Source organism: Streptomyces sp. NPDC058751, from assembly GCF_042746485.1.
In the GTDB taxonomy this organism is placed as follows: Bacteria; Actinomycetota; Actinomycetes; order Streptomycetales; family Streptomycetaceae; genus Streptomyces.
The window spans coordinates 1-46,089 of record NZ_JBHYPZ010000064.1 but is presented as its reverse complement, the minus strand read 5'-3'; the positions used below and the strand labels follow the sequence as shown (position 1 = coordinate 46,089).

Here is a 46,089-nt window from a genome sequence, read left to right as displayed (position 1 = left end):
TGTTCGTGGGGGGGGGGGGGGGGGGGGCGGGGGGGGGGGGGGGGGGGGGGGGGGCCGGGCGGGGGGGGGGGGGGGGGGGGGGGGGGCCCCCCCCCCCCGCCCCGGCGGAAGGGATCCGGGTTCGCGCGAGGGTGATGCGCGAGTGACGTGGCGTCAGCCGGACGCGCCGCCCGAGACCCACTCGCTCCACGGCACGTTCCAGTCGCCGAAGCCGTTGTCCGGGGCCACCGTGGTCTTGTCCGCGGAGTTCTTGACGGTCACGACGTCGCCGATCATCGAGTTGGCGAAGAACCACGCGGCGGGCTGCTTGCCGTCGCCGGCGTTCCTGACGTCCTTCAGGCCGACGCAGCCGTGGCTGGTGTTGACCTTGCCGAAGACCGAGTCGGCGCCCCAGTAGTTGCCGTGGATGAACGTGCCCGAATCGGTGAGGCGCATGGCGTGCGGTACGGCCTTGATGTCGTACGAGGGCTTGCCGTCCTTCTCCGTGAGGCCGACGGTCGCACCGTTCATGTGGACGTGCCGGAACTTCTCGGAGACGACCATCCGGCCGTTGTACGTCGGGTGCTCGGCGCTGCCGGCCGAGATCGGGATGGTCTTGATCTTCTTGCCGTCCCGTACGACGGTCATCTGCTTCGTCTTCACGTCGACGGTGCTGATCTGGCTCCGGCCGATCTTGAACGTGACCGTCTTCTGGACGCCGTCGACGCTGACCTTGACGGTGACGGTGGAGCCGGGCTTCCAGTAGTTCTCGGGGCGGAAGTCCAGACGGCTGCCGTTGAGCCAGTGGCCGACGACCTGCTGGCCGCTGCTGGAGCTGACCTGGATCTTCGACTCCACCGCGGCCTTGTCGGCGACCGCCTTGTCGAAGGTGAAGCTCACCGGCATGCCCACGCCGACGGTCGAGCCGTTCTGGGGGGAGACGTGCCCGAGGAGGTCGTTGGCCGGGGAGACCGTGGAGATCGAGGCGTTCTCGGTCGCGGAGCGGCCCTTCGCGTCCTCGGCCTCCGCGGCGACCTGGTACCGGGTGGCCTGCTTCAGCGGGCCCTTCGGCTCCCAGGACGTGCCGTCCGCGGACAGGGTGCCCGGAACCTCGGTGCCGGTCGCGACGGCGGTCATGGTCACCTTGGTGAGCCTGCCGTTGCCGACGGTGACCTTCACGGAGCCGTCGGTCGCGACGCCGTGGACCCCGTCCCCGGGCGCGATCCTTATGCGGGCGTCGGAGGCGTCCTGATCGTCCGCCTGGCCCGTCGGTGTCTGCGTCGCCGGGGGAGTGGCGGTGTCGTCGGTCGCCGCGTAGCTGGTGCCGCCGAGCGCCGTGAGTACGAGTGCGCCGGCCGTGGCCGTCAGCCCGATGCGTCGCTTGCGTGCCGTGATCAAACCACTTCTCCCATGCCGCTGGTCGGTGAATCCCCGGAGCCGGCAACCGATAGGCCAATCGGCTCCAAAAAAGCATTTTTATCTATTTGTCCGCTTCTGTGGGGTGTTTGTGGTGGGTTTCACGTCGCGGTCGGAGACCCCGGAGAGCCAGTCCGTGTCCTCCGGGCCGGGCGCTTCGGGGTCGGAGGCGGGAAGCCTGTGGACCTCGCCCGTGCGCAGGGCGATCGTGGCCCGCGGTCGCATCGGCCCGTGCCCCCTGCGTGAGAGCAGGACGAGTTCCCGGACCGTCGCCGTCATGGCGTCGAGCCGGGCGGCGCAGTCGGCGCCGACCCGCCGGGGATCCCCGGTCCGGCCCAGGGAGAGGTGCGGGGTGAAGCCCTCGGCGGGCCCGCGGCAGAGCGGGAACCGCCACTGCAGCGCGTGGTGCAGGTCCTCCCACGGGGCCCCGCCGGCCGCCGCCGGATCGAGCCACACGGTGGAGTACGTCCTGTGTCGGAAGGTCCGCACCCCGTCCAGCCGGGCGGTGAAGGCCGGTGCCTCGGCCGTCGCCGCGGCGAGCAGGGGGAGGGCCCGCTCGAAGTCGGACTCGGGCACGAACGGGAAGAGCACGTTGACGTGCGGCGGCCAGCGGTGGATCTGCGGATCGTGATCCCGGCGGACGTCCTGGATCGGCGGCCACAGTTCCGCGGGCGGGATCCAGGCCACCGCCGTGCGGGCCGTCGGCGGCGGGCCGAGAGGGCCGACGTCTTCTCTCCGGGGGCCGGTCTCGCCGCTGGTCCGCATCGCGCGTCCTCTCCGGTCGCCCCCTTCTCCTCCAGGGTGCCGCGCGTCCCGTCTCCGGTGGCCGCCCCGCGTGTGCCGCGACGGCCCGGGCGTGATGCGTGACGGAGCCGCCCGCCCGCGGGGGTGTCCGGTCCGGCGCCCGCGCATGTTTCCGCGACGTCAAACGTGATGTTGAATACGGAAACAATTTTGACATGAACACTTCCATAAAGTGGTTGCCGGTTGTACCAAATGAGGGCCAGCTTTCCCGCTCAGGGAGGTCCTGTGAGACGCGTCAAACTGAGATCCACCCTTGTCGCCTTCGGTCTCGCGATGATGTTCGGCCTGGTGCTGACCGGTCCGGCGCACGCCGCCGGACCGGCCTACGTCGCGCTGGGTGACTCGTACTCGGCCGGCAACGGCGCAGGGAACTACGACAGTTCGAGCGGAGGCTGCCACCGCAGCCTCAGTTCCTACCCCTACCTGTGGAAGAACGCCCACGCACCGTCCTCGTTCGCCGACACCTCCTGCTCGGGCGCGGTCACCACGGACGTGACGAACAGCCAGCTCGCCCCCCTGAACTCCTCCACCGGCCTCGTCTCCCTCACCGTCGGCGGCAACGACGCCGGCTTCGCGGACGTCATGACGACCTGCGTGACCGGATCGGACGCCACCTGCGTCAACCGTGTGAACACGGCCGAGAACTACGCCCGGAACACGCTCCCCGCCCGCCTGGACGCCACCTACGCCGCCATCCGCGCCAAGGCGCCCAACGCCAAGGTGGTCGTTCTCGGCTACCCGCGCATGTATACGCTCAACGTCTTCTGCGTCGGTCTGAGCGCCACCAAGCACAGCAAGATCAACGAGGCCGCGGACGTCATCGACGGCGTCATCGCCGCTCGTGCCGCCGCCCACGGCTTCGTCTTCGGGGACGTCCGCACCACGTTCGGCGGCCATGAGCTGTGCTCCAGCGACGACTGGCTGCACTCCCTGGTGGTCTCGCCGAACTGGGAGTCGTACCACCCCACCGCCACCGGCCACGCCAGTGGCTACTACCCCGTCCTCAACGCCAACAGCTGACCTCCCCGGGGGCGAGTCGCTCCGGCTCGCCCCCTGACCAGCCCCGACCGGACCAGCCCCGGCCTGTCCTGAGCCGCGTCCGCCCGTCCGGTCGCCGATACTGAGGAAATGGGCAGATTTCGGCGACATGTCCCGACAGGCCGGCGGGGCGACCGCGTGCCGCCGAAGGCCGGGCAGCGGGAAGACGACCCCAAAGCCCGTCACCGTTCGGCCGGCAAGCGTGTGCGGTCGCTGCTGACTCCGCGCACCGTCGCCGGCCAGGTCTTCCTGCTGCAGCTCACGGTCGTCCTGCTGCTCATCGCCACGGCCCTGGTGGTGCTCGTGGTCCATGACCGCAACCGCGCGCTGCAGGAGGCCGGCGACCGGTCACTGGCGGTGGCCGAGACGTTCGCGAACGCCCCGGGCACCGCGGCGGCGATGAAGAGCGACGACCCGACGGCGGCGCTCCAGCCCCATGCCGAGGTGGTGCGCAAGAAGACCGGCGTCGACTACGTCGTGGCGCTGAGCCCGTACGGCTTCCGGTGGACCCACCCGGACCCGGAGCAGATCGGCAAGCACGTCTCCAAGTCCTACGGCGCGGCGCTCGGGGGCGAGCCCCACCAGACCACGTTCGACAGCAGTCTGGGGAAGGCGGTCGACTCGACGGTGGCCGTCTTCGACGAGAAGGGGGCCTCGGTCGGCCTCGTCACCGTCGGGGTCACGGTGGACAAGGTGACCAGCGCGGTGCAGAACCAGCTACCGGTGCTCTTCGCCGCGGGCGGTGTCGCGCTGCTGCTGGCCGCCGGCGGGTCGGCACTGGTCAGCGGGCGGCTGCGGCGCCAGACCCAGGGGCTGGGGCCGGTGGAGATGACCCGTATGTACGAGCACCACGACGCGGTGCTGCACGCGGTCCGTGAAGGCGTGATCATCCTGGACGGCGACGGACGGCTGCTGCTGGTCAACGACGAGGCGCGACGGCTGCTCGCCCTCCCGCCGGACGTCGACGGCAAGGCGGTCACCGGCCTCGGGCTGAGCCCGGCCCTGGCGGTGCTGCTGGGATCGGGACTGGAGACCACGGACCAGGTCTTCCTGGCCGGGGACGTCCTGCTCGCGGTCAACGTGCGGCCGGTGGGCGCCAAGGGGGGCAGCGTGGCCACCCTGCGGGACACCACGGAGCTGCGCGCCCTCGCGGGCCGGGCGGACGTGGCGGGCGGGCGCCTGCAACTGCTCTACGAGGCCAGTACGCGGATCGGCACCACCCTCGACGTGAAGCGCACCGCCGAGGAGCTGACCGAGGTGGCGGTCCCGCGCTTCGCCGACTTCGCCACCATCGAGCTGGTGGAGCCCGTACTGCGCGGCGGTGAGCCGACGGAGGACGGCACGGAGATGCACCGCGTCGCGGTCCAGGGCATCCGGGACGACGCGCCCCTCCGTCCCGTGGGGACGCGCATGCGCTATGTGCCCGACAACCCCGTGGCCGTCGGCATGAACACCGGCAGGCCGGTCCTGGTGGCGGACCTCGCCACGGCCGAGGGATGGCGGACCCAGGACCCGGAGCGGGCCCGGAAGGTCGTCGAGTACGGCATCCACTCCATGGTCACGGTGCCGCTCCGGGCGCGGGGCCAGCTGCTGGGGGTCGTGGAGTTCTGGCGCTCGGAGCAGGCCCCCTTCGAGCCGGACGACCTGTCCCCGGCCGAGGAGCTCGCCGCCCGGGCGGCCGTGTGCATCGACAACGCGCGCCGCTACACCCGCGAGCACATCACGGCCGTCACCCTCCAGCGCAGCCTGCTGCCCGGCGTGCTCCCCGACCTGTCCGCCCTGGAGGTCGGGCACCGGTACCTGCCCGCCCAGGCGGGGGTGGGCGGCGACTGGTACGACGTCATCCCGCTGCCGGGCGCCCGGGTGGCCCTGGTGGTCGGCGACGTCGTCGGACACGGTCTGCTCGCCGCCGCGACGATGGGCCGCCTGAGGACCGCGGTGCACAACTTCGCCGCCCTGGACCTGCCTCCGGACGAGCTTCTCGGGCACCTGGACGACCTGGTCGCCCGGATCGACCAGGACGCGGCGGCCGAGGGCGACACCGAGACGGTCACCGGCGCCACCTGTCTGTACGCGGTCTACGATCCGGTCTCCGGGCGGTGCGTCCTCGCCCGGGCCGGGCACCCCGGTCCGGCGCTCGTCTCCCCCGACGGCTCCGTGACCTTCCCCGACATCCCCGTCGCCCCGCCGCTCGGCGTGGGAGGGGGGCTGCCGGTCGAGACGGCCGAGCTCCGGCTGGCCGCCGACAGCCGGCTCGTCCTCTACACCGACGGCCTCGTCGAGGCCCGCGGCCGTGACATCGACGTCGGGCTCGGCATGCTGAGGGACGCGCTCGCCGGGACCGACGGCGACACCCCGGGCGACACCTGCCGGGTGGTGCTCGACGCGATGCTGCCCACCCGGGGGAGCGACGACGTCGCCCTGCTCGTCGCACGCACCCGGCTGCTCGACCCGGGGCAGGTCGGGGAGTGGGACGTGCCCGACGACCCCGCGGCCGTTTCCCGGATCCGCGCCGAGGCCACCCGCATGCTGGAGTCCTGGGGGCTCGGGGAAGCCGCCTTCACCATGGAGCTGATCCTCAGCGAACTGGTCACGAACGCCATCCGGTACGGAGGGAGCCCCATCAGCCTGCGGCTGCTGCGCGACCGCGACAGCCTGATCTGCGAGGTCGCCGACGGCACCAGCACCTCCCCGCACCTGCGCCGCGCGACCCTCACCGACGAGGGGGGCCGAGGTCTGTTCCTCGTCGCGCAGATGTCCCGCCGCTGGGGGACCCGGTACACCGACCGAGGCAAGATCATCTGGGCCGAGCAGGCGCTCGACGCCGGATCCGCAGGGGATCTGAGCGGTCTCCTGCTGGCGGACCTGGAGCTGTGAAGCGGGGCGGGACCGGGACCGCCGCACGCCTCGGGGTGCGGCGGTCCGGGGCGTTCAGGAGGCGGCGTCGACGCTGAGGTAGGGGATCTTGGCCGGGTCCTGGCCGAAGGCGGCACCGAGGTAGACGGCCGACAGCTTGGCGAGCGTCCCGTCGTCGATCAGCTGCTTGATGACCCGGTCCAGCTCCTCCTTGTTGGGCGTTCCCTCCGGGTACAGGGCGCCGTAACCCTGGTCGGTCCTGTACTGCCCGATGAGGTGCACCCCGCTCTCCCGCTTCTGGGGGTACGCCAGCAGGATCGTCGTGTCGTGGACGACCGCGTCGATCCGCCCCTTCTCCAGGGCCTCGATCATCTCCGGGTCGTTGGCGAAGGCGGTGACGGGCTTGGTCGGTTTGAGGCGGTCCTTGACGAACTCCTCGCCCGTGGTGCCCTCGGCCACTCCGATGCGGACGTCACGGATGTTCTCCTGGTTGATCTTCTCGCCGTCCCTGATCAGCACCCCCAGGGTCGAGGAGAGGTAGGGCGGGGAGAACTCGGCGACCTTGCTCCGTTCGGGGGTGATCGTGATCTGTGCCAGGGCCAGGTCGAAGTCCTTGCTCTTCCCGGACACGACCTCAGGGAAGGGCGCGTTCTCCACCTCCAGCCGGTCGAGTCCGGACCGGTAGGCGATGTTGGCCGCCATGCAGTACTCGTAGCCGCTCTTGACGGCGTCCGGCGTGTCGCCGTTCCACCAGCCGGGCGCGGGCAGGGTCGTCTTGACCGTGAGGGCGCCCGCCGTCCTGGGCGACAGGTGGAACTCCCCGCGGTGTCCCGAGACCTCGCAGTCCCCGTACTGGGCCTTCGGCGACTCCGAGCCGCCCTGGTCACAAGCCGGTGTCGCGACGATGAGCGCCACGCCGACAGCCAGAGAGGCGATCGCTGCCGCGGAGCGCATCATTGCACCTCCGGTAGGGGCGTACTCCTTGAGTCACCATAAATCACACCGGGCCGTCCGACCGCTGGAGTCATGTGGGAGGACTCCTGGCGTGGGGCGGACCGCCGGTCCTCCGGCGGTGTCACGGCGGCCGGCCGGAAGCGCGAGCCGTTTCCCGGCCCCCGTCGTTTCCCAGCCGTGCCGCACCCCGGGAGCCGCGTGGCCGTCGTGCGCGTTCGGCGTCGATGGTGTCCGGCGCCGACGTCGGGCTGAGGTCCGTCCGCTGCCGCGCCCTGGCGCCGCGTGCTCTCCTGCGTGCTGCCGCATCCTGGCGCCGCGCGCTCCTGCGTTCCGCTTGATGCCGGAACGGGTGGTTGCGGAGCGCGATTATAGGGACTTGATCGCTTCATGGAGGGGGATTTTGAAGAGACCTGACCTGCCGGTCTTCGATATCAGCAGGCGTGCATAGGATGAGCGCAATTTCTTCACTGATTGGTCTCATCAGGTGAGCGAGGTCACCGTGGCAGTCCCCGCCGCTTCCGCCGTCCCCTCCGGAGCCCCCGCGCCCGAAGACGTCGTTCGGCAGATCTTCCGCTATCTGGCGGAAGTCGGCGAGAGCCGCACCAAGCCGGTACGCAGCCACGACGACGCGCGCCACCGGATGTGGTTCTCGGACCTGCCTGACGCATTCGCGTCGTTCCTGACGGACAGCGTGTCCGGCGAGGCGCCGCTCTGGCTGAGGGCCGACCGTCCCGTCCGCCAGGATCCGCCCAGCCCACCGAATCCCCTCGCGCATTGGCTGGACAGCGGCGAGATACGGGATTCCGGACGGAACGAGGCGCCCGAGCCCACGACCGAGGCCGAACTGCCCGTTTCCACCGTGTCGACGGGGGGCGGTGTCGAGCACGGCGTCGTCACCGTCGCCCTCGGTGACTTCCGGCTCCGCGACGAGGTTCTCGCCCAGCACCGGGCCTGGGCCGCCGAGTGGCTGCGCTGGGCCGAGCGGGATCGCGCGGTGAAGCCGGCCGTGCGAGCCTACGACCAGCTGTATCGCATCCACGAGGACACCACCGACCTCGGCGAGAGCTACGAACTCGTCGTCGGATTCGGCTATTTGGCGTGGTCGGCTTCGGGTGAGCCGGTCCGCCGCCATCTCGTCACCTGCCGGGCGGTCATCGCCGTCGACGCGGTCACGGGGGCCGTCACCGTCGGCCCGGACCCCGACAACGGCGCACCGGTGCTCGAGGAGTCCATGCTCGACGCCGACCAGAAGGCTCGCGCGCACACCCGGGCTCTTGTCCAGCAGGATCTCGAAGAGGCCGGATACACGACCGACCCGCACGCGGCCGAGCCCTTGCACCGGGCACTCCACGCCTGGGTGATCGCCGCCCACGAGGCGGGCCGCTACGAGAGGGGCGCCGAGAGACCCCGACCGGCAGGCGATCCCGCGGTTCCCGTCGTCGGATTCGCCCCCATGCTGATCCTGCGGGAGCGGACCAGGCGCAGCATGCTGGACGCACTGCGCGGCGTGGCGGCACGCGTGGAACAGGGCGCCGAACCCACTCCTCTGCTGCGGGCCATCGCGGGTGAGGGCGGGGACACACGTCTCGGTGATCTCGAACGGGACGACCCCGGTGCCGACGAGAGGCGCGGCCGCCATCGGGAGCTGTACTTCGCGTTGCCCTCCAACGACGAGCAGCGCACCATCGCCGAGCGGCTGACGGACCGGGACCTGGTGGTCGTCCAGGGGCCGCCCGGCACGGGGAAGACCCACACGATCGCCAATCTGGTCACCGATCTGCTGGCACACGGCCAGCGCGTGCTGATCACCAGCCATACGGCACGCGCGCTGAAGGTCCTCAAGGACAAACTGCCCGAGAGCATTCGCGAACTGTGCGTCAGCCGCACCGACGACAGTGCCGCCCAGCAGGAACTGGAGCAGTCGGTCAAGGCGATCCTCGACCGGCAGGGCGACTTCTCCGGGCGGGCCTACGTCCGGCGCATCAAGGAGCACGAGGAACGTCTGGCGAACGCCCGCTCCGTCCAGGCCGAAGCGCTGAAGACCCTGCGTGCGCTGCGCGAGCAGGAGACCTACCGGCACCCGGCCGACATCGGCGACTACGAAGGCACGCTGGCGGCAATCGCCACCCGTCTCCATGCCGAACGCGACCGGCTGAGCTGGATCGGCTCCGTACCGGCAGACACTCCGACGGTCGGCGCGGCGGCCTTCGAGGAACTGCGGCGCGCCTCCCGAGCCTTCACCACCCGCGCCAGGGCACTCGCCGCCGGGTCCAGCGCCGCCCTGCCCGACCGGGCAGACCTGCTCCCCGCACATGGATTCGCCGACGCGGTGACGGCGATCCGGGCCGCCGACGCGGACTTGGAGGCGCTCCGCACGGATGACGCGGTCTCCCGGCTCGACGACGCGGTCTCCGCACTCTCCGTCGACGCGCAGGAGCGACTCGCCGTCGCACTGGACGGCCTTGCAGGAGATCTCGCCACGACGACCGCCGATGCGACGCCCTGGGTGACGCATCTGCGCGAGGAAGTACTGGCCGGACGTGACTTCGACCTGCGCAGCCGTCTGGAGCGGACCTCGGCGGTCGTCGACGCGGCTCAGACGTCGGTGGCCGCCCTCGGCGGTGTGCTCGTCAGCGGCCTGGAAGCGTACGACGTTCCCACGGCCCTCGGTCTCGCCGGCACGTTGTACGACGGACTCGCCTCCGGCGAGAAGCTGCGCGGACCGCTGGGCCTCAAGCCGAGACTGCGCAAGGCCGTCGGAGACTTCCCGGAAGCGGTGCGGGTGGACGGGCAGGCGGTGGCGACCGAGTCCGCCGCAGCGGCCGTCCTGGACCGCGTCCGGCTGGAACGCCACCTCCAGGAGATCGAGCGCGAATGGGACGACGGCGGGACCGCCCCCTGGACGGTGCCCACCCGGCGCGTCGCACGGCTCCGTCAGGACCTCGTGACCCTCACCGCGCTGGCCCGCCTCGCCGACCGGCTCACGGACGTCCTGGCGGTGGCCGCGGTGCCCGGCCTCGCCGGTCTGTCCTGGCACACGGACGACACCGTCCGGACCGTGCGCACCCTGCTGCGGGCCCGTGCCACCCGCCGCGCCGCCCGGGAGCATCGCGAGCGGATCGCCGGAACGGTCGACGCGCTCGGAGCGGCGGCCCGCCGACGCGGCGCGGCACCCGCGGTGGGCCGGGCACGCGCCGCCGCCGAGGCGCAGGACACCGCCGCCTACGACGCAGCGGTCGCAGAACTGGACGACCTGCGCGAGGCGTTGCGGCGCAAGCAGGAGTGCGACGCGGCATACACGGTGGCCGCCGCGGAGCTGCCCGACCTCGCGGACGCGCTGGAGGCGACCGCGGAAGACGCCGTGTGGGACCGCCGGCTGTCCGACTACGAGCGGGCATGGGCCTGGTCTGCCTGGAACCGGCGCATGCGCGAGCTCACCGACCCCGAATCCGAAGCCACCCAGATGCGTCGGCTCGCCGAGGCGGACGCGGAGATCCGCATCAGCCTCGAACGCCTCGCGGCCGACAAGGCCTGGTACAGCTGCCTGTCCAGGCTGACCGACGACCAGGCCGTGGCCCTCACCTCGTATCAGCAGAACGTGCGCAAGCTCGGCAAAGGCACCGGCAAGTACGCCCCGGTCTACCGGAGGCAGGCCCGTGAGAGCCTGCAGGAGAGCCAGGAAGCCGTGCCCGCCTGGATCATGCCGCTCCACCAGGTGACCGAGACCGTTCCGATGGACCGGCCGGGCCGCTTCGACGTCGTGATCATCGACGAAGCCAGCCAGTCGGGCCCCGAGGCGCTGCTGCTCGCCTGGCTCGGCTCCAAGATCATCGTAGTGGGCGACGACCAGCAGGTCAGCCCGGCGAACGTGGGCATCGACCACGACGAACTCTTCTCGCTGCAGAAGCGCATGCTCGGCGGACTTCCCGCGGCCCGCCGCTATCTGTTCACGCCCACCGCGAGCCTCTTCGACATCGCCTCGGGCCTTGCGGGCGGGCGCGGCAGACTGATGCTGCAGGAACACTTCCGGTGCATGCCGGAGATCATCGGTTTCTCGAACGCGCTCTGCTACGGGGGCAGGCTCCAGCCCTTGCGCCAGTACGGTGCCGACCGGCTGCGGCCTCTGCGCTCGGTTCATGTCGCCGACGGCTACGTGGAGGGCACCGGGCAGAAGCAGGTCAACCGGCGCGAGGCCGAGCGGGTCGTGGACGTGGTCGCCGAGTGCATCGGTGATCCCGCCTACGCGGGTCGCACCATGGGTGTGATCACCCTGCTCGGCGCCGGGCAGAAGTTCCTCATCGAGGACCTGCTCGCCGACCGGATTCCGTTGGACGAGAGGCAGCGGCGCCGGCTGCGCGTCGGCAACGCGGAAGAGTTCCAGGGCGACGAGAGGGACGTCGTCTTCATCAGCCTGGTGGCCTCGCTCACCGGTGCGGAAGGCCATCGCCGCATCGGTCCCTACAGCAGCACGCTGGCCCAGCAGCACATCAACGTCGCCGCCTCCCGCGCCCGCGACCAGGTCTGGCTCTTCCACAGCGTGACGCTGACCGAGCTCGGCGAGACGGATCTGCGCCGTCGCTACCTCGACTGGTTCTCCAGGCCCGCGGAGGAGCAGGACGGAGCGGTGGCGGGCGAGGTCGGACCGGACGAGCCCCACGACGCCTTCGACAGCCTCTTCGAGCAGCGCGTCTACCTGGCGCTGCGTGAACGAGGCTACCGAGTTCGCCCGCAGTACCCCGCCGGCCGCTACCGCATCGACCTGGTGGTCGAGGGCGGAACGAAGCGGCTCGCGGTGGAGTGCGATGGCGACGCCTTCCACACGGAGGAGAACGCCGAGGCCGACGCGGCGCGTCAGCGGGAACTGGAGAGGGTGGGCTGGACCTTCGTCCGCATTCGAGGAAGCCGGTTCTTCCTGGACCCGGAGCAGGCGCTCGAGCCCTTGTGGGCCGCGTTGGAACGGCTCGGCATCGAGACCGCGGAGCGGAGCGCGGTCCGTGCCGCCTCTCGTGGGGACGACGAGAGCCCGGAGCCGAAGCCGGACGCGGCGCGGGGGCCGCGGTCCGGGGCCGGGTTGATTCCGTCCCCCCGGTCCGCTGCGCGGGCCGAGGAGGTCCTGGTGACGCCGGAGACCTCCAAGGCGCCGACGGACACGGAGGAGCCCGGGCCGACCGCCGGTGTCGCCGCCTCCGAACCTGGTGCCGCCTCGGCGGCCACGGCCGACGGATCGGGCTCGGACGATGCCGGGCAACGATGGACGTCCGATCCCTCGCGCTTCGTCTCCGCCGCTTGGCTGCACCGGGACGAGGTGAACGCGGCCCAGTACGCGTTCAGCCTGCGCCGCACCGTGCCCTTGGGAACAGGCGAACGCGCCGCGGGTTCGGCCCGGTTCCTTGCGGCGGCGGGCGCCCTGGGACGCCCCGACGTCGATGCGGTCGAGCTTGTGCGTGACGGGAAGCCTGTGCTGCGGCTGGGCCATGACGAGGTCCAGGCCATGTTCCGGTCGGCGATCGGCCGGGTCGACGTTCCGGTTCTGGTCGACGGCCGGCAGTGGGCGCTGGTGCGTTACCACGCCCCGTCCTCCAGGACGGCGCTGAAGCATGGCTGTACGACGGAGTTGCTGCGTTCGAAGGCGAGTCCCGGGGCGACTGCCGAGGCGCGTCCCGAGCCTGCATCCGGGGTGAGTCCGAAGGCGACCGGTGGAGAGAGGGGCCTGTCTCACAAGAAGGCGCAGGCCGTGATCCGCGACCAGGCCAAGGCGCCGCACCGCCCCGTCGATCCCGCCATACCCCGCATCAGGACCGACCGGCTCTCGGCCAACGCCTACCGGCGGGTCAGGCGTGAGCTGGACCGGGTGCAGGACGCGCTGAACCTGCCCGACCCCGAGGTCGTCGCCGTCGATTCGTCCTCGCGCAAAGGGCAGATCGCCGAGCACGAGAAGCGGCGCGAGACATTGAGGAACCGTCAGACGTTCCTGAGGGCCGTGCTCGATCAGGTGGTGCCCGATCCCTCGTTCACCGGTGGCGCCCGGGTCACTCCGGGATGCCTCGTGGGAGTGGAGGACGAGTACGAGGACGGCATCACGGTCTATGAGCCGGCCCTGCTGCCGGGCGGGGAGGGCGAGAAGCTGAGCCCGTACTCCGCGTTGGGGGAGGCGCTGATGTGGAAGGAAGTCGGAGACGAGGTCGGCTATGTCAGCGGCATCGGACGGAGGCTGAGCGTTACGGTCCGGTTCATCGAGGACTGAACGTCGAGCGGGCCTGGCGGTTCGTCCGGTGCGGGTGGCTGAACGAACCGTCGGCCTCGGGCCGAGGGTGCCGCCGGGCGTCGGGGTGGCACTCGGGTCCTCCGGCGCGGGCATCCGGTGGAAGGTGCCGCCTGCGACCGGATTTCCCATGGATCGGTGCACGGGTCTCCGGACAGGGGGCGGCACGCCGTGCGCGACGCGGGCGGTGCCGTCACCGACGACGCCGTCAGCTGCCTGACGACCGGTCAGCACGCGCCGGAGACGGAGGCCGGGCGGCGGTCCTCCCGGATTCTTCTCCGCATCTCTATGGTGTGTCTCACGAACGAGCTGCATACTGTATGCAGTTCTCACGGGAGGCTGTACGCGAGGAAGGGGCACCCCGTGTCCTACCGCACCGCTCTTTCCGCCGTTCTGGCCGAAGCCGTGGCGCCCGCGGCCGGACCGGCCGTCCGGGAAGGCAGGTTCCCCCGGGACGCCGTGTCGGCGTTGGGCCGTGCCGGGCTGCTCGGCCTCACGGTCTCCCCGGATCTCGGCGGTGGTGGGCTCGGGCTGCCGGAGGCCGTCGACGTGGTCGCGCGGACCGCGCGCGTCTGCCCGGCGACCGCCGCCGTGCTCACGTCCCACTTCGCGGCGGTCGCCGCCATCGAGTCCTGCGGTGGTTCCTGGGCGCGCGAGGAGATCGCCGCCGGGCGGCACCTCGTGAGCCTCGCGCTGGACGAGGGTCCGGACGAGGGTCTGTGCGGGAAGCCGTACGGAAGGCCCTCCTCGGCCGCCGCCCGTTTCGCCGACGTGGTCGCACTGCGGGGCCGCAAGTGCCAGGTGGTCGCGGCGGGCGAGGCCGACAGCTACCTCTGGTCCTCCCGGCCGCTCTCCGGGCCGGACGGTCTGACGCTGTGGGTCGTTCCGGCGCAGGCCCCGGAGCTGTTCGTCCCCGCCCGGCCCGGCGGGGGAGGGCCCGGGGGCAGCGGGACCTCCACCCTGTGCGCGGACCCGGTGCTCGTTCCCGCCGACGTGATGCTCGGGCGGGACGGCGGAGGGCTCGGCGTCCTGCTGCGCCGTGTGCGGCCGTGGCTGCTGGAACTGGGGGCCGCCGCCGGTGGCGCACTCCTCGGGTCCGTCGCCGGGCCCGGGGGTGAAGGGCCCCGGCCTGCTCCTGACACCCTCGGGCCGGAGGGCGGGGAGCTCCGGCCCGCCCCCGCCGCGTGACCCGGCGGGCGGTGCGCGTGATGAGTCCCGTGCGCGAGACCCCGCGGTCAGCCCTGGTTCGTCCCCGCGGCGAGCTGCTTGCGGTAGAAGCCGGTGGTGCGCTCGGTGTGCTTGCGCATGACCTCGCCGGCGCGGTCGGAGTCGCCCTTGGCGATGGCCCTGATGAGCTGGGCGTGTTCGTTCCAGGCTTCCTTGCCGCGGGGCCGCGCGATCGGCGTGTAGTACCAGCGCACCTTCTGGCCGACGCCCGCGATCAGTTCGGCCAGTACGGCGTTGCCGGCGATCGAGGTGACGAAGGCGTGCAGCCCGGTGTTGGCCGCGACCAGCCGTTCGATGTCGCTCGCGGCGAGGGCGTCGACGCCCTCCTGGTGCAGCTCCCAGAGCCGCTCGACGTCCTCGGGCTTCGCGTTCTGGGCGGCGAGCTGGGCCGAGTAGGTCTCCAGGACCGCGCGCACACCGAGGAGTTGGGCGGCCTCCTCCTCGGTGGGGGAGTGGACGAAAGCCCCCTGGGCGGGGCGCAGGTCGACCCAGCCGTCCGTCTGGAGCCGCTGCAGGGCTTCCCGTACGGGCTGGCGGCTGACCCCGAGGTGCTCGGCGAGCTCGGCCTCGACGAGGTGCTGGCCGGGCTTGAGCGAGCCGTTGACGATCAGCTCGGTCAGGGCGTCGTACACCGCCTGGCGGAGCGGTGCCGGGCGGGTGACGCGCCGGGTCGCGGCGGCCGTGAGTGCCTCACGCATGGGAGCCCCGTTCCGCCGACGGGCCCCGCGGGGCCGACGGCTCTGCCAAGAGGTGGCCGCCGAAAGGGTTGCCGACGGCTGCGACAGCATACAGGTTTTCGTATGCAAGATGGTGAGTTGCCGGGAAATGATCCCAGGTCGGCTGGGGTGCCGCCGCGGGAGGCGTCGAGCCGCGCGAGCCCCTCGCCCTCGCTCGCAGCCGTCAATTCCCTTCCTGCTGAAGGAGGTTGCTTCGATTGAGTTCTGTATACAGAAGCCTGTATGGGGTACTGTCTCCGCAGGCAACGCCGGGGACCGTACGACGGAAGGCGGAGCGATCATGACGGCCAGCGTGAACGGGATGACGGTCGAGGGCGTGGTCCGCAGGGCGGCCGCCGCCCACCGGGACGAGCGCGGCGCGCTCCTGCCCGTACTGCACGCCGTACAGGCCGAGTTGGGGCACGTGCCGCGGGAGGCGGTCGCGGTGCTCGCCGACGAGTTCAACCTCTCCCGGGCGGACGTCCACGGAGTGGTGACCTTCTACCACGACTTCCGCGCGGAACCGGCCGGACGCACCACCGTGCGCATCTGCCGGGGCGAGGCCTGCCAGGCGCTCGGCGCCGAGGGGCTGGTGGCCCACGCGCGCGCGGCCGGGCCGGCGCTCGGGGAGACGAGCGCGGACGGGGCCGTCACCGTCGAGCAGGTCTTCTGCCTCGGCAACTGTGCCCTGGGCCCGTCGGTGGAGGCGAACGGCCGGCTGTACGGACGCGTCGGACCGGCCCGGCTGGGCTCGATCCTGGACGGGACGGTCTCCTCGTGAACACCGACACCGACACCGGCGCCAACGCCAAGGCCGACACCGACACCGATATCAACGCCAAGGCCGACGGCGACACCGATATCAACGCCAAGGCCGACGGCGACGCCGACGTCAGAGGTGCCGCACGCCCCGTGGCCACCGTCTACGTCCCCCGCGACTCGGCGGCCCGGTCCGTCGGCGCGGACGACGTCGCGGACGCCCTGCGACAGGCCGCCGTACGAGGCGGCTTCCCCCTCGACGTCGTACGCAACGGCTCACGCGGCATGCTCTGGCTGGAACCCCTGGTCGAGGTGGTGACCCCGCGGGGCCGCGTCGGATACGGGCCCGTCGCCCCGTCCGACGTCGAGGACCTGCTCGCCTCCGGCATGCTCGACGGCGCCGGCCATCCCCTGCGGCTCGGCCTCGTGGACCGACTCCCCTGGCTGGCACGGCAGAACAGGGTCACCTTCGCCCGGGTCGGCGTCACCGACCCGCTGTCCCCGGACGACTACGTGGCGCACGGCGGCCTCGCGGGACTGCGCGCCGCACTGGAGCGAGAGCCCGCGGACGTGGTCGCCGAGGTCACCGCCTCCGGCCTGCGCGGCAGGGGCGGCGCGGGCTTCCCGGCCGGCGTCAAATGGAAGACCGTCCTCGACTGCGCGGACGGGCTCAAGTTCGTCTGCTGCAACGCCGACGAGGGCGACAGCGGCACCTTCGCCGACCGGATGGTCATGGAGGGCGACCCGTTCGTGCTCATCGAGGGCATGACCATCGCGGCGCACGCGGTCGGGGCGAGCGAGGGCTACCTCTACATCCGCTCCGAGTACCCGGACGCGGTCGCCACCATGCGGGCCGCGATCGGCGTCGCCCGCGAACACGGCTGGCTCGGCGAGGACGTCCTCGGCTCCGGACTCGACTTCGACCTGCACGTGCGCGTCGGCGGCGGCGCGTACATCTGCGGCGAGGAGACCTCCATGCTGGAGAGCCTGGAGGGCAGGCGCGGCACGGTCCGCGCCAAACCCCCGATCCCGGCGGTCGAGGGCCTGTTCGGCAGACCGACCGTGGTGAACAACGTGCTCACCCTCGCGACGGTCCCCGTCGTGCTCGCCTCCGGCGCGCGCGCCTACGCCGACCTCGGTGTCGAACGCTCCCGCGGCACCCAGGTCTTCCAGCTCGGCGGCAACATCGCGCGCGGCGGCATCGTCGAGACCGCGTTCGGCGTCACCCTGCGCGAACTGGTCGAGGACTTCGGCGGCGGTACGTTCTCCGGACGCCCGGTGCGCACGGCTCAGGTCGGCGGACCCCTCGGCGCCTACCTCCCCACGTCGATGTTCGATCTGCCGATGGACTACGAGGCGTTCGCGGAGGCCGGGGCGATGGTCGGCCACGGAGGCGTCGTCGTCTTCGACGACACCGTCGACATGGCCGCCCAGGCCCGCTTCGCGATGGAGTTCTGCGCCGCCGAGTCCTGCGGCAAGTGCACACCGTGCAGGGTCGGTTCGGTACGCGGCGTCGAGGTCATCGACAGGATCACGGCCGGCCGGGACCGGGACGAGAACCTGGCGCTCCTGGAAGACCTGTGCGAGCTGATGACCGACGGTTCGCTGTGCGCGATGGGCGGGCTCACGCCGATGCCCGTACGCAGCGCCCTCACCCACTTCCCCGACGACTTCCTCGCCCGCGGATCCGACCCGGGGGCCGACTCCCGGCGGACCGGCGGCGCGAGGGGGGAGGGAACGACATGACACTGCTCAAGGAACCCGACTTCGGAACCCCGGAACGCCCCGGCGAGGCCACGGTGTCGCTGGAGGTCGACGGGCTGGCGGTGACCGTCCCCGAAGGCACCTCGGTGATGCGCGCCGCCGCGCTCGCCGGCGTCGACGTCCCCAGACTGTGCGCCACCGACAGCCTGGAGCCCTTCGGCTCCTGCCGGCTGTGCGTGGTGGAGATCGACGGCCGACGCGGCACCCCGGCCTCCTGCACCACCCCGGTGGCGGACGGGATGACCGTCAGGACCCAGACGCCGAAGGTGGAGAAGCTCCGCCAGGGCGTCATGGAGCTGTACATCTCCGACCACCCGCTCGACTGCCTGACCTGTCCCGCCAACGGCGACTGCGAACTCCAGGACATGGCGGGCGCGGTGGGCCTGCGGCAGGTGCGCTACGGCTACGAGGGCGAGAACCACCTCGACGCCGAGAAGGACACCTCCAACCCGTACTTCGACTTCGACCCCGCCAAGTGCATCGCCTGCTCCCGCTGCGTGCGCGCCTGCGGCGAGGTCCAGGGCACCTTCGCGCTCACCATCGAGGGACGCGGCTTCGACTCCAAGGTCTCGCCCGGCGCCGCCGAGACGTTCATGGACTCCGAGTGCGTCTCCTGCGGGGCCTGCGTCCAGGCCTGCCCGACCTCCACGCTCCAGGAGAAGTCGGTGGTCGAACTCGGCATGCCGACCCGGTCGGTGGTCACCACCTGCGCGTACTGCGGTGTCGGCTGTTCCTTCAAGGCCGAGCTGCGCGGCGACGAACTCGTCCGCATGGTGCCGTACAAGGACGGCGGCGCCAACGAGGGCCACTCCTGTGTGAAGGGCCGGTTCGCCTTCGGCTACGCCACCCACCCCGACCGGGTCCTCACACCCATGGTCCGCGACAGGATCACCGACCCCTGGCGCGAGGTCGGCTGGGACGAGGCCATCGGCACGGTCGCCCGGCGGATGCGGGACATTCAGCGCCGCCACGGGCGGGGTTCGATCGGCGCGATCTCCTCGTCGCGGTGCACCAACGAAGAGGTGTACGTCGTCCAGAAGATGGTGCGGGCCGCGTTCGGCAACAACAACGTGGACACCTGCGCCCGCGTCTGCCACTCCCCGACCGGGTACGGGCTCAAGCAGACCTTCGGCGAGTCGGCCGGCACCCAGGACTTCCGCTCGGTGGCCCAGGCCGACGTCATCATGGTGATCGGGGCCAACCCCACCGACGGACACCCGGTGTTCGCCTCCCGGATGAAGCGGCGCCTGCGCGAGGGCGCGAAGCTCGTCGTCGTCGACCCCCGCCGCATCGACCTGGTGCGCTCCCCGCACATCGAGGCCGCGCACCACCTCCAGCTCCGGCCCGGCACCAATGTCGCCGTCGTCAACGCCATGGCCCACGTGGTCGTCACCGAGGGTCTCGTCGACCGTTCCTTCGTGGACAGCCGGTGCGAAGGCTTCGACGCCTGGGCGGAGTTCGTGGCCCGGCCCGAGAACAGTCCGGAGGCCACCGAGCCGATCAGCGGGGTCCCCGCCGGTCAACTGCGCGCCGCCGCACGGCTGTACGCGACCGCGCCCAACGGCGCCGTCTACTACGGCCTCGGCGTCACCGAGCACAGCCAGGGCTCGACCATGGTCATGGCCATGGCCAACCTCGCGATGGCGTGCGGCAACATCGGCCGCGACGGCGTCGGGGTCAACCCCCTGCGCGGGCAGAACAACGTCCAGGGCTCCTGCGACATGGGCTCCTTCCCGCACGAACTGCCCGGCTACCGCCACGTGTCCGACGACGCCGTGCGCGAGGTGTTCGAGAACCTGTGGGGAGGCACGCTCCTCGCCGAACCCGGACTGCGCATCCCCAACATGTTCGACGCCGCGATCGACGGCACGTTCCGCGGACTGTTCGTGCACGGCGAGGACATCGCGCAGTCCGACCCCAACCTCCAGCACGTCGCCGCCGCGCTCGAAGCCATGGAACTCGTCGTCGTGCAGGACCTGTTCCTCAACGAGACCGCCAAGTTCGCGCACGTCTTCCTGCCCGGGGCCTCCTTCCTGGAGAAGGACGGCACGTTCACCAACGCCGAGCGCCGGATCAACCGGGTGCGCGCCGTGACGAAGCCGAGGACGGGCAGGCACGAGTGGCAGATCGTGTGCGAGATCGCCACCGCCATGGGCTACCCGATGGCGTACGACCGTCCGGCCGCGATCATGGACGAGATCGCCGCCGTCACCCCGACGTTCACCGGCGTGTCCTTCGGCCTGCTCGACAAGCTGGGCAGCGTGCAGTGGCCGTGCAACGCCTCCGCTCCCGAGGGGACACCGGTGATGCACGTCGACGAGTTCGTGCGCGGCAAGGGCCGGTTCGTCGTCACCGCGTACGTGCCGACCAACGAGCGCAGCACCCGGCGCTTCCCGCTGGTGCTCACCACCGGGCGCATCCTCAGCCAGTACAACGTCGGCGCGCAGACCCGGCGTACGGGCAACGTCGCCTGGCATCCCGAGGACGTCCTGGAGCTGCACCCGCACGACGCCGAGGTCCGGGGCATCACCGACGGCGCGCTGGTGACGCTGGCCAGCCGCGTCGGGCGCACGACCCTGCGGGCGGAGATCTCCGACCGGATGCCGGCCGGCGTCGTCTACACCACGTTCCACCACCCCGTGACCGGCGCCAACGTGGTGACCACGGAGAACTCGGACTGGGCGACCAACTGCCCGGAGTACAAGGTGACCGCCGTGCAGGTCGGGCTCGCCCGTCCGCTCGTGCACGACGGGAGGAAACCCGAGCGGGTCCGGGACGAGCGGTCCGGACGGGCCGGGGACGAGACACCCGAGCGGGCCGCCGACGACGTCCTCACGGTGGTGGACTGAGATGACGGCGACCGTGCCACCGGAGCGCCGGATGGCCAACGACATCGCCGTGAACCTCGGCCACCTGCCGGAGGAGTCGGCAGCCGAGGCCGTGGCGGCCCACATAGGCCGCTTCTGGGACCCCCGCATGCGCTCCCGCCTCCTCGCGCACACCGACGAGGGAGCCGAGGGGCTGCACCCGCTGGTGATCGCCGCGGTACGGCTCCTGCGGGGGTCCCGGACGCGGGAGAACGGGCCGCGGGCGGAGACGGGAACGACCGTGACGACAGGACCTGCCAAGGAGGATCCCGGACCATGACCACCACCTCGACACCGGAGACCACGGCGGACACCGGCGCGAAGACCCAGCTCACCGACGGGTACCACCTGGTCGTCGACGCGCTGCGGATGAACGACGTCGACACGATCTACGGGGTCGTCGGCATCCCGATCACCGACCTCGCCCGCCTCGCGCAGGCGCGGGGCATCCGCTACATCGGCTTCCGGCACGAGAGCAACGCGGGGCACGCGGCCGCGGCCGCCGGGTTCCTCACCAAGAAGCCCGGCATCTGTCTGACCGTGTCCGCGCCCGGGTTCCTCAACGGTCTGGTCGCGCTGGCCAACGCCACCACCAACTGCTTCCCCATGGTGCAGATCTCCGGTTCCAGCGAGCGCCATCTGGTCGACCTCCGACAGGGCGACTACGAGGAGATGGACCAGCTCGCCGCCGCGCAGCCGTTCTGCAAGGCGGCCTACCGGGTGAGCCGCGTCGAGGACATCGGCCGGGGCATCGCCCGCGCGCTGCGCACCGCCGTCTCCGGCCGCCCCGGCGGGGTGTACCTCGACATCCCCGCCGCGGTGCTCGGCTCCGTCATGGACGCGGAGGCGGGCGCGAGGACGCTGAGCCGTCTCGTCGACCCCGCCCCGCGCCAGTTCCCGGGGCCCGAGGCGGTCGACCGGGCCGTCGAACTGCTCGCGGGCGCGGAACGGCCGCTGCTGGTGCTCGGCAAGGGCGCCGCGTACGCGAGGGCCGACGACCGCGTCCGCGAGTTCGTCGAGTCCACCGGCATCCCGTTCGTCCCGATGTCGATGGCCAAGGGCCTGCTGCCCGACGACCACCCGCAGTCGGCGGCCACCGCCCGGTCGCTGGCCCTGAAGCGGGCCGACGTCGTGATGCTTGTCGGCGCCCGCCTCAACTGGCTGCTGGGCCACGGCCGGGCACCGCAGTGGAACCCGGACGCCCGGTTCATCCACGTCGACATCGAGGCCGGGGAGATGGACAGCAACCAGCCCATCGCGGCCCCGCTCGTCGGCGACATCGAGTCGGTGCTGGACGCGATCGCCGAGCGCGCCAAGCCCGGCCGGATCACGGCCCCCGCCGCCTGGCGCGCGGAACTCGGCGCGCGGTCGGCGCGGAACGTGGCGAAGATGGCGGAGCGGCTGCGGGCCGACCCGCACCCCATGCAGTTCATGGGCGCCCTGAAGGCCGTGCGCGACGTGGTGCGCGAACACCCGGAGACGTACATCGTCAACGAGGGCGCGAACGCGCTGGACATCGCGCGCAACGTCATCGACATGCACGTACCGCGGCACCGCCTCGACAGCGGCACCTGGGGGGTCATGGGCATCGGCATGGGCTACGCGATCGCCGCCGCCGTCGAGAGCGGCGGCGCCCCGGTCGTCGCCGTGGAGGGGGACAGCGCCTTCGGGTTCAGCGGCATGGAACTGGAGACGATCTGCCGCTACGGGCTGCCCGTCGTCACGGTCGTCATGAACAACGGCGGTGTCTACCGCGGCGACGACGTCAATCCCCTGGGCGACGCTCCCTCGCCGACCACCTTGATGTCCGCGGCCCGCCACGACCGGATGATCGAGGCGTTCGGCGGCAGGGGCTACCGCGCGACCACGCCCGCCGAGGTCACCGCCGCCCTCACCGAGGCGCTGGCCACCGGTGGCCCGGCGCTCGTCGACTGCGTCATCGACCCCTCCGCCGGCACCGAGAGCGGCCACATCGCCCACCTGAACCCGAAGGGGATCACGGGCGGGAACATCGCGGCGGCCGCGAGGTGAGCCGCGAACCCCTTCCCGGGGGCGAGCGGGTCTGGTGATCGGGGACCCGGCGTGGGATCGTTTCGCGGTGACCGATGCCGCTCCCGGAACGACCGCGTCGGGACGGCCCGACGACCGCGTGCCGTCCGTGCTCCGCTTCGCGACGGAGATCGTGGCCTGGGTGGCCACCCCCTGGGCGCTGTCCGACCGTTCGTGGCCGCTCGCCGTGGCTTCCGTGGTGCTGCTCATCGGTCTGCCGACGGTCTTCTCGACGCCGGGAGACAAGGCCAACGTGGTCGTGCCGGTGCCGGGTTGGGTGACCGTGCTGCTGGTGCTGCTTCAACTCGCCGCCGCCGTGGTGTCCTCGTGGATCGCGTGGCCCGTGTGGGCGGCGGTCCCGGTCACCGTACTGGCCGCCGTGACCTGTGTGACGGAGCGCCGGCGTTGGCAGTGGCTGCTGAGCGGGGCGGGGAGAGACCGCCGGGTGGTCTGAACCCCTTTCCGGGCCGGGCGCGTTCCGGGACGTGCGGGGTCAGTCGTCCGCGTCGGAGTGGCCGTCGGTGAGTTCGGCGAACCCGTCGAGCAGTGCCGCGGCCGCGGTCACGTCGTCGGTGAGGGGGCGGTCCCGCATGTCCGGGTCCAGTGCCGCCGCCGCGCGGAGGTAGGCGCGGCCGGCCGGGGTGCCGGGCGCGGGCGGAGTGCCCCGCAGGCGCAACGCCCTTACGGCGGCGACGAGTTCGCAGGCAAGGACCAGCCGGTACGCCTCCGCCGCCCGCAGCGACTTGCGGGCGGCCTGGGTCGCGAAGGTCGCCGCCTCCTCCAGGCCCTGGGACAGCACGGCATGTCCGAGCGAGGCCGGGGTGGCGCACGCCTGTATCTCGGCCAGGGCGGAGGCGGAGCTGTACTCCAGGATCATGATCCCGGACCCGGCCGACGCGGCGTCGGCCAAGTAGGAGCGCAGGCCGGTCAGTTCGGGACGGCCGAGGGCGGACAGCCGGGCCGCCGAGAGCCGGGCCGTGCCGAGGACGGCGAGGCCGAGCCGGTCGAGCGCGAGGGTGAGCGGGGCGGCGAAGAAACCGCCGTGATGCCGGGCGACGGGAGCGCCCGTGACCTCGTCCCAGCCGATCAGCGGGTTCTCCGTGGCGGAGTTGAGATCGACGGACAGCACCCGCTCCAGGCCGGACCACGCCTCCATCGCGGGGCCGTGGGCCTGCGGGAAGCACCGGAAACCGAAGGGGTCCTGCACCCGTGGGGGCGGGCTTCCCGACGGCCCCGGTACCGGGCTTCCCGGCGGGCCCGGCACCCCCGCCCCCGTGCCGGAAGCCGCGCCGAGCAGCCACCGGACACATGCCGCCACCCGTGCGATCGCCGGGTGCGGATGGGCTTCGTGGACCTCCGGCGCGTACGGTTCGAGGGATCCGTCCACCGCGTGCAGGGCGAGCGCGGCCACGAGCGGTGCGGCACGCAGCGGGACGCCGAGGTCGTGCCAGGCGAGCGCGGACTCCCCGAGGGTGAGGGCGTTGCTGCTCAGCAGGGCCAGGGCGTCGCCGGGTCGGAGGGGGAGGGGTTCGGGGAAGGGAGGTTCGGCCGGTGCCGTCCCGGGCCCGGGGAGCGGAGGCCCGTCCGGTGCCACCCCGGCCGGAGGGCCCTCGGGCGACGGACCCCCGGGTGGCGGACCGCCGAGGGCACGGCGCTCCGCGACCGAGGTGTCCCGCATCCAGGTGTCGTGGCCGAAGAGCGCGAGCCCGAGCCGGGCCAGCGCGGTCAGATCACCGGTGCCCACGGACCCGTGCTCGGGAATCCGGGGGTGCACTCCCGCCCGCAGGGCCCGCGCGACGGCCGTGGCGATCTCGGGGCCCAACCCCGACCCACCGGACAGGAGTTGGTTGAGGCGCACCGCCATCATCGCGCGGACCCGGCGGGCCGGCAGGGCCTCGCCCACCCCGCCCGCGTGGCTCAGCAGCAGCCGCAGGTCGTGGCCCGCGCCGTCGTGTTCCTCGACGGCGAGACCCCGGTGCGCTCCCACTCCGGTGCTGCGTCCGTAGACGCGGGCACCCTCGGCCGCCAGCCGGTGCGCGGCCCGCCGGGTGTGCTCCATCGCGTCGAGTGCCGCCGGGCACGGTGAAGGAGGCGGCGCCCCGTCGGCGATCCGGGCCACCGTGGCGGGATCGAGACGCCGGCCGTCGAGGACGGCACGGGCCGGTGGGCTCCCGGCGGCCGGGGCACCAGGGGCCGAACGGACGGGCGGGGCGTCGGTGGCCGGGCGACCGCCGGGAGGGCGGCCGACGGCCGGATCGCGGGGAGTCGGACCGCAGGCGGCGGGGGCGCAGGGAACGGGGCCGGTCCCGGCCGTGCGTTCGAGCATGACGGGCGTCCACTCCTCACATGACGGGCGTCCACTCCTCAGCCGTACACCGTCACCGTCAAGAGCCCGGGCCGGGAGGACGCCCTCCCGGCCCGGGCGACCGTCATCCGGTCGCGGACGCCGGTGTCAGCCCAGTTTCGCCGAGGCCAGCCAGTTCTTGGCGACGTCCAGCGGGTCCTTGTTGCCGTCCTGCACCTCGCTGTTCAGCTTCACCAGGGTCGCGGTGTCGAGCTTCGCCGAGATGTCGTTGAGGACCGAGACGCCGGCCGCGGGCAGAGCGCTCTTGTACGTGAGCGGAGTCACGTTCTGGAACCCGAAGAGACCCTTGGGGTCCTGCAGTACGACGAACTTGTTCTTGTCGATCCCGGGGTCCGTCGTGAAGAGGTCCGCGGCCTGGATGCTGTTCCCCTTCAGTGCCGCCACGGTGAGCGGGCCGCCCGCGTCCAGGGCCTTGAAGCTCTTGAAATCGAGACCGTAGACGGACTTCAGGCCCTTCATGCCCTGCTGCCGGGTCTGGAACTCGGGCGAGCCCCCGAGGACCAGGTCCTTCGCCACGTCGGCGAGGTCGCCGATGGTCGACTTCTCCGTGAGGCCGTACTTCTCGGCCGTCGCCTCGTTCAGGGCGACCGCGTCCTTGTCCTGGGCCTCGGAGGACTCCAGCAGGGACAGCTTCGGGTCGAGCTTGGCCGAGATGGCCTGGTTGGTCTCCTCGGTGCTCGCCGGAGCGGCCTTGCCGTCCAGGTAGGCGAGCAGCGCGCCGTTGTACTCCGGGAGGACCGTGATCGTACCGTTCTTGATCAGTCCGTACGTGGTCTCGCGGCTGCCGATGTTCAGCTTGTAACTGACCTTGATTCCCTTGGACTTGAGGGCCTCGCCGTAGATGTCGGCGAGCAGGATGCTCTCGGGGAAGTTGTTCGAACCGACAACGACCGTACCGGCCTTGGCGGTGTCTCCCTTCAACGGGTCCTTGTTGCCCGAGTCGTCGGAGGAGCCGCAGCCCGTGAGCGCGGCGGCGGCCACAACCAGCAAGGAGAGAGCGGAGGTTGCGGAGGTTCGAGTGCTTCTGGCGATGGTCACTTGTTCATCCAGACTTGGCAATCGGTGGGGCGGTTGGTGACTGGTGGGCACGGGTGACGGTCCCGACGATCCAATCGAGCCGTCTCAACTACCGTCAAGACACGAATAGATCACTGATGGGGACCGTGCAGCTTCAGCCCGTAGGCGCAACGTGACCGAAACGGGAGCGAATCAGGCGTCTTCGCGTGTCACTTTTCGATTGATCATGGCCGCGCTCTGACGGCAGCCGCTAGTGTTGGCCGCGTCGAGGGCCCCCTTCCACTTGTCGGCCCGATCGCGCTGCTCGTGACCACTGATCCATGCAGGCCTGTATCCGGGCTTCCAACGGGGAATGAAGTCAAGGAGGTTGGGTGCCCGCGCACAGAAAAGCCGCCTCGGAGCAGCCGTCCACTGCTCTCGGGACCGGTCGGACACCGTCTCTGCTGGACCGCTGGCCCTTCCGCCGGAAACTCAACGTCCTGGTGATCGTGCCGCTCGCCGTCATCTCGGTGATGCTCGCCTACGTCGTCTCCGGCGAGATCGGCAAGGCCAGGTCCGCCGCCGACACCGCCCGACTCGTGCGCGACAGCACGCAGGTGACGAAACTCATAGACGCCGTGCAGACCGAGCACCGGCAGGCGCTGCTGGTCTCCCTGCGCCACGAGGCCGCGCGCCCCGGGGAGAGCGCCCCGGACACCGCCGCCTATCTGGCCGCGCAGGACAAGGTCACCACCCGTATCGAAGCGGTCCGGGCCGCCTACGGCGACCGGCTGCCCGACGGCGAGGCCCAGGTGCTGAAGGAACTCGAGGGCCTGGACAGCCTCCGCGAGACCGTCGAGCAGGGGCCGATCCCCGCCGACAACATCGATCCCGCCTACGGATCGGTGATCGAAGGACTCATCGACGGCCTCGGTCTCGGCCGGTCGGGCAGTGAGTCCTCCGCGTCCGCGGGCAACCTGCTCGACGCGCTGCTGCGCGCCGACACCGCCCACGCCTCGTTCGAGACCAGTGTCTTCGCCGCCCGCACGCGTGACGCCAACGCGCTCATCGAGTTCACCGGCGCCGTCGGCGACTACGACCAGTACAGCTACCAGGCCGAGCGGTTCACCCGGCTCGCCGGCTCCGAACAGGGCTCCGACCTCGCCGGCATCGAGCACAGCCCGTACCAGAGCGTCATCACCCAGCACTGGGCCGCGCTCCAGGTCGACACCGGAGCGCTGGTCGCCGAGAACGCGACCCAGCTGCGGGCCGCGCTCGACGAGGCGCTGCGCGCCGGCCCCACCTACGAGCGGCAGGCCGAGAACCGGCTGAAGATCGTCCAGTCGCTGATCGACGGCATCGCGGAAAGCGCCCAGTCCGCCTCGAACGCCGCCTGGTGGCGGGTGGTCTGGCTGATCACCGGCATCCTGGCCGCCTTCGCGGCCTGGCTGCTGTTCTCCGTGCTGATCCGGCGCTCGGTGGTACGGACCGTACGCACCCTCACGGCGGCGGCCAAGCACGTGGCCGGCGCCGCCGGGAGCGAACTCGCCCGCGTCGCCGACGACGACGCCGACGACGCGAGCCCGCCGCGGCTGGAGGCCGTTCCCGTGCCGGTGCGCGACGAGATCGGCGAACTGGCCGAAGCCTTCAACCAGGTCCAGGTCACCGCGGGCGCGCTGCTGGAACGCCAGGTCGTCAGCCGGCGCAACACCGCCGAGATGTTCGGCAACGTCGGCCGCCGGGTCAGCAACCTGACGGCCCGCCAACTCTCCCTGATCGACTCCGTGGAGCGCGGCGAGACCGACCCCGAGGTACTGGACCGGCTCTACCGCATCGACCACATCGCCGTCCGCCTCCAGCGCAACGCCGACAGCCTCATGCTGCTCGCCGGGATCAGCGAGACAGGGCTCACCACCGAACCGATGCGGCTCAGCAACATCGTCCGCGCCGCGCTCGGCCAGATCGAGGACTACCAGCGCGTCACCCCGCACGCCGAGGGCGATGTCACCGTCGTCCCGGACATCGTCGGCGATCTGACCCTGATGCTCGCCGAACTCCTGGAGAACGCCGTGATGTTCTCCCCGGCGACCAGTGGTGTCGAGGTCGTCCTGCGGCCCCGTCACCAAGGGGGCGGAGCCCTCGTGGAGATCATCGACCACGGACTCGGCATGAGACCCGAGCGGCTGGAACAGGAGAACGCCCGGTTGATCCGGCGCGAGCGCCTCGACCTCGCGCCCACGGAGGTGCTCGGTCTGTTCGTGGTCGGCGGTCTGTCCCGGCGCTGGGGCATCGAGGTCGCCCTGTCCCGTACCCCCGGCGGAGGTGTCACCGTCACCGTCGCGGTGCCCGCCGTCCACCTCGTGCCCGATGACCAGGGCTCCGCCGCGCGGGTCCCGCGCATGCAGCCGCCCGTGCGCCGCGCCGGTGCCCACGAGCCGCGCAAGGCCCGCGTCGAGGCGCCGAGCGGCCCCTCGGGCCTGCCCCGCAGGGTGCCCTCCTGGTCCCGGGCCGCCGAGTCCTCCGGCCACGCCCGCCGTTCGGAGGCGGCCGACACCGGAGCCGAGCGCGCCACCACGCACGGCGGCGCCCGGCCCGGCAGCGGAGCCGACCCGGCGCCCACCGGCCCGGCACGCTCCGGTGACGCCGGTCCGCTGCGCCGCCGGGTCCGCGGGGCGACCCTGTCGGCCGGCACCGCGGCGAGCCGGCTGCCCCGGCCCACGGAACCCCCCACCCACCGCAGGCCGCCCTCCTGGCAGCCCACGGACGCCGAGGCCGCACGGTCCGAACTCGACGAGTTCGAGGCCGCCGTCATGCGGGCCGAACGCGAGAGCGCCACCGAGGACCGCACGGCCTCGGTGACCCGGCCGGGCGGCAGACCCGTCGGTCCGGCCGGGACCGACACCGACAGAAGACCCTCATCCCCGGAAGGCATGAGCACGTGACCATGTGGACAGGCGGGCCCGAGTCCCGGACAGCGGACGGCGCGGCGGACGTGAAGGCCGCCGCCGCCGACTTCAACTGGCTGCTCAACCGATTCGCCACCGAGACGGCCGGGGTCGTCGACGTCATCGGCGTCTCCTCCGACGGACTGCTCATCGCGGTCTCCCAACTGCGCGGCCAGGCCGACTCCGAGCGGCTCGCGGCGATCGTCTCCGGAATGACCAGCCTCGCCATGGGGGCCTCCGGCAACTACGGCCTCGGGGGCCTCAACAAGGTCATCATCGACCTGGAGGAGGGACACGTGCTGGTGTCGGCGCTGGGCGCCGGAGCGGTGCTCGGAGTGGTCACCTCCAAGGAGGCGAAACTCGGCAACATCGCCTACGAGATGACCCTCTTCGCCAACAGGGCCGGCGCGGTGCTCAGTCCGCAGCTGGTGATGGAGCTGAAGAGGACGGTGGGCGTCGCGCCGGCCGGCTGACCGCACCGGCCGGCCGATGTCCGACGGCGTGTCACATGACCGGTGATGCGCGCAGAGTTGAAGGGGGAGGACGTGATGACGTCCGGCGAGCCATTGGCCGGCGACGACGCCGAACGGGGGGCGGAACGCCCGGTCTCGGTCGTCCGGCCGTTCCTGCTGACCGCGGGACGGATCGCCGGCGGCGACAGTCTCGTACCGCCGATCCCGATCGAGACACAGGTGGTGGCCACGCGTGTGGGGCTGGCGGCGCTGGACCGTTTCGTGTTCGATCAGCACCGCGACATCATCTCGGTCTGCCGCGAGCCGCAGTCGCTCGCGGAGATCGCGGCGAGACTGAGGATGCACCTGAACGTGGTCCGGGTCCTCGCCGACGACCTGCGCGCCGACGGCCAACTGGCCCTGTACGCGCCGCAGGCCCGCTCCAACCGTGATGTCACTGTTCTGCGAAGGGTGATCGATGGTCTCCGAGCTGTCCCCGACTCCCGGGGCGCGATCCGTGAGGGATGACGACGAGCGTCCCCGGCCGCCGCTGCCGGTGAAGATGGTGATCGCGGGCGGCTTCGGCGTGGGCAAGACCACGACGGTGGGGGCCATTTCGGAGATCGAGCCGCTGACCACCGAGGCGTCCATCACCTCGGTCGCGGCCGGGGTCGACGACCTCAGCCACACCCCGGCGAAGGTGACGACCACCGTCGCCATGGACTTCGGCTGCGTGACCCTCGACCCGACCCTGAAGCTCTACCTGTTCGGCACCCCCGGCCAGGAGCGGTTCGGGTTCATGTGGGACGACCTCGTCGAGGGCGCGCTCGGCGGGCTCGTGATCGTCGACACCCGGCGGCTCGACGACTGCTACGCGGCCGTCGACTACTTCGAGCACCGCGAGATCCCCTTCGCGGTGGCCGTCAACGCCTTCGACGGCAAGGTCGAACACGATCTGAACGACGTACGGTGGGCCCTCGACGTCGCCGACCACGTGCCGCTGACCGTGTTCGACGCCCGCGACCGGGGGTCCGTGCGGGACGCGTTGCTCGTCGTCCTGGAGCACGCCCTCGCCAGGGCCGAGGGCTGAGGGCGCTTTCCGGGAGGGCGGGAACGGCCCTCGGGCCGTCCCCGCCCCCGCCTCGTTACGAGGTCCGGCGCCAGCTCACCCCGGGGGAGACCGCCACCCGGCCCACGCCCCAGAACAGCACGAGGACGAGCAGCGCGAGGACGGCCGTGACGGCGGCCCCGCCCGCCACCTTCTCGTAGTCGTGCTGGTACATCCCGTCCAGGATGTACCGGCCGACCCCGCCGAGGGACACGTAGGCCGCGATCGTGGCGGTGGCGACGATCTGCACCGTCGCCGAGCGCAGCCCGCTGAGGATCAGCGGCAGCGCCGCCGGGACCTCGACCTGGAACAGGATCCGCGCCTCCGGCATGCCCATGCCGCGGGCGGCGTCGACGGGGGAGGGGTCCACGGTGCGGATCGCCTCGTAGGTGGTGACGAGGACCGGCGGGACCGCCAGCACCACGAGCGGGATCATCACCGGCACGATGCCGAGGCCCAGCCAGACGAACATCAGGACCAGGAGTCCGAAGGTCGGCAGCGCGCGGGCCCCGGCCGCCAGGAAGGCCAGCACGTTGCCGCCGCGCCCGGTGTGCCCGGTGACCAGCCCGACCGGCAGACCGATGGCCGACGCGATCGCGAGGGCCGCGGCCGTGTACTGGACGTGTTCCCACACGCGTTGCGGGATGCCGTCGTAGCCGTGCCAGTGGGAGCCGTCGCTGAAGAAGGCCTGCATGAAGTGCAGTACGTTCACGAGGTGCCCTCCGGGAGACGGGCGGCGGCGTCCGTGGCCCCGGAGCGCCCGGCGGTGCGGCCGGCGGCGCGGCCGGACGGGGGCTGCCAGGGAGTGAGCACCCGCCGCAGCAGGACCAGCAGCGCGTCGATCACGACCGCGAGGACGGCCAGGGTGACCACCGCGGTCACGGCGAGCCGCGGGCGGCCGTACAACTGCGCGTAGGTCAGCAGGTTTCCGAACGCGCCCTGGTTGCCGATCAGCGCGCCGACGCTCACCAGGCTGATGCTGGACGCGACGGCCACCCGCAGTCCGGCCACGATCGCCGGTACGGCGATGGGCAGTTGGACCTGGAAGTAGCGGCGCGCGAGGCCGATGCCCATGGCCGAGGCGGCGGCGTTCGTCTCCTCGGGGACGGAGCGGACCCCGTCGACGACGGCCGGCACGAGCACGACCAGGCTGTACAGGCACAGCGGGATCATCACCGTCGGCAGGCTCAGCCCGGTGTAGTCGATGAGCACCACGAAGAAGGCGATCGAGGGGATCGCGTACAGGACCGTCGAGGTCCACAGCACCGGCGCGTAGAGCCGGTCGAAGCGGACGCAGAGCAGTCCGATCGGCAGGGCCAGCAGCAGGCCGGCCAGCACGGGGACCAGCGCCTCCTCCATGTGGAGGGCGATCAGACCGCCGTAGCTGTGCTGGATGGCGCTCGGCATCTCGAAGAACTCGTTCATCGCCCGGCCTTCGCCGCGGGAGCCTTCGCCGCGGGTGTCTTCGGCGCGGCGTCCGCCGCCCGTCGCCCCCGGGCCGACCGGATCGCCGCGGCGACCGTCTCCTGTCCGGCGACCCCGAGCACCTTCCCCGAGCCGTCGACGCCGACGGCCTGTCCGGTCGGCGACAGCACGGCCCGGTCCAGGGCGACCCGCAGCGAGTCGCGGCCCACCTCGAAGCTCGGGCCGTACGGTTCGAGGTCCCCGGCCTCTCCGTCCCAGCTCGCGGGGTCGGCCCAGCCGAGCGGCCCGCCGTCGGCGTCGGTCACCAGCACGGGCGCCCCCTCGGGCCCGCGCGCGGCGATCTCCCGCCAGTCCGAGCCGACGGGGAAGACCCGGGAGCGGTCGAGTGCGAGATCGCGGGTGGACAGGAACGACAGACCGCGGATGCCCCGGTCGGAGCCGAGGAACTCCTCGACGAAGGGGTCGGCCGGCGACGAGAGGATCTCGTCGGGAGCCGCGAACTGGGCGAGCCTGCCGCCGGTGCGCAGTACGGCGATGTGGTCGCCGATGGTGATGGCCTCGTCCATGTCGTGGGTGACGAAGACGATGGCCTTGCCCAGTTCGCCCTGGATGCGCAGCAACTCCTCCTGCAGACCCCGGCGTACGACCGGGTCGACCGCGGAGAACGGCTCGTCCATGAGCAGGATGGGCGGGTCGGCCGCCAACGCCCTTGCCACACCGACCCGTTGCTGCTGTCCGCCGGAGAGCTGGTACGGGTAGCGGCGGGCCATGGCCGGGTCGAGGCCGACCCGTTCCATCAGTTCCGCCGCGCGCTCCCGTGCCCGCTGCCTGGACCAGCCGAGCAGCCGGGGCACCGTGGCGATGTTGTCGAGGACCGTCCGGTGCTGGAAGAGCCCGGCGTTCTGGATCACGTAACCCATGGAGCGGCGCAGGGCGTTGACCGGGCGGGAGCGGATGTCCTCGCCGTCGACCCTGATCGTGCCGCTGCTCGGCTCGACCATGCGGTTGATCATGCGGAGCGTGGTGGTCTTGCCGCAGCCCGAGGGGCCGACGAGAACGGTGATGGAGTGGTCCGGGATCTGCAGGGACAGGCGATCGACGGCCACCGTGCCGTCGGCGTATCGCTTGCTGACATCTTCGATGGCTATCAAGCGTCGAAACCCTTCGGGAACGGACTTGCCCGCGCGTGGCGCGATCACGTGCACGAGGGTGCGTAGTCTAGTCAATCGATGTTCGTTCCCGGCGATGACAGATCATGAATGTCGTGCGTCCGTCCGCCTTCTTCCGGACGCGCCCGGCTCCCGGAGCCTCCGTCAACTCCCGCCCTGTCCCGGGCGCTTGGACGATCAGCTCCCGGAACCCACGGGGACCGAACCGGCGGTGACCAGTTCCCGCTGCTGACCGGTCTCCCGGGACGGGCGGGTCTCCTCGGCGGGGCCGCGGCCACCCTGGCGCCACAGCCACGCGATGTCGCGGCCGAACGACCACACGAGCAGCGCGAGCGCCGTCAGCACGAGCGCCATCTGGGCGCCGTACGGCAGGAGTCCGGAGCCCGCGACCAGCAGCATGACGCCCTGCAGGGCCGCCACCGTCTTGCGCGCCATGCTCGGCGGCAGCTCGCCGTTCAGCCACGGCAGCACCCGGGCGGCGGCGACGAACGCGTACCGCATCGTGCCGATCAGCAGCACCCACGGACCGAGCGACATCCCGACGTACACGCTCAGCACGAGGATCAGGAACGCGTCCACCTCCATGTCGAAGCGGGCGCCCAGGGCCGAGGACGTGCCGGTCCGCCGGGCCACCTTGCCGTCGACGCCGTCGAGGATCAGCGCGACCGCCGTCAGACCGACGAGCAGGCTCACCGGCGGCGAGCTCTCGAAGGAGTCCGCGACGAGCGCGGTGATCCCGCCGACCAGGATCGCGCGGCCGAGCGTCACCCGGTTGGCGGGTCCGAAGGAGCGGGGCTGCGTGCGCCGCAGCGCGCGGGTGAGCACCGCCCAGGTGGCGAACGCGAACACCAGGCCGGTCAGCCAGCCCGCCGGCCCCATCCCGATCGCCGTGCCCAGCAGGGCCAGCACCAGGAGCTGCACACCGGCTCCCACCATGGTCTCCTGCTGGGGGAGCCTTGCGCCGTACGTGTTGTTCAGGGCCACCGCAGATCCTCCGGCCGAATGACAGATTCGATCATCGCCGCGTACCGTGTCCGCGACTTGTCACTGCTCCGTACGTGAAGATCTGCGGATTCGTTCAGGGGGACGCTCATGGAACTCACAGCTCGCGCCTTCTGGCTCGTATCTCCGGGCCACGGCGAGATCCGTGACGTAGTCCTGAACGAGCCCGCGGAGGACGAGGTACTGGTCCGTACGCTCTACTCCGGGGTCAGCAGGGGCACCGAGACCCTCGTGTTCCGCGGCGAGGTCCCGGAGAACCAGCACGCCTCGATGCGCGCGCCGTTCCAGGACGGGGACTTCCCCGCCCCCGTGAAATACGGCTATCTGAGTGTCGGCCGGGTGGAGGAAGGACCGGAGGACCTGGTCGGGCGGACGGTCTTCTGCCTCTACCCGCACCAGACGCGCTACGTCGTCCCGGCGAGCGCCGTGACCGTCGTGCCCGAGTCGGTTCCCGCCTCCCGCGCCGTCCTCGCCGGCACCGTCGAGACCGCGGTGAACGCCCTGTGGGACGCCGCGCCGCTCATCGGCGACCGGATCGCCGTGGTCGGCGGCGGCATGGTCGGCTGCTCGGTCGCCGCCCTCCTCGCCCGCTTCCCCGGAGTGCGCGTCCAGCTCGTCGACGCCGACCCGGCGCGCGAGGCCGTCGCCCGCGCGCTCGGCGTCGACTTCGCGCTCCCCGAGGACGCCGAGGGCGAACTCGACCTCGTCGTGCACGCCAGCGCCACCGAGGCCGGACTGAACCTCTCCCTCGGTCTGCTCGCCCACGAGGGGACCCTCGTCGAGCTGAGCTGGTACGGAGACCGCCGGGTCGCCCTGCCGCTCGGGGAGGCCTTCCACTCGCGCCGGCTGACCCTGCGCAGCAGCCAGGTGGGCTCCGTCTCCTCCTCCGCCCGGGCCGGAAGGACGTACGCGGACCGGCTCGCGCTCGCCCTCGAGCTGCTCGCCGAACCGGCCTTCGACGCCCTGGTCACCGGCGAGTGTTCCTTCGGAGAACTCCCGGACGTGATGGGGAAACTCGCCTCCGGATCGATACCCGCCCTGTGTCACCGAGTCGCCTACGAAGAGGTTTGAGCCGAAGAGAACCGGCCTGACCTCTGCGGACTCCGAAGAAAGGGCGACACGCGGCTGAACAAGGTGAGCTGGACAGCCGTACTACACGACGTGATCCCGGCAGGGGATCAGACGCACCGCACCTGGAGGGTCGTCCGTTGTTCAGCATCACCGTCCGCGATCACCTGATGATCGCCCACAGCTTCCGTGGCGAGGTCTTCGGACCCGCGCAGCGCCTCCACGGGGCGACGTTCCTGGTGGACGCCACCTTCCGTCGCCCCGAGCTCGACGACGACAACATCGTGGTCGACATCGGACTGGCCACGCAGGAGCTCGGCGCCGTCGTGAGCGAGTTGAACTACCGCAATCTCGACAGCGAGCCGGACTTCAAGGACACCAACACCTCGACCGAGTTCCTGGCGAAGGTCATCGCCGACCGGCTCGCCGACCGTGTGCACGCCGGAGCCCTGGGCGCGGGCGCCCACGGCCTCACCGGCATCACCGTCACCCTCCACGAGTCGCACATCGCCTGGGCGAGTTACGAGCGTGACCTGTGACCGACGTGACCCTCGACAAGGCGTCCCCGCTCTCCGGCCGCGCCGCGCAGGCCGCCGGACCCGGCGCCCTGAACTACGTGCCCGTGCAGAACGCGGCTCTCAAGAACGCCGAGATCATCCCCATGTCCCTGCGCACCGTGCACTTCGTCATGCCGGGCGGCGTCGACGACCCCGCGACGCCGAGCGGAGGCAACGCCTACGACCGCCGGCTCTGCCTCGACCTGCCCGGCTTCGGCTGGCAGGTCGAGCGGCACGTCCTCGACGGTGAGTGGCCCCGCCCCACCGCCGCCGCCCGCACGGAGCTCGCCCGGACGCTGGCCGACCTGCCCGACGGCACGGTCGTCCTCCTCGACGGGATCGTCGCCTGCGGAGTCCCCGAGATCGTCGCCCCCGAGGCCGACCGGCTGCGTCTCGTCGTCCTCGTCCACCTGCCGCTCGGCGACGAGACGGGGCTCGAGCCCGCCGTGGCCGCCGAGCTGGACGCCCTGGAACGTACGACGCTGCGGGCCGTGTCGGCCGTCGTGGCCACCAGCGAATGGGCCGTCCGCCGGCTCGTCGCCCACCACGGCCTGGCCCCCGACCGGGTCCACGCCGCCGCGCCCGGCGCAGACATCGCACCGCTCGCCTCCGGCACCGACGGTGTCTCGCGGCTGCTGTGCGTCGCCTCGGTGACCCCGCGCAAGGGCCAGCACCGGCTGATCGAGGCCCTCGCGACCGTCACCGACCTGCCCTGGAGCTGCGTCTGCGTCGGCGGTCTCGGCCAGGACCCGGCCTACGTCGAGCACCTGCGCTCCCTGATCGCCGAGTACGGCCTCGGCGACCGGCTGCACCTCGCCGGACCCCAGGCCGGCGCCGAACTCGACGCCAGCTACGCCGCCGCCGACCTCATGGTCCTCACCTCCTACGCGGAGACCTACGGCATGGCCGTCACCGAGGCCCTGGCCCGCGGCATCCCCGTGCTCGCCACGGACGTCGGCGGAGTGCCCGAGGCCGTCGGAGTCGCCCCCGACGGCGGAGTGCCCGGCATCCTCGTACGTCCGGAGGACCCGGCGGCACTCGCCGCCGAGCTGCGCGGCTGGTTCGGCGAGGCCGACGTGCGCCGCCGGCTGAAGGCCGCCGCCCGCGGACGGCGCGCCGCGCTCGACGGCTGGGCGACCACCGCGCGCAGCCTGGCCGGTGTGCTCGGCCGGCTGCCCCAGGAACCCCGGAGGGCGGCATGAGCACCGCGACCACTCCCACGAGCGGGCCGGACTCCGGCACCCCCGAACAGAAGGTGAAGACCAGCGTGCCCGGTCAGCGAGTCGGCGACCCCGACGCCGAGGAGGTGCGCTACGCGCCCCAGTGGCTCCAGCTGCGCGAACCGGCCGACGCCGCCGCCCGCGCGGTCGACCTGCTCGACCCGCTGCGCATCCGGCTGGCCAACCGGCCGGTCCGCGGCGGCGACCTGGCCATCCACGACCTCGGCTGCGGCACCGGCTCCATGGGCCGCTGGCTGGCACCCCGGCTCGACGGCGCCCAGCACTGGATCCTGCACGACCGCGACCCGTACCTGCTGCACTTCGCCACCGTCGGGGCGCCCACGGCGGCGGCCGACGGCAGCCACGTCGGTGTCACCACCCAGCGCGGCGACATCGGACGGCTGACGGCGGACGCCCTGGCCGGCGCTTCCCTGGTGACCGCCTCGGCACTGCTCGACGTGCTCACGGGCGAGGAGATCGACCGGCTCGCGGCGGCCTGCGCCGGGGCGGGAGTGCCCGCCCTGCTGACGCTGTCCGTCGCCGGCCGCGTCGACCTCACCCCGGCCGACCCGCTGGACGCCGAGATCACCGAGGCGTTCAACGCCCACCAGCGGCGCGGCGACCTGCTCGGCCCGGACGCCGTCACCGCGGCCTGCGAGGCGTTCGCCCGCCACGACGCGACCGTACGGGTGCACCCGAGCCCCTGGCGGCTCGGCCCCGACGAGGCCGAGCTCACCGCGGAGTGGCTGCGCGGCTGGGTCGGCGCGGCGGTGGAGCAGCGCCCCGAGCTGGCGGAACGCGCGGAAGCGTATCTGGAGTCCCGGCTGGCCGCGTGCGCCGCGGGCGAGCTGCGGGTCGTCGTCCACCACAGCGACGTGCTGGCGCTGCCCCACCCCGTCGGGGGTGCGGCGTGAGCGCGGGCCTGGAGACGCTGGGACCGGCCGCCGCTCAGGCGGCCGCCGCCCCGGAGTTCGACGGCCCGCACCTGAACGTCCCCGCGGAGTCCGGCGCCTCGACGGCTCCGGACCCCGCGGGCGCCGAGCCGGGCTCCGCCCCGGACGGCAACTCCGCGGGCCCTGAGGCCGGCACGGCCCCCCGGGCCCGGCGGACGGCGGGCCGGGTGCGCAAGCACCTCGGCACCGCAGCCGGCGTCCTCATCCTCGGAGTGCTGCTCTGGCGGCTGGGTACCGGGGTGTTCGTGGACGGACTGCGCCGGATCGACACGGCCACCCTGACGGTGGCTCTCGCGATCGGGCTGTTCACCACGGTGTTCAGCGCCTGGCGGTGGTGTCTCGTCGCGCGCGAGCTGCGCATCGAACTCCCGCTGGGCGCCGCCGTCGCGGACTACTACCGCGCGCTGTTCCTGAACGCCGCGCTGCCCGGCGGGGTCCTCGGCGACGTGCACCGGGCCGTACGGCACGGGCAGAGCGCCGGTGACATCGGCCGGGGCGTGCGCGCGGTGGTGCTCGAACGCACCGCGGGACAGGCGGTGCTGGTGGCCGTCGGAGCGGTCGTGCTGCTCACCCAGCCGTCCCCCGTGCTCGCGCGGGCCCGTGAGACCGCGCTGGTCCTCGCCCTCGTCGCGGTGTGCGCCGCGGTGATCCTCGGCGTCGTCCGCAGGCGGCGGACCTCCCCCGGCGGCGGACGGTACGGAGCCGTCCGCGGCGCGCTCGCCGAGGCCCGGGGTGCCCTGCTGGCCCGGCGCAGCTGGCCCGGAGTCACGCTCTCGTCGGTCCTGGTGCTCGCCGGACACGTGGCGATGTTCGTGCTCGCCGCCCGGGCCGCCGGATCCACCGCGTCCGTCGCCCGGCTGACGCCACTGGCCCTGCTGGCCCTGCTGGCCATGGGGCTGCCGCTGAACGTCGGCGGCTGGGGCCCCCGCGAGGGCGCCACCGCCTGGGCGTTCGGCGCCGCCGGGCTCGGCGCCGGCACGGGACTGACCGTCGCGGTGATCTACGGCGTGCTCAGCCTCGCGGCGAGCCTGCCCGGTGCCGTGGTCCTGGTCGTCCGGTGGGGTGCCACGCTCCGGCGCCCCCGGGAGGAGAGCGCGGGAGGGCCCGATCAGTGCAGCGTCTCGGACGTCACCAAGGAGAAGTACGCCCCGAACGCCTCGGCCAGCCCGGCGAGGAGTTCCTTCCCCTTCTCGGCGCCGGCCATCGAGGGACGGCCGATGACCCCGGACTCGGTATAGCCCGCCATGCCGAGAGTGAGCAGATGCCGACGGTCGTCGGCCACGAAATCGGAGGTCTCATAACCGTCTTTGACGCATTCCGGATGGGCGTGCAGGAGAATCGACGTCTCGATTTCCCCGGCGTGCATATCCGTGAGCAACGACGTCTGCACACCGGCCCGTTCGCACGCGCCCTCCCAGTCCTCCATGGCCGGGAAAAGCGCCATGCGCGTACCGGTGCCGGCGGATTCCTGGACCACATTGCCCAGTACGTAATTTCCTCCGTGCCCGTTGACCACGACCAGGGTGTCGACGCCCGATCGCCGCAACGAGGCGGCGATGTCGCGGACGACGGCGTACAGCGTGACGGCGGAGATGCTGACGGTGCCCGGCCAGGCCGCGTGCTCGTGCGAGCAGGAGACCGTCACCGGAGGAAGAAGATGCACAGGGTAGGCTGCCGCGATCTCCCGCGCGATGGCGCACGCCACCAGTGTGTCGGTCGTCAGGGGCAGGTACGCGCCGTGCTGTTCGAGGCTGCCGACGGGAAGGACGGCGACCTGGCGGGCGACACCGGCCCCCCGCTCGCGGACATCCTCCGTGGTGTCCAGCGGCAGCACACCGGACACCATCACGCGTGATCCCGAACTACTCATCTTTCACGGCCCTTTCGATTCTGCTTAGGAACCAGATCATGACAGATAACTTTGGCGTCCCCGGCGGGAATGCCCCCCTCACAGGTGTCGAACGAGTCGTGATCGCCCCGCTCCCCACCGAGTACGGCGATTTCCACGCGGTCGGCTACCTCGACCACGACCGCGGCGAGGAACAAGTCGTCCTCGTCCACGGCGACCTGGACACGCTCGGAAAGGGGGACGTCCTGGCCCGGCTGCATTCCGAATGCCTGACGGGGGACTCCTTCGGATCGCAGCACTGCGAGTGCGGCCCCCAGCTCACCGCCTCGCTGCGCGCCATCGTCGCCGAGGGCCGGGGCGTCCTCGTCTACCTGCGCGGCCACGAGGGCCGGGGCATCGGCCTGCTCGCCAAGCTCAAGGCGATGAAGCTCCAGGCGGAGGGGCTCGACACCGTCGAGGCGAACGTCGCCCTCGGCCTGCCGGTGGACGCCCGTGACTACCGGGTCGCGGCGGAGATGCTGCACGACCTCGGCGTACGGTCCGTGCGGCTGCTGTCGAACAACCCGCGCAAGCGCGAGTCGCTGCTGCGCCACGGCATCAAGGTGGCCGAGCAGGTGCCGCTCCTGATACCCCCGTGCGAGGACAACCTCACCTACCTGCTGACCAAGCGGGAACGCCTCGACCACCACCTGCCCCACCTGGACGGCGAGGAGTGGGCGAAGGCGATCTTCGCGGGCTCGGTGAAGACCGTCGCCACCGAGGAGTGACGGAAGCCGGACGACGGAAGCGGGACGATGACCGGAGGCGGATTACGGAAGCGGGGTGACCGGTCCGGGGCGATTCGAACAAGAGCCCCGGACCGGACCGGCCGTGACCGCCGCGGCGCCCGGTCCCCGGGTACGGGACGCGTACCGCGCCGGCCGGACGGCCGGGGTGCGATCACGCGCGTACCGCCGCGTGCACCAGCCGTTTGAGGTCGGGGAAGACCGAGTGGGAAGCCCTCGGGCGCAGTTGGCTCAGGAACTGCACGGTCAGATCGTGCCGCGGATCGACCCAGAAGGTCGTGGTGGCCACCCCGCTCCAGCCGAACGCGCCCCGCACGGAGGGGGACCGGGTCACCGCCGGGTCCACCACGACGGAGACGCCCAGGCCGAAACCGAGGCCGGCGTTCCCGGGTTCCTGGTGGACGGGGCTGCCGAAGGAGCGCCGGTCGGCGTTGCCCGGCAGCTGGTTGGACGCCATCAGGTCCACGGTCCCGGGGCGCAGCAGACGGGTTCCGTCGAGCTCCCCGCGGCGCCGGAGCATCTCCATGAAGCGGTGGTAGTCGTGGGCCGTGGCGACCATCCCCCCGCTGCCGGACAGGAAGCGGGGCCGGCCCCGCAGCGGGAGACCGGCGATCGGGACGAGCTCCCCGTCGTCGTCCTCCCCGTACAACTCGGCCAGTCTGCCCGCCTGTTCGTCCGTGACCAGGAAGCCGGCGTCCGTCATCCCGAGCGGTCCGAGGACACGTCGTCGCAGGAAGACGTCGAGGTCCTGGCCGGACACCACCTCGATGACGCGGCCGAGGACGTTGGTGGCCACCGAGTAGTTCCACTGCGTGCCCGGCTCGAACTGGAGCGGCAGCCGGGCGTACACCTCGCAGGTCTCCGCCAGGTCGGCGCCCGGTGCCACCGAGGACTCCACACCGGCGTCCCGGTAGAGGCCGTCGACGGGGTGCGCGTGGTAGAAGCCGAAGGTCAGGCCCGCGGTGTGGGTCAGCAGGTGGCGGACCAGGACGGGCTGCCGGGCGGGCCCGGTCGTCGTGTCCGGCCCCCTCCCGCCGGTGTACACCCGTGGTTCGGCGAACGCGGGGAGGAAGCCGGCCACCGGGTCGTCGAGTCCGAGGCGGCCCTCCTCGACCAGCACGAGCGCCGCGACCGAGGTGACGGGCTTGGTCATGGAGTAGATCCGCCACAGCGTGTCGCTCTCCACCGGGAGTCCCGCCGCGCGGTCGCGCAGGCCGTACGTGGTGAGGTGGGCGACCTGCCCGTGCCGGGCGACGGAGACCAGGAAGCCGGGGAGCCGGCCGTCGTCGACGAGGGCGGCGAAGTGCCGGTCGAGCCGGTCCAGCGCCCCGGGGTCGAGACCGACGGATCCCGGCTCGACTTCCTCTCGCAGATGTCCCATGACTTTCCTCCGGACTGCGGCTCGTGTCCCTCATCGTCCCAAACGGGCTGGTGAAGCGCCGGGCGGGCGTTCCCGGACGGTCCTCACGTGTCCTTGTGCCCCGGGAGCCTCAGGGCGAGCAGGGCCCCCGCCGAGGAGAAGACCGCGAGCGCGGTCAGCGGGGGGCCGACGGGGGCGCCGGGCGTCAGCGACATCAGCGTGGCCGCCACCGCGATCCCCAGCGTGGGCCCGATGTTCATCGCCGTCTGCTGCAGTCCGCCCGCCACACCGGCCGACGCCGCGGAGGCGTGCCGCACGGCGACCGCCGTCGCGGTCACCATCACCGTCACGAAACCGGCGCCCAGCAGCAGGAAGCCGCAGGTGACGGGCGCGGCCGTGGACGACGGTCCGAGCCGGCCGAGCAGCAGGACACCGAGCGTGAGGGCGAGGCTTCCGGCCACGGCGGTCCGACGCGGGCCGGCCCTGCGCACGAGGACGGCGGCGAGGGGAGCCCCGAGCACCATCGTCACTCCGGCGGGCAGCGCCCACAGGCCCGTCTCCTGCGGGCCGAGACCCAGGGTGCGCTGGAGGAAGTAGCTGGCGGTGAACAGGGTGCCGAGCATCGCGGCGGACACGGCCACCAGGATGCCGAGCGCCGCGCCGATGGTCGCCGAGCCGAGGATCTCGGAGGGCACCAGGGGACTCGCGGCCCGGCGCTGCCGCCGTACGAACGCGGTGCCGACGACGGCGGCCACGGCCAGTTCGGCCGCGGTCGCCGCCGTCCAGCCGGCCTCCGGCACGGTCACCAGGGTGTGCACCAGGACGGCCAGGGCGGCGGTGAGCAGACAGGCGCCCGGCACGTCGAGGCCGTCGGCCGCCCGGGGGCGGTCCGCCGCCTCCTTCGGGGCGGCGGGAGCCCGGACGCCGAGCGCGGCCACGCCCATCGCCAGCGCGGGCGGCACGTTCAGGAAGAAGACGGACCGCCATCCGAAGTGGCCGACCAGGGTGCCGCCGAGCAGCGGACCCGCGGCCGCGGCGATCCCTATGGCACTCGCCCGCAGCGCGATGGGCGTCCCGAGCCGGTCGGGCGGGTACGCCGTGCGCAGCATGCCGAGCGTGGCCGGCTGCAGCAGCGCGCCGAAGACGCCCTGGACGACCCGCAGGGCGATCACCCAGCCGATCCCGGGCGCGAGGCCGATACCGGCCGACGCCGCCCCGAAGCCCAGGATGCCGAGGGCGAAGATCCGCCGGTGTCCGTGGCGGTCCCCCAGGCGTCCCGCGAACACCAGCAGGCCCGCCACCGCGATGAGGTACCCGGTGCTGGTCCACTGGACCTGCGCGAACGAGGCGCCCAGATCGCGCTGGAGCGTGGGCTGCGCGACGGTCAGGACCGTACCGTCGAGGGCCACGATCACGGCCCCGACGACGCTGCTCGCGAGGGTGATCCCGCGGTGCGCCGCACCGGGAGCGGAGGGGTGCGCGGCGGCCGTGGCGGAGCGGGCCGTCCTCATCGCTCCTCCGGACCGAGGTGCGCGTCGAGCGCCGCCTTCAGCAGGGGGGCGTGGTCGTCGGCGTCCGTGGCGAGCTTCAGGCTCCCCCAGCCCCACAGTTGGGCGATGCCGTGCAGGTTCGCCCAGAGGGCACCGGCGACGATCCGGGCGTCGGCCTCCGGGCGCACCCGTCCGACGAGCTCCACCAGCGTCCCGAACAACGGCATACTCGTCTCGCGCAGTCCCAACCGGCTGCTCTCCAGCAGGTCGTGACGGAACATCAGCTCGTACATGCCGCGCTGGGACGACGCGAAGTCCAGGTAGACCCCCGCGAGGACGGCGAGCCGGGCCCGGGGGCCGTCCCCCGTCCCGCCGGTGGCCTTCGCCGCGCGCTCCTGGAGGTCGGCGAAGCCGCGGCGCGCGATGGCGGACAGCAGCTCCAGATGGGTCGGGAAGTAGCGGCGGGGAGCGCCGTGCGAGACGCCCGCCCTGCGGGCGATCTCGCGCAGGGTCAGCGCCTGCGCCCCCTCCGCCGTCACGAGATCGACTCCGACGTCGATCAGCCGCGTCCTCAGTCCGGTGTTCTCCGGTTCACTCATAGACAGTGTCTACCATTCGCGAGTAGACACTGTCTACGGGATGACGCGGCGCGTCCGGAGCGTTGACGCGGATATGACTGAGGAAGCGAACCGGGACGTACTGCTGAAGCTGCTCTCCGAGTACGACGGCGGGGTGCTCGTCACCCTCAAGAAGGACGGCCGGCCCCAGCTCTCGAACGTGAACCACGCCTACTACCCGGACGAGGGGGTCATCCGCGTGTCGCTCACCGACGACCGCGCCAAGACCCGCAACCTGCGCCGGGACCCGCGGGCGTCGTACCACGTGACCAGTGCGGACCGGTGGGCGTACACGGTCGCCGAGGGCACGGCCGAGCTGACGGCCGTGGCGGGGGACCCGCACGACGCGACCGTGGAGGAGCTCGTCAGGCTCTACCGGGACGTCCAGGGCGAGCACCCGGACTGGGACGACTACCGTGCCGCCATGGTCCGCGACGGCCGGCTGGTGCTGCGGCTGCGCGTGGAGCGGGCGTACGGGATTCCCGCCCGCTGAGGTACGGCCGCCCCGCGGCCCGGTCCGTGGCCGCCACGCGACCTGACGTGTGATCGCCCCGTGCCGGACCCGCCGCCCCGCGGCGCCAGCCCGGGGGCGTACCGGGGCGCCGGACCGGGGCGCCGGACCGGGCGCTGAGGCGCCGCGGCCCGGCGTGCCGGGTCCGTCCTACTTGGCCGACTCGACGGCGTGGCCGCCGAACTGGTTGCGCAGCGCCGCGATCATCTTCATCTGCGGCGAGTCGTCCTGCCGCGAGGCGAAGCGGGCGAAGAGGGACGCGGTGATGGCGGGCAGCGGGACGGCGTTGTCGATGGCCGCCTCCACGGTCCACCGGCCCTCGCCGGAGTCCTCCGCGTGGCCGCGCAGCTTGTCCAGGTGCTCGTCGTCGTCCAGGGCGTTGACGGCGAGGTCGAGCAGCCAGGAGCGGATGACCGTGCCCTCCTGCCAGGAGCGGAAGACCTCGCGCACGTCGGTGACCGAGTCGACCTTCTCCAGGAGCTCCCAGCCCTCGGCGTACGCCTGCATCATGGCGTACTCGATGCCGTTGTGGACCATCTTGGAGAAGTGGCCCGCGCCCACCTTGCCGGCGTGCACGAAGCCGAAGTCGCCCTCCGGCTTGAGCGCGTCGAAGACCGGCCGCACCTTCTCGATGTTCTCGGCGTCGCCGCCGACCATCAGCGCGTAGCCGTTCTCCAGGCCCCACACACCGCCCGAGACACCGGCGTCGACGAAGCCGATGCCCTTGGCCGCCAGTTCCTCGGCGTGCTTCTCGTCGTCCGTCCAGCGGGAGTTGCCGCCGTCGACGACGGTGTCGCCGGCCTCCAGCAGGCCGCCGAGTTCGTCGATGACGGACTGGGTCGCGGCGCCGGCGGGCACCATCACCCAGACCACGCGCGGGCCTTCCAGCGCGTCCACGAGTTCGGCGAGGCCGTGCACGTCGGCGAGGTCCGGGTTGCGGTCGTAGCCGATGACGGTGTGCCCCGCGCGGCGTATCCGCTCGCGCATGTTGCCGCCCATCTTGCCGAGGCCGATGAGTCCGAGCTGCATGGTCAGTTCTTCTTTCGGAGGTTGCGGTAAGCGGCCACGAGTGCGGCCGTGGAGGGATCGAGGCCGGGGACGTCCGTGCCTTCGGTCAGGGCGGGTTCGACGCGCTTGGCGAGGACCTTGCCGAGCTCGACGCCCCACTGGTCGAAGGAGTCGATGTTCCAGACGGCGCCCTGGACGAACACCTTGTGCTCGTAGAGGGCGATCAACTGGCCCAGGACCGAGGGGGTCAGCTCGGCGGCCAGGATCGTGGTGGTGGGGTGGTTGCCCCCGAACGTCTTGTGCGCCACCAGCTCTTCCGGCACGCCCTCGGCCCGGACCTCGTCCGGGGTCTTGCCGAACGCCAGCGCCTGGGTCTGCGCGAAGAAGTTCGCCATCAGCAGGTCGTGCTGCGCCGCGAGCCCCTCGCTCAGTTCACCGGCCGGGTTGGCGAAGCCGATGAAGTCGGCGGGGATCAGCTTGGTGCCCTGGTGGATCAGCTGGTAGTAGGCGTGCTGGCC

General features: G+C 72.1%; 35 protein-coding genes and 2 pseudogenes. 21 read left to right on the top strand and 16 right to left on the bottom strand.

The annotated features are described in order from the left end of the window. Positions 1–153 precede the first annotated feature (153 nt). Both ACFW6B_RS38240 and ACFW6B_RS38235 read right to left on the bottom strand, forming a co-directional pair. A complete protein-coding gene (locus ACFW6B_RS38240; protein WP_386603957.1) occupies positions 154–1,377 on the bottom strand; it encodes an Ig-like domain-containing protein in 1,224 nt (407 codons plus the stop codon). 78 nt (positions 1,378–1,455) lie between these two features. Further along, positions 1,456–2,160 carry a 2'-5' RNA ligase family protein gene (locus tag ACFW6B_RS38235; RefSeq protein ID WP_386603955.1) on the bottom strand — a complete coding sequence of 235 codons (705 nt, stop codon included), beginning with the start codon at positions 2,158–2,160 and terminating at the stop codon, positions 1,456–1,458. A 312-nt stretch (positions 2,161–2,472) separates the two neighbouring features. Between ACFW6B_RS38235 and ACFW6B_RS38230 the strand changes: the two genes are divergently transcribed. Both ACFW6B_RS38230 and ACFW6B_RS38225 read left to right on the top strand, forming a co-directional pair. Then, positions 2,473–3,219, top strand: a complete 747-nt coding sequence (locus ACFW6B_RS38230; RefSeq protein WP_386603964.1) for an SGNH/GDSL hydrolase family protein — start codon at positions 2,473–2,475, stop codon at positions 3,217–3,219. A gap of 108 nt (positions 3,220–3,327) precedes the next feature. Then, a complete protein-coding gene (locus ACFW6B_RS38225; RefSeq protein WP_386603953.1) occupies positions 3,328–6,114 on the top strand; it encodes a SpoIIE family protein phosphatase in 2,787 nt (928 codons plus the stop codon). 54 nt (positions 6,115–6,168) lie between these two features. Here ACFW6B_RS38225 and ACFW6B_RS38220 read toward each other — a convergent pair whose 3' ends face one another. Then, the gene (locus ACFW6B_RS38220; protein ID WP_386603950.1) at positions 6,169–7,050 is read right to left on the bottom strand and encodes an ABC transporter substrate-binding protein; all 882 of its coding nucleotides are present in this window, start codon (positions 7,048–7,050) and stop codon (positions 6,169–6,171) included. Between the two features lie 481 nt (positions 7,051–7,531). Between ACFW6B_RS38220 and ACFW6B_RS38215 the strand changes: the two genes are divergently transcribed. Further along, a complete protein-coding gene (locus tag ACFW6B_RS38215; protein WP_386603948.1) occupies positions 7,532–13,291 on the top strand; it encodes an AAA domain-containing protein in 5,760 nt (1,919 codons plus the stop codon). A gap of 381 nt (positions 13,292–13,672) precedes the next feature. Continuing rightward, the gene (locus ACFW6B_RS38210) at positions 13,673–14,497 is read left to right on the top strand and encodes an acyl-CoA dehydrogenase family protein (protein ID WP_386603946.1); all 825 of its coding nucleotides are present in this window, start codon (positions 13,673–13,675) and stop codon (positions 14,495–14,497) included. A gap of 47 nt (positions 14,498–14,544) precedes the next feature. Here the strand turns inward: ACFW6B_RS38210 and ACFW6B_RS38205 are convergent, their stop codons facing one another. After that, a complete protein-coding gene (locus tag ACFW6B_RS38205; RefSeq protein WP_386603944.1) occupies positions 14,545–15,234 on the bottom strand; it encodes a GntR family transcriptional regulator in 690 nt (229 codons plus the stop codon). A gap of 319 nt (positions 15,235–15,553) precedes the next feature. Here ACFW6B_RS38205 and ACFW6B_RS38200 point away from each other — a divergent pair, with 319 nt between their 5' ends. The 6 genes from ACFW6B_RS38200 to ACFW6B_RS38175 all read left to right on the top strand — a co-directional run bounded on the left by ACFW6B_RS38200 (position 15,554) and on the right by ACFW6B_RS38175 (position 23,145). Then, on the top strand, positions 15,554–16,033 hold the full coding sequence (locus ACFW6B_RS38200; protein ID WP_386603942.1) for an NAD(P)H-dependent oxidoreductase subunit E: 480 nt from the start codon (positions 15,554–15,556) through the stop codon (positions 16,031–16,033). A 131-nt stretch (positions 16,034–16,164) separates the two neighbouring features. Then, on the top strand, positions 16,165–17,757 hold the full coding sequence (locus ACFW6B_RS38195) for a formate dehydrogenase beta subunit (protein WP_386603961.1): 1,593 nt from the start codon (positions 16,165–16,167) through the stop codon (positions 17,755–17,757). Further along, on the top strand, positions 17,754–20,624 hold the full coding sequence (gene fdhF, locus ACFW6B_RS38190; protein WP_386603940.1) for a formate dehydrogenase subunit alpha: 2,871 nt from the start codon (positions 17,754–17,756) through the stop codon (positions 20,622–20,624). Before ACFW6B_RS38195 ends, fdhF begins: the two co-directional genes overlap by 4 nt. A gap of 1 nt (position 20,625) precedes the next feature. Further along, a complete protein-coding gene (locus ACFW6B_RS38185) occupies positions 20,626–20,922 on the top strand; it encodes a formate dehydrogenase subunit delta (RefSeq protein WP_386603938.1) in 297 nt (98 codons plus the stop codon). Further along, positions 20,919–22,673, top strand: a complete 1,755-nt coding sequence (gene oxc / locus ACFW6B_RS38180) for an oxalyl-CoA decarboxylase (protein WP_386603936.1) — start codon at positions 20,919–20,921, stop codon at positions 22,671–22,673. Before ACFW6B_RS38185 ends, oxc begins: the two co-directional genes overlap by 4 nt. A gap of 67 nt (positions 22,674–22,740) precedes the next feature. Next, the gene (locus tag ACFW6B_RS38175; protein WP_386603934.1) at positions 22,741–23,145 is read left to right on the top strand and encodes a hypothetical protein; all 405 of its coding nucleotides are present in this window, start codon (positions 22,741–22,743) and stop codon (positions 23,143–23,145) included. A 39-nt stretch (positions 23,146–23,184) separates the two neighbouring features. Here ACFW6B_RS38175 and ACFW6B_RS38170 read toward each other — a convergent pair whose 3' ends face one another. Next, positions 23,185–25,017, bottom strand: coding sequence for an aromatic amino acid ammonia-lyase (locus ACFW6B_RS38170; protein WP_386603932.1), 1,833 nt, complete (start codon positions 25,015–25,017; stop codon positions 23,185–23,187). A 126-nt stretch (positions 25,018–25,143) separates the two neighbouring features. After that, positions 25,144–26,046, bottom strand: coding sequence for an ABC transporter substrate-binding protein (locus tag ACFW6B_RS38165; RefSeq protein ID WP_386603930.1), 903 nt, complete (start codon positions 26,044–26,046; stop codon positions 25,144–25,146). Positions 26,047–26,444: 398 nt separating this feature from the next. Between ACFW6B_RS38165 and ACFW6B_RS38160 the strand changes: the two genes are divergently transcribed. The 4 genes from ACFW6B_RS38160 to ACFW6B_RS38145 all read left to right on the top strand — a co-directional run bounded on the left by ACFW6B_RS38160 (position 26,445) and on the right by ACFW6B_RS38145 (position 30,539). Continuing rightward, positions 26,445–28,994, top strand: a complete 2,550-nt coding sequence (locus tag ACFW6B_RS38160; protein ID WP_386603928.1) for an ATP-binding protein — start codon at positions 26,445–26,447, stop codon at positions 28,992–28,994. 2 nt (positions 28,995–28,996) lie between these two features. Beyond that, positions 28,997–29,470 (top strand): roadblock/LC7 domain-containing protein, encoded by a 474-nt coding sequence (locus ACFW6B_RS38155; protein WP_386603959.1) that lies wholly within the window; start codon positions 28,997–28,999, stop codon positions 29,468–29,470. A 75-nt stretch (positions 29,471–29,545) separates the two neighbouring features. Further along, a complete protein-coding gene (locus tag ACFW6B_RS38150) occupies positions 29,546–29,977 on the top strand; it encodes a DUF742 domain-containing protein (protein ID WP_386603926.1) in 432 nt (143 codons plus the stop codon). After that, complete coding sequence (locus ACFW6B_RS38145) at positions 29,928–30,539, top strand: ATP/GTP-binding protein (protein WP_386603924.1); 612 nt, start codon at positions 29,928–29,930, stop codon at positions 30,537–30,539. The genes ACFW6B_RS38150 and ACFW6B_RS38145 overlap by 50 nt, the downstream gene beginning before the upstream one ends. Positions 30,540–30,594: 55 nt before the next feature. On the opposite strand, the gene ACFW6B_RS38140 is transcribed toward ACFW6B_RS38145, so the two are convergent. The 4 genes from ACFW6B_RS38140 to ACFW6B_RS38125 all read right to left on the bottom strand — a co-directional run bounded on the left by ACFW6B_RS38140 (position 30,595) and on the right by ACFW6B_RS38125 (position 34,135). Then, positions 30,595–31,269, bottom strand: coding sequence for an ABC transporter permease (locus tag ACFW6B_RS38140; RefSeq protein WP_386603923.1), 675 nt, complete (start codon positions 31,267–31,269; stop codon positions 30,595–30,597). After that, positions 31,266–31,982 (bottom strand): ABC transporter permease, encoded by a 717-nt coding sequence (locus ACFW6B_RS38135; RefSeq protein WP_386603921.1) that lies wholly within the window; start codon positions 31,980–31,982, stop codon positions 31,266–31,268. Before ACFW6B_RS38135 ends, ACFW6B_RS38140 begins: the two co-directional genes overlap by 4 nt. Continuing rightward, a complete protein-coding gene (locus tag ACFW6B_RS38130) occupies positions 31,979–33,133 on the bottom strand; it encodes an ABC transporter ATP-binding protein (RefSeq protein WP_386603919.1) in 1,155 nt (384 codons plus the stop codon). Before ACFW6B_RS38130 ends, ACFW6B_RS38135 begins: the two co-directional genes overlap by 4 nt. Before the next feature lie 195 nt (positions 33,134–33,328). After that, complete coding sequence (locus ACFW6B_RS38125) at positions 33,329–34,135, bottom strand: CDP-alcohol phosphatidyltransferase family protein (protein ID WP_386603916.1); 807 nt, start codon at positions 34,133–34,135, stop codon at positions 33,329–33,331. A 108-nt stretch (positions 34,136–34,243) separates the two neighbouring features. Between ACFW6B_RS38125 and ACFW6B_RS38120 the strand changes: the two genes are divergently transcribed. The 5 genes and pseudogenes from ACFW6B_RS38120 to ACFW6B_RS38100 all read left to right on the top strand — a co-directional run. Next, the gene (locus ACFW6B_RS38120; protein WP_386603914.1) at positions 34,244–35,224 is read left to right on the top strand and encodes a zinc-binding alcohol dehydrogenase; all 981 of its coding nucleotides are present in this window, start codon (positions 34,244–34,246) and stop codon (positions 35,222–35,224) included. Between the two features lie 137 nt (positions 35,225–35,361). Next, positions 35,362–35,760, top strand: a complete 399-nt coding sequence (locus ACFW6B_RS38115; protein WP_376454985.1) for a 6-pyruvoyl tetrahydropterin synthase family protein — start codon at positions 35,362–35,364, stop codon at positions 35,758–35,760. Next, positions 35,757–36,980, top strand: coding sequence for a glycosyltransferase family 4 protein (locus ACFW6B_RS38110; protein WP_386603912.1), 1,224 nt, complete (start codon positions 35,757–35,759; stop codon positions 36,978–36,980). Before ACFW6B_RS38115 ends, ACFW6B_RS38110 begins: the two co-directional genes overlap by 4 nt. After that, positions 36,977–37,912 (top strand): class I SAM-dependent methyltransferase, encoded by a 936-nt coding sequence (locus ACFW6B_RS38105; protein ID WP_386603911.1) that lies wholly within the window; start codon positions 36,977–36,979, stop codon positions 37,910–37,912. The genes ACFW6B_RS38110 and ACFW6B_RS38105 overlap by 4 nt, the downstream gene beginning before the upstream one ends. Continuing rightward, a pseudogene (locus tag ACFW6B_RS38100) lies at positions 37,831–38,922 on the top strand (lysylphosphatidylglycerol synthase transmembrane domain-containing protein); the annotation flags it as partial. The gene ACFW6B_RS38105 and the pseudogene ACFW6B_RS38100, both read left to right, overlap by 82 nt. A gap of 137 nt (positions 38,923–39,059) precedes the next feature. Here the strand turns inward: ACFW6B_RS38100 and ACFW6B_RS38095 are convergent. After that, a complete protein-coding gene (locus ACFW6B_RS38095) occupies positions 39,060–39,821 on the bottom strand; it encodes a creatininase family protein (RefSeq protein ID WP_386603909.1) in 762 nt (253 codons plus the stop codon). A 38-nt stretch (positions 39,822–39,859) separates the two neighbouring features. Here ACFW6B_RS38095 and ribA point away from each other — a divergent pair, with 38 nt between their 5' ends. Beyond that, on the top strand, positions 39,860–40,567 hold the full coding sequence (gene ribA, locus ACFW6B_RS38090) for a GTP cyclohydrolase II (RefSeq protein ID WP_386603908.1): 708 nt from the start codon (positions 39,860–39,862) through the stop codon (positions 40,565–40,567). Between the two features lie 172 nt (positions 40,568–40,739). Here the strand turns inward: ribA and ACFW6B_RS38085 are convergent, their stop codons facing one another. From ACFW6B_RS38085 to ACFW6B_RS38075, 3 genes are all read right to left on the bottom strand, one after another. After that, complete coding sequence (locus tag ACFW6B_RS38085; RefSeq protein ID WP_386603906.1) at positions 40,740–41,966, bottom strand: serine hydrolase domain-containing protein; 1,227 nt, start codon at positions 41,964–41,966, stop codon at positions 40,740–40,742. Positions 41,967–42,049: 83 nt separating this feature from the next. Further along, a complete protein-coding gene (locus tag ACFW6B_RS38080; RefSeq protein ID WP_386603904.1) occupies positions 42,050–43,456 on the bottom strand; it encodes an MFS transporter in 1,407 nt (468 codons plus the stop codon). After that, a complete protein-coding gene (locus tag ACFW6B_RS38075; RefSeq protein ID WP_386603902.1) occupies positions 43,453–44,034 on the bottom strand; it encodes a TetR/AcrR family transcriptional regulator in 582 nt (193 codons plus the stop codon). Before ACFW6B_RS38075 ends, ACFW6B_RS38080 begins: the two co-directional genes overlap by 4 nt. 73 nt (positions 44,035–44,107) lie before the next feature. On the opposite strand from ACFW6B_RS38075, the gene ACFW6B_RS38070 reads away from it, so the two are divergent. Continuing rightward, positions 44,108–44,545: a PPOX class F420-dependent oxidoreductase gene (locus ACFW6B_RS38070; protein WP_386603900.1), complete on the top strand. Its 438-nt coding sequence runs from the start codon at positions 44,108–44,110 to the stop codon at positions 44,543–44,545. Positions 44,546–44,713: 168 nt separating this feature from the next. Here the strand turns inward: ACFW6B_RS38070 and gnd are convergent, their stop codons facing one another. Further along, positions 44,714–45,592 carry a phosphogluconate dehydrogenase (NAD(+)-dependent, decarboxylating) gene (gene gnd, locus ACFW6B_RS38065; protein ID WP_386603898.1) on the bottom strand — a complete coding sequence of 293 codons (879 nt, stop codon included), beginning with the start codon at positions 45,590–45,592 and terminating at the stop codon, positions 44,714–44,716. A gap of 2 nt (positions 45,593–45,594) precedes the next feature. Continuing rightward, a pseudogene (locus ACFW6B_RS38060) lies at positions 45,595–46,089 on the bottom strand (glucose-6-phosphate isomerase); the annotation flags it as partial.

Coding starts and splice junctions, on each gene's coding strand:
- ACFW6B_RS38230 (WP_386603964.1), top strand. CDS start 2,473: ATGATGTTCGGCCTGGTGCTGACCGGTCCGGCGCACGCCGCCGGACCG.
- ACFW6B_RS38170 (WP_386603932.1), bottom strand. CDS start 25,017: ATGCTCGAACGCACGGCCGGGACCGGCCCCGTTCCCTGCGCCCCCGCC.
- ACFW6B_RS38205 (WP_386603944.1), bottom strand. CDS start 15,234: ATGCGTGAGGCACTCACGGCCGCCGCGACCCGGCGCGTCACCCGCCCG.
- ACFW6B_RS38200 (WP_386603942.1), top strand. CDS start 15,554: ATGACGGCCAGCGTGAACGGGATGACGGTCGAGGGCGTGGTCCGCAGG.
- ACFW6B_RS38075 (WP_386603902.1), bottom strand. CDS start 44,034: ATGAGTGAACCGGAGAACACCGGACTGAGGACGCGGCTGATCGACGTC.
- ACFW6B_RS38080 (WP_386603904.1), bottom strand. CDS start 43,456: ATGAGGACGGCCCGCTCCGCCACGGCCGCCGCGCACCCCTCCGCTCCC.
- gnd (WP_386603898.1), bottom strand. CDS start 45,592: ATGCAGCTCGGACTCATCGGCCTCGGCAAGATGGGCGGCAACATGCGC.
- ACFW6B_RS38105 (WP_386603911.1), top strand. CDS start 36,977: ATGAGCACCGCGACCACTCCCACGAGCGGGCCGGACTCCGGCACCCCC.
- ACFW6B_RS38185 (WP_386603938.1), top strand. CDS start 20,626: ATGACGGCGACCGTGCCACCGGAGCGCCGGATGGCCAACGACATCGCC.
- fdhF (WP_386603940.1), top strand. CDS start 17,754: ATGACACTGCTCAAGGAACCCGACTTCGGAACCCCGGAACGCCCCGGC.
- ACFW6B_RS38235 (WP_386603955.1), bottom strand. CDS start 2,160: ATGCGGACCAGCGGCGAGACCGGCCCCCGGAGAGAAGACGTCGGCCCT.
- ribA (WP_386603908.1), top strand. CDS start 39,860: ATGACAGATAACTTTGGCGTCCCCGGCGGGAATGCCCCCCTCACAGGT.
- ACFW6B_RS38135 (WP_386603921.1), bottom strand. CDS start 31,982: ATGAACGAGTTCTTCGAGATGCCGAGCGCCATCCAGCACAGCTACGGC.
- ACFW6B_RS38150 (WP_386603926.1), top strand. CDS start 29,546: ATGACGTCCGGCGAGCCATTGGCCGGCGACGACGCCGAACGGGGGGCG.
- ACFW6B_RS38225 (WP_386603953.1), top strand. CDS start 3,328: ATGGGCAGATTTCGGCGACATGTCCCGACAGGCCGGCGGGGCGACCGC.
- ACFW6B_RS38085 (WP_386603906.1), bottom strand. CDS start 41,966: ATGGGACATCTGCGAGAGGAAGTCGAGCCGGGATCCGTCGGTCTCGAC.
- ACFW6B_RS38070 (WP_386603900.1), top strand. CDS start 44,108: ATGACTGAGGAAGCGAACCGGGACGTACTGCTGAAGCTGCTCTCCGAG.
- ACFW6B_RS38120 (WP_386603914.1), top strand. CDS start 34,244: ATGGAACTCACAGCTCGCGCCTTCTGGCTCGTATCTCCGGGCCACGGC.
- ACFW6B_RS38220 (WP_386603950.1), bottom strand. CDS start 7,050: ATGATGCGCTCCGCGGCAGCGATCGCCTCTCTGGCTGTCGGCGTGGCG.
- ACFW6B_RS38145 (WP_386603924.1), top strand. CDS start 29,928: ATGGTCTCCGAGCTGTCCCCGACTCCCGGGGCGCGATCCGTGAGGGAT.
- ACFW6B_RS38095 (WP_386603909.1), bottom strand. CDS start 39,821: ATGAGTAGTTCGGGATCACGCGTGATGGTGTCCGGTGTGCTGCCGCTG.
- oxc (WP_386603936.1), top strand. CDS start 20,919: ATGACCACCACCTCGACACCGGAGACCACGGCGGACACCGGCGCGAAG.
- ACFW6B_RS38155 (WP_386603959.1), top strand. CDS start 28,997: ATGTGGACAGGCGGGCCCGAGTCCCGGACAGCGGACGGCGCGGCGGAC.